General features: G+C 64.5%; 44 protein-coding genes, 1 tRNA gene and 1 pseudogene (1 of these 46 running past the window's edge). 23 read left to right on the top strand and 23 right to left on the bottom strand.

Annotated elements, in window-relative coordinates; all coding sequences use genetic code 11:
• Both Q5H94_RS15325 and Q5H94_RS15320 read right to left on the bottom strand, forming a co-directional pair.
• A protein-coding gene (locus Q5H94_RS15325; RefSeq protein ID WP_304562167.1) for an NAD-glutamate dehydrogenase crosses the window boundary here: on the bottom strand, positions 1–4,365 show its 5' portion. The gene continues 258 nt to the left of window position 1, outside the view; 4,365 of the gene's 4,623 nt are visible here — the first part of the coding sequence; the start codon lies at positions 4,363–4,365; the stop codon falls past the left edge of the window.
• A gap of 337 nt (positions 4,366–4,702) precedes the next feature.
• Positions 4,703–5,986, bottom strand: a complete 1,284-nt coding sequence (locus Q5H94_RS15320; protein ID WP_304562166.1) for a PAS domain-containing protein — start codon at positions 5,984–5,986, stop codon at positions 4,703–4,705.
• Between the two features lie 187 nt (positions 5,987–6,173).
• Between Q5H94_RS15320 and Q5H94_RS15315 the strand changes: the two genes are divergently transcribed.
• The 4 genes from Q5H94_RS15315 to Q5H94_RS15300 all read left to right on the top strand — a co-directional run bounded on the left by Q5H94_RS15315 (position 6,174) and on the right by Q5H94_RS15300 (position 9,046).
• Positions 6,174–6,249, top strand: a tRNA-Thr gene (locus Q5H94_RS15315).
• A gap of 415 nt (positions 6,250–6,664) precedes the next feature.
• Complete coding sequence (locus tag Q5H94_RS15310) at positions 6,665–7,093, top strand: hypothetical protein (protein ID WP_304562165.1); 429 nt, start codon at positions 6,665–6,667, stop codon at positions 7,091–7,093.
• A gap of 111 nt (positions 7,094–7,204) precedes the next feature.
• A complete protein-coding gene (locus Q5H94_RS15305) occupies positions 7,205–8,251 on the top strand; it encodes a class I SAM-dependent methyltransferase (protein WP_304562164.1) in 1,047 nt (348 codons plus the stop codon).
• A gap of 147 nt (positions 8,252–8,398) precedes the next feature.
• Positions 8,399–9,046: a class I SAM-dependent methyltransferase gene (locus Q5H94_RS15300; RefSeq protein ID WP_304562163.1), complete on the top strand. Its 648-nt coding sequence runs from the start codon at positions 8,399–8,401 to the stop codon at positions 9,044–9,046.
• A gap of 93 nt (positions 9,047–9,139) precedes the next feature.
• On the opposite strand, the gene Q5H94_RS15295 is transcribed toward Q5H94_RS15300, so the two are convergent.
• From Q5H94_RS15295 to Q5H94_RS15285, 3 genes are read right to left on the bottom strand one after another with little or no spacing between them, the layout of a single operon-like run.
• The gene (locus tag Q5H94_RS15295; RefSeq protein ID WP_304562162.1) at positions 9,140–11,437 is read right to left on the bottom strand and encodes a glycosyltransferase; all 2,298 of its coding nucleotides are present in this window, start codon (positions 11,435–11,437) and stop codon (positions 9,140–9,142) included.
• The gene (locus tag Q5H94_RS15290; RefSeq protein ID WP_304562161.1) at positions 11,394–12,719 is read right to left on the bottom strand and encodes a hypothetical protein; all 1,326 of its coding nucleotides are present in this window, start codon (positions 12,717–12,719) and stop codon (positions 11,394–11,396) included. Before Q5H94_RS15290 ends, Q5H94_RS15295 begins: the two co-directional genes overlap by 44 nt.
• The gene (locus Q5H94_RS15285; RefSeq protein WP_304562160.1) at positions 12,716–13,204 is read right to left on the bottom strand and encodes a hypothetical protein; all 489 of its coding nucleotides are present in this window, start codon (positions 13,202–13,204) and stop codon (positions 12,716–12,718) included. Before Q5H94_RS15285 ends, Q5H94_RS15290 begins: the two co-directional genes overlap by 4 nt.
• A gap of 680 nt (positions 13,205–13,884) precedes the next feature.
• Between Q5H94_RS15285 and Q5H94_RS15280 the strand changes: the two genes are divergently transcribed.
• From Q5H94_RS15280 to Q5H94_RS15250, 7 genes are read left to right on the top strand one after another with little or no spacing between them, the layout of a single operon-like run.
• Positions 13,885–14,958, top strand: a complete 1,074-nt coding sequence (locus Q5H94_RS15280) for a hypothetical protein (RefSeq protein WP_304562159.1) — start codon at positions 13,885–13,887, stop codon at positions 14,956–14,958.
• Entirely contained in the window at positions 14,958–15,761 is an 804-nt protein-coding gene (locus Q5H94_RS15275; RefSeq protein ID WP_304562158.1) for an ABC transporter permease, read from the top strand. Before Q5H94_RS15280 ends, Q5H94_RS15275 begins: the two co-directional genes overlap by 1 nt.
• Positions 15,758–17,254 carry an ABC transporter ATP-binding protein gene (locus tag Q5H94_RS20475; RefSeq protein ID WP_341850115.1) on the top strand — a complete coding sequence of 499 codons (1,497 nt, stop codon included), beginning with the start codon at positions 15,758–15,760 and terminating at the stop codon, positions 17,252–17,254. The genes Q5H94_RS15275 and Q5H94_RS20475 overlap by 4 nt, the downstream gene beginning before the upstream one ends.
• A 14-nt stretch (positions 17,255–17,268) precedes the next feature.
• Complete coding sequence (locus Q5H94_RS15265; protein WP_304562157.1) at positions 17,269–17,910, top strand: class I SAM-dependent methyltransferase; 642 nt, start codon at positions 17,269–17,271, stop codon at positions 17,908–17,910.
• Between the two features lie 12 nt (positions 17,911–17,922).
• Positions 17,923–20,145, top strand: a complete 2,223-nt coding sequence (locus Q5H94_RS15260; RefSeq protein ID WP_304562156.1) for a glycosyltransferase — start codon at positions 17,923–17,925, stop codon at positions 20,143–20,145.
• Positions 20,146–20,176: 31 nt separating this feature from the next.
• Positions 20,177–21,460: a glycosyltransferase family 4 protein gene (locus tag Q5H94_RS15255; protein ID WP_304562155.1), complete on the top strand. Its 1,284-nt coding sequence runs from the start codon at positions 20,177–20,179 to the stop codon at positions 21,458–21,460.
• Positions 21,457–22,656, top strand: a complete 1,200-nt coding sequence (locus Q5H94_RS15250; RefSeq protein ID WP_304562154.1) for a polysaccharide biosynthesis/export family protein — start codon at positions 21,457–21,459, stop codon at positions 22,654–22,656. Before Q5H94_RS15255 ends, Q5H94_RS15250 begins: the two co-directional genes overlap by 4 nt.
• On the opposite strand, the gene Q5H94_RS15245 is transcribed toward Q5H94_RS15250, so the two are convergent.
• Complete coding sequence (locus Q5H94_RS15245; protein WP_304562153.1) at positions 22,640–23,998, bottom strand: glycosyltransferase family 4 protein; 1,359 nt, start codon at positions 23,996–23,998, stop codon at positions 22,640–22,642. The genes Q5H94_RS15250 and Q5H94_RS15245 overlap by 17 nt on opposite strands.
• A gap of 353 nt (positions 23,999–24,351) precedes the next feature.
• Between Q5H94_RS15245 and Q5H94_RS15240 the strand changes: the two genes are divergently transcribed.
• On the top strand, positions 24,352–25,185 hold the full coding sequence (locus tag Q5H94_RS15240; protein WP_304562152.1) for a CDP-alcohol phosphatidyltransferase family protein: 834 nt from the start codon (positions 24,352–24,354) through the stop codon (positions 25,183–25,185).
• Positions 25,186–25,393: 208 nt separating this feature from the next.
• On the opposite strand, the gene Q5H94_RS15235 is transcribed toward Q5H94_RS15240, so the two are convergent.
• The 9 genes from Q5H94_RS15235 to Q5H94_RS15195 all read right to left on the bottom strand — a co-directional run bounded on the left by Q5H94_RS15235 (position 25,394) and on the right by Q5H94_RS15195 (position 35,003).
• The gene (locus tag Q5H94_RS15235) at positions 25,394–26,437 is read right to left on the bottom strand and encodes a CorA family divalent cation transporter (RefSeq protein WP_304562151.1); all 1,044 of its coding nucleotides are present in this window, start codon (positions 26,435–26,437) and stop codon (positions 25,394–25,396) included.
• Positions 26,434–28,059, bottom strand: coding sequence for an inorganic phosphate transporter (locus Q5H94_RS15230; protein WP_304562150.1), 1,626 nt, complete (start codon positions 28,057–28,059; stop codon positions 26,434–26,436). Before Q5H94_RS15230 ends, Q5H94_RS15235 begins: the two co-directional genes overlap by 4 nt.
• A 79-nt stretch (positions 28,060–28,138) precedes the next feature.
• Entirely contained in the window at positions 28,139–29,281 is a 1,143-nt protein-coding gene (locus Q5H94_RS15225) for a glutathionylspermidine synthase family protein (protein WP_304562149.1), read from the bottom strand.
• On the bottom strand, positions 29,278–29,661 hold the full coding sequence (locus Q5H94_RS15220) for a hypothetical protein (RefSeq protein WP_304562148.1): 384 nt from the start codon (positions 29,659–29,661) through the stop codon (positions 29,278–29,280). The genes Q5H94_RS15225 and Q5H94_RS15220 overlap by 4 nt, the downstream gene beginning before the upstream one ends.
• 91 nt (positions 29,662–29,752) lie before the next feature.
• Positions 29,753–30,589: a SurA N-terminal domain-containing protein gene (locus Q5H94_RS15215; RefSeq protein ID WP_304562147.1), complete on the bottom strand. Its 837-nt coding sequence runs from the start codon at positions 30,587–30,589 to the stop codon at positions 29,753–29,755.
• 23 nt (positions 30,590–30,612) lie between these two features.
• Positions 30,613–31,296: an exosortase C-terminal domain/associated protein EpsI gene (locus Q5H94_RS15210; RefSeq protein WP_304562146.1), complete on the bottom strand. Its 684-nt coding sequence runs from the start codon at positions 31,294–31,296 to the stop codon at positions 30,613–30,615.
• Positions 31,293–32,174: an exosortase gene (gene xrt / locus Q5H94_RS15205; protein WP_304562145.1), complete on the bottom strand. Its 882-nt coding sequence runs from the start codon at positions 32,172–32,174 to the stop codon at positions 31,293–31,295. Before xrt ends, Q5H94_RS15210 begins: the two co-directional genes overlap by 4 nt.
• Positions 32,171–33,241, bottom strand: a complete 1,071-nt coding sequence (locus tag Q5H94_RS15200) for an AI-2E family transporter (protein WP_304562144.1) — start codon at positions 33,239–33,241, stop codon at positions 32,171–32,173. Before Q5H94_RS15200 ends, xrt begins: the two co-directional genes overlap by 4 nt.
• Before the next feature lie 16 nt (positions 33,242–33,257).
• Positions 33,258–35,003: an aspartyl protease family protein gene (locus tag Q5H94_RS15195; protein WP_304562143.1), complete on the bottom strand. Its 1,746-nt coding sequence runs from the start codon at positions 35,001–35,003 to the stop codon at positions 33,258–33,260.
• Positions 35,004–35,132: 129 nt separating this feature from the next.
• On the opposite strand from Q5H94_RS15195, the gene Q5H94_RS15190 reads away from it, so the two are divergent.
• The 5 genes and pseudogenes from Q5H94_RS15190 (at position 35,133) to Q5H94_RS15170 (ending at position 42,451) form a co-directional block, all read left to right on the top strand.
• Entirely contained in the window at positions 35,133–35,747 is a 615-nt protein-coding gene (locus tag Q5H94_RS15190) for a TetR/AcrR family transcriptional regulator (protein WP_304562142.1), read from the top strand.
• A 319-nt stretch (positions 35,748–36,066) separates the two neighbouring features.
• Positions 36,067–36,453: a hypothetical protein gene (locus Q5H94_RS15185; protein WP_304562141.1), complete on the top strand. Its 387-nt coding sequence runs from the start codon at positions 36,067–36,069 to the stop codon at positions 36,451–36,453.
• The gene (locus Q5H94_RS15180; protein ID WP_304562140.1) at positions 36,450–37,712 is read left to right on the top strand and encodes an efflux RND transporter periplasmic adaptor subunit; all 1,263 of its coding nucleotides are present in this window, start codon (positions 36,450–36,452) and stop codon (positions 37,710–37,712) included. Before Q5H94_RS15185 ends, Q5H94_RS15180 begins: the two co-directional genes overlap by 4 nt.
• 140 nt (positions 37,713–37,852) lie before the next feature.
• Positions 37,853–41,029, top strand: a pseudogene (locus Q5H94_RS15175) (efflux RND transporter permease subunit).
• Positions 41,030–41,041: 12 nt separating this feature from the next.
• Entirely contained in the window at positions 41,042–42,451 is a 1,410-nt protein-coding gene (locus Q5H94_RS15170) for an efflux transporter outer membrane subunit (protein WP_304562139.1), read from the top strand.
• Between the two features lie 3 nt (positions 42,452–42,454).
• Here the strand turns inward: Q5H94_RS15170 and Q5H94_RS15165 are convergent, their stop codons facing one another.
• From Q5H94_RS15165 to Q5H94_RS15145, 5 genes are all read right to left on the bottom strand, one after another.
• Positions 42,455–42,868 (bottom strand): response regulator, encoded by a 414-nt coding sequence (locus Q5H94_RS15165; protein WP_304562138.1) that lies wholly within the window; start codon positions 42,866–42,868, stop codon positions 42,455–42,457.
• Positions 42,869–42,941: 73 nt separating this feature from the next.
• Positions 42,942–44,522 carry a putative bifunctional diguanylate cyclase/phosphodiesterase gene (locus Q5H94_RS15160; protein ID WP_304562137.1) on the bottom strand — a complete coding sequence of 527 codons (1,581 nt, stop codon included), beginning with the start codon at positions 44,520–44,522 and terminating at the stop codon, positions 42,942–42,944.
• Positions 44,523–44,533: 11 nt separating this feature from the next.
• Positions 44,534–45,040, bottom strand: a complete 507-nt coding sequence (locus Q5H94_RS15155) for a response regulator transcription factor (RefSeq protein WP_304562136.1) — start codon at positions 45,038–45,040, stop codon at positions 44,534–44,536.
• Positions 45,037–46,998 carry a response regulator gene (locus Q5H94_RS15150; RefSeq protein ID WP_304562135.1) on the bottom strand — a complete coding sequence of 654 codons (1,962 nt, stop codon included), beginning with the start codon at positions 46,996–46,998 and terminating at the stop codon, positions 45,037–45,039. The genes Q5H94_RS15155 and Q5H94_RS15150 overlap by 4 nt, the downstream gene beginning before the upstream one ends.
• A 4-nt stretch (positions 46,999–47,002) precedes the next feature.
• Positions 47,003–48,391 carry a sensor histidine kinase gene (locus Q5H94_RS15145; RefSeq protein WP_304562134.1) on the bottom strand — a complete coding sequence of 463 codons (1,389 nt, stop codon included), beginning with the start codon at positions 48,389–48,391 and terminating at the stop codon, positions 47,003–47,005.
• Between the two features lie 159 nt (positions 48,392–48,550).
• Here Q5H94_RS15145 and Q5H94_RS15140 point away from each other — a divergent pair, with 159 nt between their 5' ends.
• From Q5H94_RS15140 to Q5H94_RS15120, 5 genes are all read left to right on the top strand, one after another.
• A complete protein-coding gene (locus Q5H94_RS15140) occupies positions 48,551–49,969 on the top strand; it encodes a sensor histidine kinase (RefSeq protein WP_304562133.1) in 1,419 nt (472 codons plus the stop codon).
• 32 nt (positions 49,970–50,001) lie between these two features.
• Entirely contained in the window at positions 50,002–50,367 is a 366-nt protein-coding gene (locus Q5H94_RS15135; RefSeq protein ID WP_304562132.1) for a response regulator, read from the top strand.
• 55 nt (positions 50,368–50,422) lie between these two features.
• Positions 50,423–51,880, top strand: coding sequence for an aminotransferase class I/II-fold pyridoxal phosphate-dependent enzyme (locus Q5H94_RS15130; protein WP_304562131.1), 1,458 nt, complete (start codon positions 50,423–50,425; stop codon positions 51,878–51,880).
• A gap of 59 nt (positions 51,881–51,939) precedes the next feature.
• Positions 51,940–53,229 carry an OmpW family outer membrane protein gene (locus Q5H94_RS15125; RefSeq protein ID WP_304562130.1) on the top strand — a complete coding sequence of 430 codons (1,290 nt, stop codon included), beginning with the start codon at positions 51,940–51,942 and terminating at the stop codon, positions 53,227–53,229.
• A gap of 70 nt (positions 53,230–53,299) precedes the next feature.
• Positions 53,300–53,563, top strand: coding sequence for a PilZ domain-containing protein (locus Q5H94_RS15120; RefSeq protein ID WP_304562129.1), 264 nt, complete (start codon positions 53,300–53,302; stop codon positions 53,561–53,563).
• Between the two features lie 19 nt (positions 53,564–53,582).
• On the opposite strand, the gene Q5H94_RS15115 is transcribed toward Q5H94_RS15120, so the two are convergent.
• From Q5H94_RS15115 to dapF, 3 genes are all read right to left on the bottom strand, one after another.
• Entirely contained in the window at positions 53,583–54,446 is an 864-nt protein-coding gene (locus Q5H94_RS15115; protein ID WP_304562128.1) for an ROK family protein, read from the bottom strand.
• A gap of 26 nt (positions 54,447–54,472) precedes the next feature.
• Positions 54,473–55,048, bottom strand: a complete 576-nt coding sequence (locus Q5H94_RS15110) for a glycine zipper 2TM domain-containing protein (protein WP_304562127.1) — start codon at positions 55,046–55,048, stop codon at positions 54,473–54,475.
• Positions 55,049–55,138: 90 nt separating this feature from the next.
• Positions 55,139–56,083: a diaminopimelate epimerase gene (dapF, locus tag Q5H94_RS15105; RefSeq protein WP_304562126.1), complete on the bottom strand. Its 945-nt coding sequence runs from the start codon at positions 56,081–56,083 to the stop codon at positions 55,139–55,141.
• A 62-nt stretch (positions 56,084–56,145) separates the two neighbouring features.
• Between dapF and Q5H94_RS15100 the strand changes: the two genes are divergently transcribed.
• Positions 56,146–57,671: DUF2339 domain-containing protein (locus Q5H94_RS15100; protein WP_304562125.1), on the top strand; the 1,526-nt coding region annotated here is incomplete at its 3' end.

Below are 57,671 nucleotides of genomic sequence, written 5' to 3'. Positions count from 1 at the left end.
CGCATTGGCCTGCGCCCAGTCGAGCCCCAGCGCCTGCCCGAGATGCGTGAACGCGCGCGTGAGAACCGCCTCGTCCAGCCCCAGCCGCTCGCCGAGATCGGCGAGGCCGACCGCACCGTCCAGCTCGAACAGCCGCACGACCTTCCGCGCCAGCTTCTTGGGCGCACCCGCCGCCTCCAGCGAGGCGGCGATCCGCGCGCTCTGGCTGCTTGCCTCCTCCAGCAACAGCTCCTTGGTCTGGCGGTCGAGCTGGAGGATGCCCTTGCCCAGCCGGGCGATCACCGCCCCCGGCCCGGTGCCGCTCTTCGTCACGCGCAGCAGGTCGGCGATCTGCGAGCGCGTCGCCACCGCCACCTCGTCGAACAGCGCGATGCGCGCGGCCTCGGGCATCTCCGCGGTCTCGATCTCCGCCCACAAAGCGGGCAGATCGTAGAGCCGCTCGACCACCGCGAACATCCCCGCGATATCGCTCAGCGCCGCGCCCTCTTCCTCCGCCAGTTCGAAGGGATGCAGCACGCCCATGCGGTTGATGATGCGGTTGGCGAGCTTGGTCGCGACGATCTCGTTGCGCAGCCGATGCTCGTCGATCGCGCTCTTGAACTTCTTGCGCATCGCCGGCGGGAAGGCGGCGTGGAGATCGCCCGCGAGATCGGGGTCGAGCCCCAATTGGCCATGTTCGATCGCCGCCTGCAGCGCGAGCTTCGCCGTCGCCAGCAGCACCGCCAGCTCGGGCCGCTCCAGCCCGCGCCCCTCGGCCGCGCGGCGCAGCAGGTCGTCGTTCGACGCCAGCCCCTCGACCGCACGGTCGAGCGACCCCGCCGCCTCGAAGATCTCGATCAGCCGCACGTAGCTCGCCACGTCGCGCGCGCCCGCGCTCTCGGCGATCGACAGCGCCAGCGTCTGCAGGCGGTTGTCCTCCAGTACCAGATGCGCGACGTCGTCGGTCATGCTCGCGAGGAAGCTGTTGCGCTTCTCGTACCCGAGCCGCCCCTCCAGCATCTCGCGGTTCAGCGCGATCTTGATGTTGACCTCATTGTCCGAACAATCGACGCCCGCCGAATTGTCGATGAAGTCGGTGTTGATCCGCCCGCCGCGCGCCGCGAACGCGATGCGCGCCGCCTGCGTCACGCCCAGGTTCGCACCCTCGCCGACCGCCGTCACGCGCAGATCCTCGGCATCGACGCGGAGACGATCATTGGCGGGGTCGCCCACCGCCACGTTGTTCTCGTGCCGCGCCTTCACATAGGTGCCGATGCCGCCGAACCACAGCAGATCGACCGGCGCCTTCAGGATCGCCGAGATCAGCGCCCCCGGCTCCAGCTCGCTCGCCTCGATGCCCAGCACGGCGCGCACCTGTTTGGAGAGCTTGATGATCTTGTCGGTGCGCGGAAACACGCCGCCGCCCTTGGAGATCAGCGCCGCGTCATAATCCGCCCAGGACGAGCGCGGCAGCGCGAACATCCGCGCGCGCTCGGCCCAGCTCGCTGCCGGATCGGGATCGGGGTCGAGGAAGATGTGGCGATGGTCGAACGCCGCGACGATCTTCAGCGACTGCGACAACAACATGCCGTTGCCGAACACGTCGCCCGACATATCGCCGCACCCGACGACGCGGATCGGCTGCGTCTGCACGTCAATGCCGCGCTCGGCGAAATGCCGCTGGACCGAGACCCACGCGCCCTTGGCGGTGATGCCCATCGCCTTGTGATCGTAGCCGACCGATCCGCCGCTGGCGAAGGCGTCGCCCAGCCAGAAGTCATTCTCGATCGCGATGGCGTTGGCGACGTCGGAGAAGGTCGCGGTGCCCTTGTCGGCCGCCACGACGAAATAGGGATCCTCGCCGTCCAGCACCGTGATGCCTTCGGGATGCGTCACCGCGCCGCCGACGATATTGTCGGTGATCGACAAGAGCGCGCGGATGAACGTGCGGTAGCTCTCGGTCCCCTCCGCCAGCCACGCCTCGCGGTTCGAGGGGGGCGGCAGTTGCTTGGGATAGAAGCCGCCCTTCGCGCCGGTAGGCACGATCACCGCGTTCTTCACGCGCTGCGCCTTCATCAGGCCGAGGATCTCGGTACGGAAGTCGTCGCGCCGGTCGGACCAGCGCAGGCCGCCGCGCGCCACCGGCCCGGCGCGCAGGTGGATGCCCTCGACGCGCGGGGAATAGACCCAGATCTCGCGCCATGGCACCGGCGCCGGCAGGCCCGGAATCTGGTGGCTGTCGAGCTTGAACGCCAGCGCCGCCTGCCCGGCGGGCGCGAAGGCGTTGGTGCGCAGCGTCGCCGCGATCACGCTGCCGATCGCGCGCAGGATACGGTCGTCGTCGATCGCCGAGACCTTGTCGAGCCCGTCGCGGATCGCCGCATCGGCCGCCGCGATCGCCTTCTCGCCGCCGCCCGCACCGTGCGCCGCCTCGAAGCGCGCGATCAGCGCCGCCGCCACGCCCGGCGCACGCCGCAGCGCATCGACGACGGTGATGAGACCATAGGTCTGCCCCGCCTGGCGCAGATAGCGGAACCACGCGCGGAACAGCACCGCCGACGCCGGCTCCATGTTCAGGTCCAGGATCAGGCGGTTGAACTCGTCATTCTCCGCCGTGCCCTCCAGCACCTGCGCCACGGCGTCCTGCAACACCTCGATATCGCCGTCGAAGACGTTCTCCACCCCGCCGACCGCGTCGATCAGGAATTCGTGGATGAAGCTCTTGGCCTCGTCGGCCAGCGCCGTCGTCTGCTCCTCGATCACGCGGAAGCCGAAATTCTCCAGCACCGGCACCGTGTCCGACAGCGCCAGCGCGCCGCCCGCGCGGTAGATCTTCATCCGCGCCGCCCCTGCGGCATCGCGGTAGATCCGCACCGATCGGTTCTCGGGCGTCTCCAGCCCCGCCAGCCGCAGCGTGTCGCGCGCCGCTTCCTCGGCGCTCCAGGCGTTGCGATAGCCCTGCGGAAATGCGCCGGCGTAGCGCAGCGCGAGCCGCGTCGCGCGCGCCGGATCACCCACTTCGGCCAGTGCAGCTTCGACGGCGGGCACCCAGCCGCGCACCATCCGCGCGATGCGCGCGTCGAGCGCAGCCTCGTCTGGCATCTGCCCGTTCGCCGCACGCAGATCGAGCGTGAAGCGCATCAGCGCCGTCACGCCGTCCATCGCGATCGCCCAGTTGAGCACGCTGGCATTGGCCGCCCCCGCCAGCAGCTCGCCGATCGCGACGCGCCGCGCCGTGGTCAGGTCGTCGCGCGGCAGCCAGACGAAGGCGAACAGATGCCGGCCGAGGATGCTGCGGATCAGCACCAGCTTGGGGCGCGGCCGGTCGGCCAGCGACATCGCCGTCAGCGCCAGCGCCTCCAGCCCCTCGGGCGAGAACGACACGGCGAGATCGTGCGGCAGCGAGGCGAGCGCATGCGTCAGCGCCTTGCCGGCATGGCCCTTGGGATCGAAACCGAACTTCTGCTCCAGCGCGGTGAGGCGCGTGCGCAGCACCGGCACCTCCTGCGGCGGCTCGTTGAGCGCGGCGCTGGTCCACAGCCCCGCATGGATCGACAGGCCGACGACCTTGCCGTCGCGCTTCACCGGCACGAGCGCGAGATCGAGCGGAACCTGACGATGCACCGCCGAGATAAGGTTCGACTTGAGCATCAGCGGCGCCTCGCCGCCCTGCTCGAACCATTCGAGCGCGAGCAGGCGCGATGCCTCGGCGAGGATCGGCACGGCATGGCCGTTGCGCGCGATGCCGAGCGCCGCCGCCAGCCCGTCGCTCCACAGCTCATGCGCGAGCAGCGTGAAATTGCCCGCGAGGAACCAGCGCAGCAGCGCGGCCCCCTCCCCGCCCGGCTGCTCGGCGTCGAGCGTGTCGGCGTCGTCCTTCATCGCGCTCTGCAACGCGCCCCAATCCTTCACCGCCGCCCGCACATCGGCGAGCGTGTGTTCGAGTGCGGCGACAAGACCGCGCCGGTCGCGCGCGTCGGCACGTTCCAGCTCGAGATAGATCATCGACTCGCGCGTGCCCGCATCGGTGTCCGCACAGCCGGTAAGCGCGCCGTCCTTGTCGCGCGTCACGCCGACGACGGGGTGGATGATGCGGTCGATGGCGATGTCGTGCGCGCCGATCGTCGCGGCGATCGAATCGACCAGGAAGGGCATGTCGTCGTTGATGATGGCGAGGCGCATCCGCCGCTCGGGCTGGCTCATCGCCAGCGGTTCGAGCGCGAGAGCGGGCGTGCCCGGTCTGCGATCGGCGGCGGTGGCGGCGATGAAGGCGGCGGCTTCCGCACATGCCGCCTTGTCGAAGCCCTGAAGTTCCCCGGGGAGAGCGCCCTTGGTGAGCCGCGCGGCAAGTGCGTCGGCCAGCGATTTCTGCGTCGTCTTTGGCATGCGGATGCGTATGCGCCCGCTGCGTTACCATCTCAAGGCTTGTGGCGGGTGCGAAGGAAATGCTGCGCGCGCGAACATCCGTTCGCCTTTGTGCGGCGACGACGAAAGAGATGCTGTCCTACACGTCACCGCCGCGCTATCCTGCGCGCGCTCTTTCACATCGTCGGGACCGGCATCGCCAGCCAGAGACCGGAAGCCGGAAAATCGGCGCCCGGAATCGCCGCGATCAGTGTGACCTTAGTATGACTTTTCGCGCAGATCGGACCAAAAACGGAAACGATCGGTCAGGATAGTTTCCGGTTAGGTGTCAATCGTGTCAACCAGGTGTTACCTTCGCTTACACCGCCGCGCGCATCGCCTGCCGCACCAGCGCGTCACCGCCCAGCGTCGCGACGATATCGACCGTACCGGCCTCGCCCGCACGTGCCAGCAGCACGACATAGTCGCCCGCCGCCACGCCCGCGTCGATCGCGACCGATGCGATCGCCATCTTGGCGCCCAGCGCCGCCGCATCGTCGCGTACCTTCTTCACCGGGGCCTTCGCTGCGCGTTCCGCCACGACGATCGCCTTGATGCCGCCCTTGTAGCCTTCGAGGAACGCGACCAGCGTGCCCGCCACGACGCCTTCGCGGCGCGCATGGTTCAGCACGGCGGCATATTCGGTCAGGCGCGTCTTGTCGTATTCGGTGCCGAACACGAGCTTGACGATCGGCGTCATCGGCGCGCGCAGTTGCAGCTTGATGCCGGCATCCTCGAGCAGCTCTTCATAATCGCGCGGATCGGCATCCGCCGCCGCCGCGAACTCGTGCGCCCGGCCGAGCGCGCGGTACAGCGCGGCGCGCGTGCGGCCCTCGGCCGACGCCACCGCCGCCGCGCTCTCGCGCGCGATGGCGAGCTGGTCGCCCAGCGTCAGCGGCCCCTCGGACGGCGTCAGCGCGAACGCCTCCTCGTCCTCGGCATCGTAGTCCTCGATCTCGTCGTCGAACGCGCCGCTCGGGCCATCGGCCCAGGCGCTCTGCGCGGCGGTCGGCTGCGCAGCGCCGAGGGCGGCGGTCAGCTCGGCATTGAGCGTCGCCTGCGTCGCGTCGTCGACCAGTTCCTTCCAGTTGATGACGCCGTAGATGAAATCGATCGTTTCCTCCTCATGCGAGGAGAACGGCATCAGGATGCCGCGATACATCGTGTTGTGGCCGCGCACGTTGACGAACTCGGCCTCGAAGCCGATCGGCGCGCGGTTGGCGATGATCTGCAGATAATGGTCGGTCAGCCGCGACAGCAGCGACCGGCTCGGCACCTGGTCGATATGCGTGATGGTGCCGTCGATCGCACATTCGTCGCGGAGAGCGCGGCCAACGAACGGGATCGCGGGGTTCTCGATCCCCTGGCTGAAATCGAGCAGTACGCTGTTGGGGCCGAAATCGGCGATATTCTCCGGGTCGAGGTTCTCGATCGACGGATAGGCCCGGCCACGCAGCAGCGACACCCAGTGATTATAGGCGCGCACATGCATCCGGCGCTCGTCCGTGCCGATCTCCATGCGATGCTCATCGACGACGCCCTCCGACGTATCGGCCTGCACCGCGTCGCCGCGATCGTCCTCGAAACCCCGAACCGTATCCATACGCAATCGACCCTTTGCGGATTCGCCCTCGAACCCTTGCCCCGCCGGTCATGCACACGATCTGGTAAATGCCGCGTAAACCCTGTGCGGCAAGATTTGCGGATGCTCATCTTGTCAGGCCGGGTTGTCAGACTTCGGGCGACCTGTTAAGCGCCCGCCCTCGCGAACGGCACCAGCCGGCCGCCACGCCGCTTTAGCTCAGTTGGTAGAGCATCGCATTCGTAATGCGGGGGTCACAGGTTCGAGTCCTGTAAGCGGCACCACCTACTTTATGGCCTATAAACAAGGACAAGCGGGATGCCCCTAGTGAAGGGCCGTTCGGCTGGGTCGCTGTTTGGGTACTGCGTGGGGCGCTTTGGGTAGGAAAACGGAGCCGACCTGCGCTAAACCCATTTCAGAAGGGTTGGCCGTGTGGGATTTTGTGGGAGGCGCTCAAAGACTGAAGCGCGACGTCTAGAGGGGGCATGACATATCGCTGGACTCGTCATCGGGTTTTTGACTCGGCTACACGATCATTAAAGGGCTGCGCGTCAGCGGCCTGAGCCCTGATTGCGTCGAACGGGTGCTCCACGAACGCTCCGGTACGGTCCGGGACACCTTTGGCATAGCCAATCCTATTGCGACACCTGGTTCGGGCTGGATTGCACCGGCCTCGTCGGAACTTCCTGCGCCACGAATATGCCGAGATCGCTTGGTACGACGTCAATCACGACGATCTGGGACAAGTTCGACGGCGTGGTCCGTAGCAGCGCCGCAGAGATCGACCCGGACGAGCTCAACCTGCCCTGCATGGTCGACGCGTACGGCGCGATCGTCCCGGGCAACGCGGGTGCATACGGACACATCATGATCTCCGCCCCCGGCGAGAGCGAAGAGACGTTCAACCTGAACTCGACACTCGGCGTGGCCGATGCGACCGGTGTGCCGGCGATGGCGATGACCAAATCGACCGGCGCGATCGACCTGCCGATCACAAGGCCGGGCTCGTCCATTCCTTCTACACCTATGTCGACCGCCCCGGGCAGCCGGGGGGTCAATAAGGTGCGCCGGGGCTTCAACAATTCGGTGACCGCCGTCCGCGCCAAGGGCGCGCCCTGGCCCGGCTGACGCCCCCGAAGCTCGTCGGAATCCCCACGCGCACAAAACCTTGACGGCCTAAAAGCGAACTTGGATAGGGGATTTCGCGACCACTGGTCGTTTTTCAGCTGAGGTGAGGTAATGCCGGTGGACGTCGCACGTGATGAATTCGGCGCCCGCCAAGCGGAAATGACGGCCCGCTGGTACGAAAATGTCAAAGCTTCGCACGGAGATGTCGACAAGTATATCGCGACCCGACATGAGGCCTATCTCGATCGATGGAAAGAAGCGGGCCGGTTCATCGCCGATGGCAGCCGCGTTCTTGATGTCGGTGGCGGAAATCTGTACCCGAAATTGCTGGAATATTTCAAGGATCGAGGCTTCCGATATCACTATCTGGACGTCGATCCGGCCTGTGTCGATGGGTCCGCGGCGTTGGCAGAGGCGGCGGACCTTGCCGAATCATCCTTCCAGCACGGCTATAACGATGCCCTGCCGTTTGATAACGACGCCTTCAGCGCTTTGTTCTCCTCGCATTGCCTCGAGCATAGCATCGATCTGACCAGCACCTTCGCGGAAGTGAACCGCGTGCTTGCGGCAGACGGGAATTTGCTGATGGCCGTGCCGTTCGGTTGGGAAGCCAACCCCGAACATCCGTATTTCTTCGGACCGGACGAATGGCTTAGTCTGGTAACCGATGCCGGGTTCCAGATTCGGGTGGCGCAGATCGGCCGCGAATATCCGGAAAACGGACATGACTATTTCATCGCCGCCAAAAAGATATCCTCCCCTGGCGTGTCGAGGTTGAATCCCGCCGACTATACGAAGGAATCCTTCAAGTTAATCCCGCACGACGATCCCACGATCTATTATCAGGGCGACGCGCTGGTGCGGGACGACCATGTCATCATGGACGGTAGTACGTGGCGCATCGACATTGATGTCCCGGCCGGGACGCGGGAAGTTCTCCCGATTTTCAATCGGCATGACTGGTCCGGCATCGTCGAGGCCCAGTGGGGCGATCAGGTCATCGTCGAAGACCTGTATTCATGGTTCGCTTATGTTCAGCCGGTTCGCCTCACCATGCCGGGTAGCGGTCAGTCTGGCCGGGTGACGCTTTCCAGCCACGGCGCCAACCCCTCAAGCCACGCCGCGCAAGGCGTATTGTACGGCGTCATGGTACGCTGACGGTATTCGCGATTGTGCCGAGGTCCTCGCACCGGATTTCTGGCGCACAGAAGCTGGTGCAGGTGAATACGGACTGTCGCCGAGGGATCGGGTTGACCTGATGCCCATCATCTTTAAGCCCGCGAACGGCCAGAGCCGAGGAACTCCATGAGCATTGATCACGTCACCGTAAAGCCGCTGGAGCCGCAGCACTTCCGCGATGCCAGGCTGTTCTGCGACCGCTACGAGCTGGTGAAGCACATTGCTGGACTTGCGCAGCGCGACGGTTTGACAAATCCGCGGATCGTCGAGATCGGCGTCGCTCTCGGCGAATTCTCCAAGTTTCTGATCGATACGTTTTCACCGCAGACCTTCGTCGCGGTCGATCTGTTCGATCTGCACGAAACCGAAATCATCTGGGGAATGCCGACGAAAGAATTGTTCGGCGGGAAGACGCAGAAGGAATATTACCATGACCGGATCGCAGCCGATTTCGGTGGCGATCTAATAGTCAAGCAGGGCTTCAGCCATGAGCAGATGAGCACGCTTGAAGATGCCTCATTCGATCTGATCTATATCGATGCTGGCCACGATTACGAAAGCGTGATGAAGGATGCCGCCGAAAGCCTGAAGAAGATCAAGCGCGGTGGGTACATTATATTCAATGATTACACGATGATGGATCACCTCTACCGTACGCCGTTCGGCGTTGTTCCGGCGGCAAACGAGATGATCGTGGATACCGGCAAACTTAAGGTCATCGGCCTCGGACTCAATTCGCAGATGTTTTGCGATCTCGCCGTCGTGGTGGAATAGCCGTCACGCAGACCATATGACCCCGCATGCGGTGCTAACGGTGGCCATTAGGACGCATAGTCGCATTGCGGAAGTGTGATCGTCGCCTCCGGGTCAGGCCGCTTTACAGGCGGGGGCGGACGTCTTCGGCGCTACCGGCCCCAGCCTGCTGTCGAGCGCGTCGCAGAAATCCCCGACCATCACGGCTTCGGTGAAGCGCTTTTCATAGTCTGCGCGGGCCGCTTGCCCCATGTGCTTGCGCAACGCAGGATCGCCGAGCAACTGGCGCAGTGCCGCTTCGAGGCCCTCCACGTCCCCCGGTGCCACGAGAATGCCGGTCTTGCCGTGCATCACCACCTCCGGACCGCCGCCGGCATCGCACGCGATGACCGGTTTGCCGAACATCAGCGCTTCGAGGAACACCAGTCCGAAGGATTCATAGCGTGACGGGCCGACGAAGATATCACAATCGCGGTAGAAGAGGCGCAGTCGATCCTCATCGACGCGACCGTGAAACGTGATGCGTTCCGCAATCTCCGGCACGATCGTCTGCGCTAGGAATTCGCCCTTGTAGGTCGTACCGTCTGGCCGGAGAATCGTATCGTCGCCGACGATATCGAGGACCGCGTTCGGGAACTCCGCGAGGATCGCCGGAGCGACCTTCAGCAGTACGTCGATGCCTTTTCTGGATTCCAGCCGCCCGACGAACAGAAGCCGCTGGATATCGGGTGCCGCTTGGGGCGCGGCAGGCAATTGCGCCGACCAGTCCTCCATGCAATGCGGCGAATAAACGATCTTGCTCTCAGGAATGTCTACATCATATTTCGCGCGAATATCGCTGACGATTGCGCGGCTGTTTGCGTGCATCATCTCGACGGATCTTAGGATGAACTCTTCCATTGCGATGATGGGGTTTCCGAAATTGCGCATCCATTCGTTGTCCGCGGCCTTAAGAGGCTGGCTCTCCAACCAAAATTTCATCGTGGTTTGTAGGGCAAGTAGCAGTGGGAATCGCCCGTCCAGAACAAATGCCAGTGGCTCGCAATCCCATAGCGGGCAGTAGACCACATCCACGGCCCTGAGCGCATCGATCTTCGCTACTTCATCCAGCATCGTTCGGCTATAATTCCAGATGTGGCTCGGCACGATGTGAGGCGCAATCGGTGACGCATCTGGAGCTGAATAGTGGCGGACGGAGAGTCTGTGGACCCAAACCCCGCCCTCGAAATCAACACGCTCGGGGCCGTGTGCCTTGGTGAAAACGTGGATAGAATGGCCTTCGGCGGCCAAGGATCGCGCAAACTGCGAAATATTGCGGGCAATGCCCCCATTCTGCCCCGGAGGATAATCTTGCGTCACGAAGCAAATCACGCGCGCCCCCCCTTTGGGTCGCAAGACTGGAAAGACGGAGAAAGGGGTATGATGCTCCAAGCGCGTCTCGCTTTTGAGAAGTTTGGCGGGTTCCATTCCGCGTGTGAAGCCATCACGGAGTGCGGCGTCTGCTTCTTCATAAAACCGTGTTACTTCCGCAGGTGAGTAATCGCCCGCCTCGGCAGCGCCCAAAACACTGCGCTCCCAGCCCCGGATATCCGAAACGCCGGCACCGACGATGTCCGCAATCGAGTGGTGCCCCCGGGCGTTGCGAAGTCCGAAATAAACGCGATTCTTGAGAAGCGGATACCAATTGCGGACAATCTTTTTCTCGTCCCTCATATGACTGGGAGCATATTTGTGGTGTACGAAGCCGTCCGGCCTTTGGACCACGCGATACCCCGCATCAACGATCCGAACGCATACATCGGTTTCGTCTAAAAAGTACTCGTACTCCTCATCGAATCCGCCAATTTCCAGCAACGCGGAACGACGAAAAGAACAGTTGGTACCTAAAAGATGCGGAATTGTGGACGTGTACGGGAAATCAAGATGTGGCGTCGGCCTTGCCCAATCGCTCGGGTATCCAAGTCGATTTACGGTGACGTAGCGCGCCTGAAACTGCACCCCGGTATTGTCATAGACAAAGCCACCGACCGCGCCTACCGAAGGATCGGCATAGGATTTGGCAAGATCCCGCAGCCATTCGCGTTCCGGCACGGAATCGTCGTCAATGAAAACAACCGCATCGCCATCCGACATCGCAATACCGATGTTGCGAGATTGCGACAGATTGCGTTCTGAGCAATGCGCTAGCTTGATGTCCGACCCAAGAGTTTTCAGATATTCGCGAGTTCCGTCCGGTGTGGGGCCAGCGACGACACACACCTCAAAATTCTCAAACTCCTGATAACGCAATCCCGACAAAGTGCGCTTCAGGTAGTCCAGCCGATTGTCCGTGTTTATGACCACGGAGAAACGAAAATCGCTCATGAGATCAATGCCGTCGAGCACTAATTTTGAACTCAAAACACTTTCCATTTCGCATCCCTGCATATTCGCGTGTCACCTCGGTGAACCCACACCGTTGGAGCGTTTCGCAATAGTCGTCGGGGGTGATCAGATTGTGGTGCAAATCTCCATCATAGTCCTGGCCGCCGAAAAGTACCTCTCGAAAGTCCTCAAAAGACATTTCACCGGCGTTTACTGCGGCCAACATTGCTGCGCCGTCCGGCGCAACTGTCACCAGCAACCCGCCCGGCCGCAATAGCGACTTCCAATGAGGAAGTAACACACGTTCAAGAATATGGCGAGGAAAGTGCTCGACAAGATGGGATGAAAACAACTCCACCACACTTCCGGCTTCCAGCGGGATCGCAACTGCTTCGGCAACAATGTCTACGCCGGGCAACGCGCGCTGATCGACATTTATGTAATCTTCGAGTTGAATGTGTCCGCACCCTACATTCAACCGCAGACCATTGCGTCGCGCATCAGCAAGTTTATCGGTATTAACGACCTCAGATTTTGCACGGCCTTCAGGGTTGCTGCTTTGCAATTTGCTCAAAGCCACCTGAAGTTCATACATGACTTCGGACCGCACAAACTCGAGGCGCCGTTCGATGTTTCGCAAATCTGCGGCCGTACCGTCTTTGATTTGGCCTAAATCTCGTTCGAGGTTGCGCATATCTATATCGACCTGCTTTTCGAACCGGTTGACAGAATTTGCCTGCGTAGCACGCGCGTCCGTTTCGGCTTGGGCGTTTGCGTCGACCTTCACAACACGCGCGTCAATTTCGGTCAGCCGATCTTCGAGCGCCTGAATTTGGGTACGTGCAGTCGCCTCCACTCTGTTAGCGTACGACTCAGAGTTTGCCATTTGATCCTTGAGCGCCTCGATCTCAGCGCTGACACTTGCTCCAGCTTTGTCGGCATACGAGCCAAGTTCGGTTAGCCGATCTTCGAACGCCTTCACGCCGGAAAGTATCTCTGGAAATGCCTGCTCGAGTATGGTCGTGCGCTTTTCGGTCGAATAGACAACCTTGTGAGCCGCTCGCATGCTACTGCTAAGCGAAAAAACGGACTGATCGGCATAGGATTTGGCTTCATTTGCCGTTTCCCGACTACGCCGTTCAACCTCGTAGCGGATATCTCTGCGCAAGCGCGCGAGCTGCTCCAACAAGCGCATATCCAGTTCGCGCCGGTTCAACCGGGAAACGTCTTCTAGCTTTTGCTCGACAGACTGCAATTTGGTGGCAAGCGCTTCGATCTTGAGATCGCGAGTCATGTATGATTTAAGTGTGCGCCACGGTGAACGCGTCATTTTGCGCCCCAAATCCGTTGATCGGCCGAAAAGATCACAAGCTCTTCGACCTCGATCAACACGTTTTTCTCGACGAAAAGGCGCACTTCGGCGCGATCTGCTTTTTGTTCCAGAACAAACGAAAGAGAAACGAAAGTTGCTATATCTTCAAAAAGCTCAAAGTGTTTCATACGACGGATCGCCAATATTTCAAATCCATCGGCAGAAACGTCCATGTCGATTGCACCGCTGCAAGGCTCACCAATCCGCCTGATGTAGAAGCCGGCAACATATCTGCCGGCCTCAACGGCTGTATACGGGCCAAAACTAAGATGTCCCTCGTCACCATTTGAAACGCGATAGCGATCTGAGCGATTGCCTCCGACATTTCTTGGAAGACTTGCACCATCGAACTGCAAATATAGCATGACGCGCGTTTTCCCTTCGTGGTCTTGATGGCCGTATCGATGCTCGCAAGCCAAATCAATGGTCGGACCGCGGATCAAACGGGATCAAAGAGGTAGAGCGAGCGAGAATTGGCGTCGTGCAGGAGGATAGCCGACAAGCCCCGCGCCAAGGGGCCGTATGCGGCGTGAAGATTTCGGTTTAGCGACAGACCCATAGCCGGGCTTCCCGAGGTCGTTGCGCTGTGATCATGTTTGTGAAGAGAGGTGCTGGCACGGTTCGATCTGATGGATTTTGAGTGGCTCGGTGATTGCGCCATTGCTTCCGACTGAGCCGGCCGCTCTTTTTGCCGGATGCCGCGACTAGCTATCGCTCGATTCTTCCAGACGTCGTTCTCAGGTGCAGGCAACGGGTACGTTCTCCCCCGGCCCATGGCCGCGCAAAGACGGACTGGACAATCCCGTTTTGATATGCGGAAGCGTTCGCGATAGCGAAAGCCATCGTTGACGTTGGATCCGGGCAGCTTCGACTGGTTTTGGCGGATAAAGTGGACTAGCTACAGCGGTCATTGTGCATGCACCGGTCTTTCCTCGCTGCGAAGCCCCCTGGCATGTTCGTTCGATTTGATGTCAGCGATTCCCTCGGTCTCGTTGATAGCGATAATTTGTTTGATAGGTTTGGCTAAGTGGTTGGTTCGTTAGAAAATGATCCCGTTGATGCGTCCTCTTCTCGTCCTTTCCTCGGTAGGCTCGGGGTGCCGGGCTTTCTGAAAGCTCGAGGAATGCCGCTGTTCCTCGCGATCGTCGTGCTTCCCACACTTGTAGCGATTGCCTATTTCGGGTTGTTCGCATCCGATATCTACATCGCGGAGTCGCGGTTCGTTGTGCGAGCTCCCGGTAAGGCCAGCACATCTCCACTAGGGACGATTCTCAGTAGCGGCGGATTCTCCGGCGCCAATGACGACAGCTATGCGGTCGTCGATTACGTTCGGTCGCGCAACGCACTTTCCGATAGCAACAAGGACGGCATGGTTCGCCGCATATACAGCGAGCCTGGTATTTCCGTGTTTGATCGGTTCGATGGCCCGTTGCACGGCCAGACAAATGAACACCTCTACCAGTACTTCACTGGCAAAGTGGAAATCACTTTTGATTCGTCCTCTCAGGTCACCACACTACGGACACGCGCCTACTCTCCGAAAGATTCTCAGGCGCTGAACGAGCGTCTGCTTGAGCATTCGGAACAATTGATCAATAGGCTCAGCAAGCGGGGCCGCGCTGACGCAATCCAGAGCGCGCAGATCCAGGTGGAGGACGCGCGCAAAAAGGCGCGCAACGCAATCGTCGCCTTGGGTCAATTCCGGAACTCAAGCGGAATTATCGATCCTGAAAAGCAGGCATCGATCAATCTTCAAATGATTTCCAAACTGCAAGATGCATTGTTAGCGGAACGAACCCAGCTAGCACAGCTTGAGGATTTTACTCCGAGCAACCCTCAGATACCGGCCGCGCGCACCAGAATTCGTATGCTGCAGCGGGAGATCGTACGTCAATCCGGCAATGTCGCTGGGGCACCCAAATCGCTTTCGGCGACGGCGACGCGATATCAACAACTACAATTCGATGCCGAGTTCGCCGGCAAACAACTCGCGGCGGCGCTTGGCGCATTGCAGGAGGCGGAAAATGACGCCCGCCGCAAGCAGATATACGTCGAACGGATCGCTGAACCAAACGTACCAGACTATCCGCTCGAGCCTCGCCGGATCCGAGGCATTCTAGCCACGCTCGTCCTGTCGCTGCTCGCCTGGGGCGTGGTGGTAACGTTGACAACCGGCATCAAGGAGCATCGGGACTGATGGCGCTCCCGGTCAACGAAAACCCCAGTCTGCTTGACAGCCTTCGAGTTCAGCGCCGGGTCCTCGGGGCCTTGTTCATGCGCGAGGCATTGACCCGCTATGGGCGACACAACATCGGCTTCCTGTGGTTGTTCGTCGAGCCGATGATCTTCACGCTAGGGGTCACTGCGCTTTGGACGGCGACCAATTCCATCCACGGCAGCGGTCTTCCCATCGTGGCTTTCGCCATCACCGGATATTCCAGCGTGCTTCTTTGGCGGAACATGCCTGGGCGTTGTATCGGTTCGCTGCTGCACAACCTATCGTTGCTGTATCATCGCAACATCAAGATCCTCGACATTTTCCTGGCGCGGATCATGCTGGAGTTCGGCGGCGCGACCATATCTTTCTTCGTCCTCAGCCTTGTCTTCATTTCCCTTGGCCTGCTCGACCCTCCGGAAGACATCCTTGAAGTGGCCGGAGGGTGGCTCATCATTGCGTGGATCGGGTCTGCTCTCGCGATTTGGCTCGGCGCCATGAGTCATGAAAATGAACTCGTGGACAAGATCTGGCACCCGTTCTCGTACCTGCTCTTTCCCTTGTCCGGGGCCGCCTTCATGGTCGATGCGCTGCCCAAGGCGGCTCAGAGCGTCATTTTGTATATTCCCATTGTCCACGGCGTGGAAATCGTGCGCGAAGGGTATTTCGGGACGAAGGCGCGGGCGCATTTCGACCTGTCCTATGTCCTGCCATTCTGTCTGGTCATCACCTTCCTGGCGCTGTTCGAGGTCCGTAAGGTCGCCGCAAAAGTGGTGCCCGGATGATCCGGCTCAACAATGTCAAGAAAGTCTACCCAACCCGCTTCGGCGATCGCATGGTCCTCGACGGGATAAGTTTCGAACTTTCGAAAGGCGAGCGACTAGGCATCCTCGGGAGGAATGGCGCCGGCAAATCCACGATGGTGCGTCTGATCAGCGGCGCAGAACGTCCGACTTCGGGAACCGTCGAAAGGCATATGTCGGTCTCGTGGCCGCTTGCATTCGGCGGTGCGTTTCAGGCCTTTCTCACCGGTCGCGACAACGTCAGGTTCATCAGCCGAATCTATGGCCAGGACTTCGAGAGAAACCTCGAGTTTGTCGAACAATTCTCCGAACTGGGGCAATATCTCGAAGAGCCGGTCCGCACGTATTCGTCGGGAATGCGGGCACGTCTTGCGTTCGCCGTTTCGATGATCATCGAGTTCGACTGCTTTCTCATCGATGAGATTTCCGCTGTCGGCGACGCCAGATTCCACGACCGCTGCAACTTCGAACTCTTCGAAAAGCGATCGGATCGGGCAATGGTGATCATTTCCCATGATCCCGGCCATATCCGCGATCACTGCAGTCGCTGGGCCATTCTCAACAACGGCCGATTCACGGAATTTGACGATTTCGATGTCGCCTATGGCGCGTACAAGGAGATAATGGGCGTCGCCGATCGATCTCTGGTCGCTGCGGATTCGTCGTTTCTGGACAGCGTCCGCAACAGATCCCACCTGCTGGAATACTCCTATCGGAAGGCGGGGATCGACGATCGCTTCAGGGCGCTTGTTGATGAGGCAGAATTTGCCCGATCCCGCGCGGAATGGACGCGGGCTCACGATGATTGGAAGGCGGCCGAACGGTCCTACGCCGCCGCATTGGCGATATATCCGTTTGAGCGCAGTTACTGGCTCGTACTAGGCCACGCGATCAAGGAGCAGGGCAATCTGATCGGGGCGGAAATATGCTATCGGACTGCAGTCGCCTTCGGGCAACCAGCGCAAGACGTGGCGGTCCATCTGGAATTCGTCATCGAACAACAGGGACTCGATCCGCGGGACTATCCGCTCCGGCGGTTCTCGCGGGCTTCGCTTCCGGAGCAAGTGCCAGGGAAACCCGACATTGAACTTCTGAGTTATATTTTCTGGGGCACGGCATTGGTGGCCGACGACGAATGCTTCCGTTTCCTGAGAGAAAAAAGCTCAATTGATCACGTCGCTCAAGCGATGGTGCTCGATGACAGATACTTGTCGCAATACGCCAGGGCGATTGGGGCAGCGGACGAGGAAGTCGCGCAGGTTTCCGTGGAGTCAGACCACAGCGATCAACGCCTAGACTATATTTTAGCTATATTTTTCACAGGCCTGAATGGCCCAGCGCGAGAAAGCCTGTGCCCAAAACTTGGAAGACCGTCCGATATTCTCAGGGAGATTTTGGAGAGAGATCTTTTGCACGATTGGGTTTTGACCAAATCGGCGATTACCTCCGCTGGTTACGAATCAACTCGTCAATAATAAAAGGACGAACAATGAACATTTCCGGGGCCGACGAGGGCAGCACCCGTAGCGTTTACAACAAAGAATATTTCGAAGGAAATCGATCCAAGAGCAACTACAGCGGATATGCTGAAGCATCCTACGGCCCCTCCCGCATCCTTGCGGAATGTCTTTACAAGTTCTTTCGCCCGCTCAACGCGTTCAACGGCGGTTGCGCCGTGGGGCATGATGTCAAGCGCATGGCGGAGCTAGGCATTGACGCACACGGCGTCGATATCTCGGATTGGGCCGTGGAATATGCGGACACGCCGCGCGTCGGGCAGGGAGATTTTTCAACGAGTCTGATCCCCGGCCAGTACGACCTTGTCTACAGCTACGACGTCGTCGAGCACATCGTTCCCGAAAGGCTGGGCTTTGCCGTGAGTAACCTCTGGCAGGCCACGAAGCGGGATCTTCTCATCGTCCCGGCAACTTACGAAAACGGAGAGACGTTTGACCCCGACGAGCCGACACACCTGACCTTCCAGCCTTACGCGTGGTGGGTGAAATTCATTGTGGCGCAGACTGGCGCGCGTTTTGACGAAGAAGCTACCAAGCGCTTTGCCGAAGAAGAGCATTCGAAGACATTCGCATATTCACACCGCGCAATGATCTTTACCAGAATTGGCGCCTGAGGGGCGGGCGCAATGGATGATCGGCAATTTTTTATTATTGTCCAAGGGCTTTTTGAAAAAAGCGATTCGATCGGTTACGATGCTGTTTTCGAATATAAAATTCTGTGCGAAATTTATGGCCGTTCTCGGGTACGAATCTTTGCTGAACAGTTTGACCAGAAAGTATATCCCGGCATTCCGATCGATCCTGTCGCCACTTTAAAGGAAAATTTTGAGAAGAACGCCAATGCGGTAATCATATATCACTATTGTGATGGATGGCCGTTTCTTGACGAATTTTTAATGGCCTCTCTCGGAAATTTCGTTGTTCGGTGGCATAATAATACCCCCCCTTGGTTTTACGGTGCGACGCATCGCCGTTCGGTGGAGCGATCGACCAAGGGATTTCGAACGATTTTGAAGTTCATCGAAAATCCCGGGATCAGATTCTGGGTAAATTCCAATTTCACCCTGAAGCAATTGCAGGTCTTGGGTGCCGACCCTGCTCGCGCTGCCGTCGTGTATCCTGGAAGCCGTTTTCTCGAGACCCAGCATGGTAAGCTGCCAGCGATCGTCGAGAGTATGTCTAGTATTTCTGTTGCGGCCGAAAACCGGCCAGTCCGGTTGTTGTTCGTCAGTCGCGTTGTCGCTCACAAGGGACATCGCCACGTCCTGATGTTCGCGGGAGAATTGCAGCGGGCGCTCGACCGCGAGGTTTCCGTTACCTTTTTGGGCCGGGACGACCCTGCGACTACGCTAAAGTCCGACCTGTCCGCCCTTGGCAAAAGTGAGGGAGTGGAGGTGCTGCTGAGGGGTGAGGTCAGCGAGGACGACCTCTATAGCGCATATCGCCAAGCCGATCTGTTCGTATGTTTTTCGGAACATGAAGGCTTTGGCATGCCAATCTTCGAGGCGATGCGAGTGGGGTTACCGGTGCTGTGCCTGGGCCGCACCGCCCTGCGCGAATTGATGCGAGTCCACCCGTTCATGCTTGACGATCTCGATTTTTCGAAAGCCATCGCGGCTACCCGCCTGTTGGCGAACGAAGCCTCCCGCAGCGACGTTCTTAAAATCCAGTCATCGTTGCTCGAGACCTACACATCGCAAGTGATCGTCAGGCAACTCAAGGCGGCATTGGCCGGAATTCACGGCCCGTGGTCGAGCACGCTCGTTGATGCCGCCGGGATCGAAACCAGGTCCGCAGACATCCGCGCGCAGATCGCCGCAAATATGATTGACACGCACAGTTCCTCAACCCCGCCGGGTGAGATTGCCGACAATTTTGTGACCGTTTATGATATTGAGTCCTACGAGAGCCTGCTTGGCGGGGCGCGGGGCCTAGACACTTTGCCCCCGCACGAGGCGCCGGCCGATCATCTCACCTTATCGCATCGTGAATTCGTCACCAGTCACGGAACAATGCTGGACGAAGGGATCGCCTTTTCCGCAAACGCAGCTAACAAAAACCCACCGCACGTGATTTATGGCCCATACGAGAAATTCGTGCGCGGGTACTTTTCGGCCGATTTCGAGTTCGAAGCCGAAGACAACGGGGATGGAGGCGTCGAGTTGGACCTTGATGTCTTGGCGGAGGGTGTGCGCCCCGTCTCGAGACGCAAGGTCACGGTCCGGTCGATACGCGCTGGTCCCCCGCCGCGGTTGCTTTTCCCGATCGTCAAGGACGGAACGGTCGTCGAGTTTCGGGTTCGGGTGTCCCGGCGCGGCAACGGCAATCTGATCTTCAAAGGCGTGACGATCCGCAACATGCGTCAGACCGTCGCGAGTCTCCGGGACAGGGAGGCCATTCCGCTACGCCGGCTGCCCTGGTTCAAGTTCGGGGCTCCGGTCGGCTCGTTGTTGGGCGGGATCCCACCTCTGGCCAAGAAGCACTTCGCCAGGGGTGACCAGATGCGAGATGGCGGCCGGTGGAGTGACGCGGCAGAAGCCTATGCCGCAGGGCTGAGTTACTATCCTGCCGCTTTCCCGTATTTCATACAACTCGGCAATTGCTTGAAGGAGGCGAAGAGGTACGAAGAGAGTGAGAAAGCCTACCAGCAGGCTTTGACGTTGAAACCGGATGATCAGGACGCCCACCTGCAGATCGCGCGACTTTACCGTATGTGGGACCGCCCCGAAGAGTTTAACTTTCACTTGCTGAAGGCCGCTCGCGTCAATCGAACTACAGCCGAAGCGTTGGCTGAGCTGGGAGAGGAGGGCGCAAATGCGGTCTTTATTTCCAAGCTTGTTCCTAATTGACGGCGCGTAGCTTCCAAAGGCCAACCTTGACATGAAGCTTAGTATCGATGCGTTCAATCTCGCTCGCCCGCATGGCACGGGGATTGCGACGTATGGGCGAATCCTCGCCCGGACGGCAAAAGCGCTGGGGCATGATGTCAGCCTGCTGTTCGGAGACAAAACAGGCTATTCCAAGGATCCGTTGCTCAACGAGATCGCCCTGATCGAAGCGGGACGGCAAGACAGGAAGAGGCTGCCGGTTCCCGTGCTTGTCCAACGCGGTATCGAAGCGCTGTCTGGCACGCTCAAGGCTCGAGGGGGCTTTGAGGTGCCGATGTCGGGGCAAGTCGTCATGCCCGTCGGATTGCCGCCGGAAGCCGATCGCTTATGGAACGTGCAAAACCTTTATAGTGGCGCGGATATCGGTTTTCGTGCTGCACGGCGTTTCACTTCGATCGCAAACTACGGGGTAGACCTGGCTCACTGGACCTATCCTTTGCCGGTGCGCATGCCCAAAGCTCGCAATGTCTACACGTTACATGATCTCGTGCCGCTGAAATTGCCTTACACTACCGCAGACACCAAACGCGTCTACTACCGGATGTGTCGGCGCATCGCTCGCGAGGCCGATCACATATTGACCGTCTCGGAATGCTCGCGCCGCGACATCATTGAAATGCTGGGCGTCGAACCTGGCCGCGTCACCAATCTCTATCAAGCCAGTGATGCCGCACAGACGCTCGAAGGCGTCGGCGAAGCCGATATCGCGCGGTACGTAGAAGGCGTTCTCGGCATTCCGCCAAAAGGCTATTTTCTGTTCTTCAGCGCGATCGAACCCAAAAAGAACGTCGCGCACCTGCTGGAGGCGTATCTCGGCAGCGGGACACAAACCCCTCTGGTCATTGTCGGTGCGCCAGGGTGGGGCAGCGTACACGACATGGCACTCATCAAGTCCATGGCCGCGCTTGACACTGGAAAGCGTGTCCGTTGGCTGGGTTTTCTTCCTCGAGCAACGCTGACCAGGTTGATCGCTGGCGCGCGCGCCGTCTTGTTTCCTTCCCTATACGAAGGTTTTGGCTTACCCGTACTGGAAGCGATGGAACTCGGAACACCGGTGATAACCAGCAATACCTCCTGCCTGCAGGAAGTGGGTGGGGACGCCCCACACTATGTAGACCCTTATGACGTGCAGTCGATTTTGACGGCGATACGAACGGTTGATGCTGACAGTGCTCTACGTGCTGATATGGCATCGAAAGGGCTCGTTCAGGCTAAACACTTTAGCGCCGCCTCCTATCAGGCCAGATTGGCCAAGTTTTACGGGACTTTTCAATGATCTTTAACGGCACTTCCGGCACCGGTCTTCGCCGACGGGTTCGGGTACGCGGCTGGCAAGCTGGCGTCGTTTCCGCCATCGTTCTTTCGGGATGCTCCAGCATGGGCGCGTCCGGACCTTCGACCGGAGCGATCGTGAAAACTCCTCAACACGACGCACGCGTCCGGGCCGTCACGCTCAGCGCGGCAGTCGTGCGTAGCGTTGTAGCGGCGGAAAGCCGAGATACCTTCGCAAGCAAGCTCGGCAACTTTGAGCAGCGTCACGGTCTGATCGGTGCCGGCGACGTCCTAGATATCTCGATCTGGGAATCCCCACCCGCCGTCCTGTTCTCGAACGCTGCGATCAGTTCGGTCCAAGCCGGTGCATCGAGTGTAGCCCAAGGCGCGACTTTTCCTTCTCAGATGGTCGATGCCGACGGGGCGATCTCGATACCCTTTGCCGGTCGCGTCAGGGCGGTCGGCCGCGCGCCAGCAGAAGTTGCGCGCTCAATCCAAAGCCGGTTGGAGGGCAAGGCTCACAGTCCCCAGGTCTTGGTCCGGATCGGACAGAATCAGGGCGGCGGCGTGACCGTTGTGGGTGATGTTGTAAATAGCCGCAATGTGCCGCTCACCACGCGCAACGAACGCCTGCTTGATGTACTTGCTGACGCGGGCGGCGTCCGCCAGCCGGTCGATAAGATTCTGATCCAGGTTACGCGCGGCGACACCGTAGTGACGCGCCCACTCGGGGCAATCATCCGCGATCCGCGCGAAAATGTTCCGCTGATGTCACACGATGTCGTCACCGCGTTATTCCAACCGTACAGTTTTCAGGCGCTGGGCGCGCTGGGATCGAATGCCGAAGTGCCGTTTGAAGGCACCGGTATCTCGCTGGCTCAGGCGATCGCCCGGGTCGGTGGGCTACAGGATAACCGGGCCAACATCAAAGGCGTGTTTATTTTCCGGTTCGAAGATCCTGCGGCACTGCCCCCTGAACTTCGTCTAGGTGCGCCTCTCACGCCGGAAGGCAAGGTGCCAGTGATCTATCGCGTCGACATGAGCGATCCATCGACGTTCTTTGCGATGCAGACCTTCCCGATGCGCGACAAAGATATCGTCTACGTCTCGAACGCGCCGATCGCCGATTTTCAGAAATTCACCAACTTGGTATCGCAGATGGCTTTCTCCGTCGTCGGTCTCGTCACAACGATCTCCTAGCGTTGCGGGCACGCTGCCCGGCTTCGATGCCGCTGACGAAATCGATGATGTCGGCGCAATAGGCGGCTTCGGTCATGGCAGAGAGGATATGCGGGCGACGGGGCGCAACGACGTCAGGGGTGGCCGCAATCGCTCTCGCCCACGCCTCCACATCGTCAGGCGGCAACAGAATTGTCGCCGGCGTCGCCACTTCGCGATGTGCCGGAATGTCCGTCGCGATTACCGGCACATCCATCGCACTTGCTTCGAGCAGAGGCAGGCCAAAGCCCTCCGCAAAGGATGGGCACAGCATGCCCGCCGCCCCCAGTGACAGCGAGGCGAGCGCTGGGCTCGACAGGCCAACGACATGGTGAACGAAACTGGCCAGACCGGGACTGGATCGCAACGGCGCCAAGATAGTATCGGCATCTTTCCCTGGAGAGCCAACGATGACGAGGTGCGGCGCCGCTGACCCGAGCGTCGCGACAAAACGCTGCCACACGCACAAGAGCAACGCGAAATTCTTGCGTGGCTCAATCGTTGAAACCGCCAGAAAATAGCGTGTCCCGCATAGCTCCGCTACGCAGGTTTCGACATCCACGAACGCGGCCGGCAGGGGCAGCGATCGCACAAGTGCCGGAGGACAGGTCCGGCCAATTCCCCGCATCACCGCGGTCACGCTGTCACGTGTGTAGGCGGAGTTGAAGATCAGGCAATCCGCATGCTCCGCTGCGGTGCGGATCATCTGCCGGTGGTGCATAGGCGCCTTCTCCCCGACAAGATGCGGATAGTCGATGGGGATAGCATCGTGCAGCATCATGGCGCGGGTAATGTCAGGACGCCTTACGAGCCAGTTGAAGAAGGATGGCATCGCCAGCCCCAATTGCCCGACATTGAGATAAACGGAATTTGGCGGCACCATCCGTCCTGCGAAGCGGCCGGGAAACAAACCGGTCGCACGAAGCATGTGCAACATCCGCCGGACTTTGTCCCGAAACGCGAGCGACGACACCGATGGCCCAGGTTTGGCAGCCTCCGGCCGGCGCGCTATCTTATCCAGCAGGCTTTGCAACTGAGGATCGCTCGCAGCATCGCCGTCTTCCGCCCAGAGTTCCTGCAGGTGGGCCAACAAACGCCTGACTTGTATCGAGGAAAAGGCATACACACCGGCCGGTGTCGGCAATATCCCGATATTCCGGCTGGATTCGTCGCCGAAGATGTGGCGGGCAAGCGCCAGATCGACCCTGTCTATACCTCGAGGCGTCAGAAATGATGGCCCGATAAATAATCTCATTACATCGTACGCTATTATCCGATGCGCGGTTGCACTGCCGCGTTCGTCTCCAGAAAAAATTTCAACCAAGAAAATGCGCCTTTTGAAAAATTGTGCAGGCGAAATGTAGCCTATAGGAGGAAAGCTTGGGAAATAGGCAAATCGCGGGCGATTTGCAGCAGGTGAACGGCCGCTTCGGGCCGTGGTGTGCGGAGGTGATGGGGGTGGTTTCAGGCTATGCAGCTGCGTAGCCGATCAGTCTGCGGAATTAGGTCCGATACCAACCTGTCCCGACTTTCTCCCGCCTCGTCGCCCCGGCTATAGTGTCGTGGAACGACTGTTTGGCATAACCTTCCGAAAGATGGGATAGAAGCGCCTGCGTTAAGCCCGTATCGATGCCATTGGAATGCTCCGGGAATGTCTTGCGCAAAAGGGATTTGCAGTTGAAGCTTTACCAAATCGACGGGCACGGTCAGGGGATTCCCGGCTCTGGTCTGGAAGCGGCGTTGGTGAACCCCTCTCAAATGCAGCCAGATTCTTTCCGGACAACCAGCACAGAAACTGCAAAATCAAAAGAAATCGAAAACGTAGTGCCCATCGATAATCCAGATCAGCCCGTGCATCACGTGCGGGTTAACAACAGCTTTTTGGCGACCCGTGAGCGGAATGCGTTACGTTGGCTGGCTGCGCGGACGCCGTCCGCCGTAACACCGGACCATCTGACACTCCTGGGACTGTTCGGCGCCGCTGTAGTCATGGCGGGATTTGCCGCCTGCCGCGTTTCGCCTTGGTTCGTTTGGCTGGCATTCCTCGGGCTTTTCATGAACTGGCTCGGAGATTCGCTGGACGGCACGCTTGCCCGCTATCGCAAGATCGAAAGGCCGGACTTCGGCTATTTCCTCGATCATTCGTGCGATCTTATCTCCCAGACCTTCATCTTCGTCGGGCTCGGCCTTTCGCCCTATTTCACGCTGTTCTCTGCCCTGCTCGCGCTTTCGATGTATCTGCTGATGACGAGCTTCACCTATCTGAAGGTGTTGATTCTCAAGACCCACCACCTGTCCTACTACGGCATGGGCGCGACCGAGTTGCGCCTGCTGCTGATAGCATGGCCGCTCTTCGCGCTGTGGTACGGCCCCAGCATGATCGACGCGCGGTTCATGGGCGCGCGCTGCATCGACATCACGATCTTCATCTTGTCGTCGCTGGTGTTTACGGCCTTCATGTGGAAGGTCTGGTCGGATGTCAGGCGGTTCCGGCCGATCCTCGACAAGTGACTTTCCGCGCGACGCGCGGAAAGTCACACCAAGGTCACGCTGGCTAGGTGTTTCCTGCGTCCCGAGTATACTTCGGGATGCGGTCGTGGGTAAGCGCGACTCCGGGCCGTCAGCCCCTTACGAAAGAGCCGCAGTGCGGATGGCGGCGATAGGCGGTGTCGGACAGCGGAATGCATTGGCGGTGCGGAGCCATTCCGCCATGGCAACCCTAGTTTCGATACCGCAGCAACAGCCACGTACCCAGCGACGACACCACAGCGATGACGGCCGCCTCGGCGGTGCCCATGCCGCCCGAGGAGAAGGGCAGATCCGAAGTATTCATTCCGAAGAAGCCGGTCACGAGCGTCGCCGGCAGGAGCAACGCGCTCATCATCGACAGGAAATAGAGGTTGCTGTTGGTCTTCTGCGCGGCGAGCAGATCGAGTTCTTCGCGTAAGGCTCGCATCTGGCCCTGCGTCGCGGCGATGTCGCCGTCGATGGCGGAGAGGCGCTGGGCGTAGCGCTCGACCACGCCGGTGATCGGATCGGGCAGCTCTGGCTCCTCCTCCAGGCGGTGCAGCACCGCCTTCAGCCCGCCGGTCAGCCGGTGCAGCCGCGCCGCCTGCCGCCGCACGCCGCTCACCGCCTGCGCGGCGCTGCGGTCGCCGCTGTGGAACTGGTCGTCGGCAGTCTGCACGCCGAGCGCGAGATCACGCGCCTGTTTCGAGAAGGAGGACGACACGACGTCGAGGATCAGCGCCAGCGCGGCGGTGTGATCGAGCGCGGCGGGCGCGCGGTCGAGGCGGCGGCGGATAAGGTCGGCGCATTGCACCGGATGATAACGGCCGGAGATGACGAGGCCGGGGCGGATCGCGACGTGCAGCGCGCTCAGCCCCTCGCTGTCGCCGCCAAGGTCGCGCGCGAAATCCTGGAACACCAGCCCGATCGCATCCTCTTCGACGAGACCGGTGGGATGATGTTCATGTCCGAGCAGCAGATCGGCGATCTCGCGCGGAAGCAGGTTTTCACGCAGCATCCAGGCGTGCGTGCGCTGATCGGCGAGGTTGAGGTGGAGCCACAGGAACGGGGCCTCCGCCTCCTTGCGGCGGCTTTTCCCGGTGGTGCGGGCGTGACCCTTCACCAGGGCCTCGGTGAAATCGTGGCGGACGTGCATCACGCCGTCCTCGTGAGTGGCCGCCCAGATCAGGCCGGGTTCGTTGACGAGCGCCGCGAAGGCGACGATCGCTTCCTCCGATTCCCGTCTCGCCGTCAAAAGACCGCGGTCAGCAGGATGTACAGCGTACCGGACAGGAGGATCGAGACCGGCAGCGTCAACACCCACGCCATCAGCATGTTGCGGATCGTCGACATCTGCAGCCCCGATCCGTTTGCTGCCATCGTGCCGGCGACGCCCGAAGACAGGACGTGCGTGGTCGAGACCGGCAGGCCGAGGTGATCCGCGCCGAAGATCGTCGCCATCGCCACCAGTTCGGCCGAGGCACCCTGCGCGTAGGTGAGGTGCGTCTTGCCGATCTTCTCACCGACCGTAACCACGATCCGCTTCCAGCCGACCATCGTGCCGAGACCGAGCGCGAAGGCGACCGCGATCTTCACCCACAAGGGGATGAAGCGCGTGCCCGCGTCGAGCGACCCGCGATAGGTGTCGAGCGCCTTCTGCTCGGCTTCGGAGAGGTGCAGGCTCTTTTCCTTGGCGATGCGCTTCATCGCTTCGGAGGCGAGATACATGTCGTTGCGCATGTTCTCGGACGCGGCGGCGGGCACCTTGGCGAGCGTGCCGTAGCCGTGGACCTGCTGGTCGATCTGCGTCACCAGCATGGCGGCGGCGGGGAGCGTGTTCGGTGTCAGCGCCTTGTCGGCGATATAGCGCTCCAGCGTGATGCGTGCGCGGGCGGCATCGGGCACGGTGTCGGGGATGCCGGCATGCGCCACGATCGCGGCATTGGCGGCCTTCGTGTTGGCGGCGAACTGCTGCTCATATTGTGCGGGGACGGCGCGGTTGAGCGCGTAGGCGGTCGGCACGGTGCCGATCAGGATGAGCATGATGAGGCCCATGCCCTTCTGCCCGTCGTTCGATCCGTGCGCGAAGCTGACGCCGGTGCAGGTGAAGATCAGCAGGCCGCGGATCCACAGCGGCGGCGGCGTGTCGCCCTTCGGCGCTTCGTAGAGCGTGCGGTTGCGGATCAGCACCTTCATCGCGAGGAACAGCAGGGCGGCAACGCCGAAGCCGATCAGCGGCGAGATGACGAGCGACTGGCCGATCTCGGTCGCCTTGCTCCAGTCGACGCCCGCCGTGCCGCTCTTGCCGTGCAGCAGCGCATTGGCGACGCCGACGCCGATGATCGAGCCGATCAGCGTGTGCGAGGAGGACGACGGGATGCCAAGCAGCCAGGTCGCGAGGTTCCAGATGATCGCCGCGATCAGCAGTGCGAAGATCATCGCGAAGCCGGCGGAAGAGCCGACCTGGAGGATCAACTCCACCGGCAGCAGCGAGATGATGCCGAAGGCAACCGCGCCGGTCGATGTCAGCACGCCGAGGAAGTTGAAGAAGCCCGACCAGACGACGGCGTAATTGGCCGGCATGGAATTGGTGTAGATGACGGTGGCGACGGCATTGGCGGTGTCGTGGAAGCCGTTCACGAATTCGAAGCCGAGCGCGATCACCAGCGCCAGGAAGAGGAGAAAGAAGGGCAGCAGCGCGATCGGTTCCGCCTGAGCGGCGGCTGCATCGGTGTAGACGCTGTAAGTGACGTAAATCAGCGCGGCGGCGATCGCGGCGAAGAGGCCGATGGTCGCGGCACCGCCGAGCCCCTTGTCGAGATCGGGACGTCCGGATTTCGTCGAATCGACTCCCGACTCGATCGCTGCACTCGCCATTGCCTACGCCCCCGGTTTCCGCGCTTAGCGGTAGCCGTGCTTTATGACAGTTCTGCAACGGTCGCGGGCGACCGCCGGGTCAGCCCTCGACGATGTGCGGCACGAAGCGGGCGGTGTTGCCGGTGATCAACCCGTCCTCGCGGATGCCAAGGCCCGCGGGCACGCCGTCGACCACCCAGCTGCCCAGGACGGGGAAAACGCCCGGCGCGGTTTCCGGAAGCGCGAAGATCTCCTGATAGACATAGCCCTCCTCGCCGTAGTCGCCGCCCGTTTCCGCGACGACGGCACCGCCCTTGCGCATCGAGACGTTGGCCCCTTCGCGCGCCAGCAAGGGCTTGGCGATGGCGTCGCCGGGCGGCACCGACAGGCTCGCGCCGAGCAAGTTCGGATGGCCGGGATACATGTCCCACAGTACCGCCAGGATCGCCTTGTTGCTCCAGATCATCTTCCAGACCGGCTCGATCCAGAGCGTCGCGGGCAGGCTCTCGATCAGGTTCGCCCCGAACGCCTCGCCGACCAGCCATTCCCAGGGATAGAGTTTGAAGATGGCGCGCATCTGCCGCTCGTCGAGATCGACGAAGCAGCGGCGCGCGGCGTCCCAGCCGAGATCGTCGATCAGGATCGCCTCGCTGGCGACGCCCGCCTCCGCCGCCGTGTCGCGCAGATAGGTGGTGGTGATCGTATCTTCGCCGGCATCGTCGGCGACGTGCGCGAAGTGGAGGATCTCGGGCAGCAGCGGCGCGAGATCGCGCCATTTGGCGACGAGCGCATCGTGCAGGTCGTTCCACTGGCCGCTTCCGGGGAAACACTCCTCCTTCCACGCCCATTGCACCACCGCCGCCTCGATCAGGCTGGTGGGCGTGTCGCAGTTGAATTCGAACAGTTTCGGCGGCCCCTTGCCGTCGTAGCCGAGATCGAAGCGGCCGTAGTTGAGCGCGGGTGGTTCCGCATCCCAGCTGTCGCGGATCGCCGCGCGCGCCAGTTCGGGGATGCCGAAGGCGGCCATCATGTCCGGCGTGTCGATCACGCGCTGGCCGGCGGCTAGGAACATCTCGTAGAGGTCCGCCGTCGCTGCCTCCAGCGCCCGGACCTCGGCCGCGGTGAAGCTGTAGCAGGCGCTCTCGTCCCAATAGGGGCGGCCGTCGACCGAGTGCCAGACGAGCCCCAGCGCCTCGACCTTGTGCTGCCAGTCGGGACGCGGCGCGAGCGTGCGCCGGATCACTCGCCGAAGCCGCCGAAGCTGCGCGCCGACGATCCGAAGCCGCCGCGCGAGATCGCCGCGGAGCGCGTCATCGCGGTGCCGGCGGGCGCGTGATAATAGGTCGATCCGGCCGCGCGGGCGAAGGAGCCGCCGGTAGCGCGCTCGCCGTAATAGGGCACTCGGCTGTTGCGGCTGAGATAATACCAGGCGAACGCGCCCGCCATCACGCCGCTGCTGCCGCTATGCGCGCGCTGGCAATTGGCATCGGCGACGCGCTGGCCCGCCTTGTCGGTGCAAACCGCGGTGTCGCGCTGCGCCGTCCAGTCGCCCTGATCGTTCGAGCAGGCGCCGGCGATCAGCGCGGCCGAGATCGCGGTGGTGAGTTTCAGGTCGAATTTCATCAAACTTCCCTATCTTCGCGCATATCGTACGCCGGGTGCGGTCGCGGGGATTGGATCGATGCGACATGGATACCGTAGTAATATCAGATAGTTACTTCTTCTTGTCGGGCGCGGGCGCGGCGTAGCCGGGGCTGTAGACGATCTTGGCCTTGGCGCGGTCCGCCTTCAGGCGATCCTCCACGAAGGCCGTCAGGCCGTCGTTGAGGATCATCGCGCGCGCCGCATCGGGCCATTGCGATTCGGGGATCGGCGCGGGGCGGACCTCGATCACTTCGGTGACGTAGACGCGGTCGCCCTGCGTGGTGACGACCGCCTTGCCGATCGGCTGCGCCAGCGCCTGCTGCCGGATCGTCGCCGGCGCATTGGCGGTATCGACCATCATGCGATCGCGCTGCGCCGTCATGCCGGCCGACTTGAGCCCGTCGAGCACCGCCTCGACATGGCCCATCTGCGTCATTTCCTCGGGCGTGAAGGCGTTGTTGGCGGGCGCGTTGAGGCGATCGACGACGATGACCTTGCGATCGCCGAACTTCTCGGGATGGGCGGCGATATATTTCGCGACCTCGCTGTCGCTGGCGGTGCCGACGTCGCGCTTCCAGCGATCGATCATGATCTCACCCAGCGCGATCTCGCGCTGGCGCAGCATCTGCAGCAGGAAATTGGGGTTCTGGTCGATCTTGAGCGTCTTTGCCTCGGCGAGCAGCAGTTTGCGGCGCACGAGCCGCTCCAGATAGGCGTTGCGGTTCTTCTCCGCCTCGGCCTGGACGCGCGGATCGCGCTCCTGCGACATCTCGAAGGCGAGTTCGCCCTGCGTGATCTCGACGCCGTCGACGCTGGCGACGACCTGCTTCGGGGCAGTGTCGGTCTTGTTGCAGCCGGCGAGCAGGACGAGCGCGCCCGCGATGGCGACCCGGTTAGCGATGCTCATGATAGTCTCCCCCAAATTCTCGTTCATGCCCCCGGACCGAGCAGGACAGCACGCCCCGCCCCGCCCAGCGACGCCACCAGCGCGGCGGCGAAACCGGCCAGCGTCGCCCGCGCCGCCGCCGCATCGCCGCCGATCAGCGAGGCGCGCGCGAGCACGCCGTCGGGGATCGTGCGGCCGAGGCTCTGCTGCACGATCAGCCCGCGCGTGTCGCCCTGCGTCTGCGGATAGCGCGTGCCGATCCGCGTCCAGTAGAGGATATGTTCGACCCGGTCGCCGCGCGTGGCGGTGACGAACAGCGCCGGGATCGGCGCGGCGCCACCCCGCGCCACGGCGAGCGGCGTCGTCGGCCCGATCGCGAAGCCCTGCGCCGGGTAGCACCATTCGGGGCTGTGCAGCATCAGCGAATAGTCCTGCCGGTGGCCATAGGCGACCGCGAGCATGACGCCGTCGCCCGCCGCATCGGCATAGAAGCGGCCGATGACGGCATCGTACATCGCCTCGGTCGTCTCGTCGGCGGGCGGGGTGACGAGGCCGGTGCCGCGCACCGTCCGGTACGGCCCGACGCTGCCGGGCACCGCCGCCTCCAACTGCGCGGCCGAGATGCGCGGCGGCGCGGGGCGCAGCGCGATCAGCCCGCCCGCACCCGCGATCAGCGTCAGCGCGCCGGCGCAGAGCAACTCGCGGCGCGCAAGACCCTCCCCGCTCATCGCGACAGCCGGTGGCGGAGCGGCGCGAGCAGGCTGTCGATCCCGACCAGCAGGCCGAGCGCCACGAAGAACATGAACAGCCCCGCCGCCTGATGCAGCAGCCCCTCCGCCCAGCTTTCGCCGCCGTAGTGCATCAGCAGCATCAGGCAAAGCACGCGCACGAAATTGGCGGCGACGGCGATCGGCAGGATCAGCGCGGCGAGCAGCAGCGCATAGCGCCAGTCGCTCCGGTGCAGCAGGTAGATGTAGAACAGCCCGATCGCCATCAGGCTGACGAGCGTGTTCATCCCCGAACAGGCGGCGGCGACGACGAGCTGATACTGATCGATATACATGTCGGGCCCGCTGAGCGCGACCTGGAAGCCCGCCCACGACATGACATCGACCGCGCGCGACGCGATGCCGAGCTTCAGCGCGAGCGTGATCCCCGCCATCACCGATTGCGGCGGCGGAATGAGAAAGGCGAGATAGACGAGCGGGAACCACAGCCGCGCGAGCGCGCGCCCGCCGATGACGAGATAGAGCGCGGCGATCAGCAGGACATAGGCCCCCGCCACCGCCAGCGCCGCCCAGCCGGTGGCGTGGCCGAGCAGCAGGACGGGCGCCCCGCCAACGATCAGGATCGCGGCGAGCCAGCCCTTGCCGGGCGCGAACAGCGGCCGCAGCGCGGTGCCCTCGCGCAGGAGCAGCCAGAGGCCGGTGAAGAGGATGATCGGGCCGTGCGCGCCCTGCTCGGTCGTCCAGACGGTGGTGGCGAGGCCGTAGAGGACGGGCGCGGCGACGAGGACGCCGGCGGCGATCAGCGGCCAGTGCCGCCGCCATGCCTGCGTCGGGTGCGCCGGGCTCTCCACGCGCGGCAGTGCCTGCGTCGCGGTCACGCGGGAGGGGATTTGGCGAGGAAATCCCGCCACAGCAGGATCAGCACCGCCATCGTCGCGGGGCCGAGGAACAGGCCGAGCAGGCCGAAGGTCTCGACGCCGCCGAGGATGCCGATCAGCACCCACAGGAACGGAAGCTGCGTCGCGCCGCCGATCAGTGCGGGGCGGATGAAGTGATCGGCGATGAAGATCACGACGAGGCCGATGACGATCACCGCGATCGCGGCCGTCACGCCGCCGGGGCCCGCGAGCAGCAGCAGCGCGGCGATGGCGAACATCAGCGCGGCGCCGAAGGGGATCATCGCGGCGATGGCGGTGAGCGCGCCGAGCAGCAGCGGGTGCGGCACGCCGAGCACGGCATAGACCGCCGCCATCACCGCGCCGACGCCGATGCCGACCAGCACCAGCCCGTCGATCGTGCCGCGGATCGACAGCAGCGCCTGCACGGCGATCCGCTCCCCCGCCGGCCCGAGCAGCCGGTCGCCGGCATTGTGCGCCTGCGCGAGGATCGCGTCGCGGTCGCGCAGCAGGAAGAACAACGTCAGCAACGTGAAGCCGAAGATCACCGCGCGGTGCAGCACGTTGCTGCCGATGAGGCGGGTCTGCGCGAACCACTGCGCGCTCTGGAGTTGATGGATGTGGAGCGTCGCCGCCTCGGGCGTCGCGAGGTTTTCCTGCCACCATTTCGTCGTGGCGTCCGCGCCGAAGGGAAGCGTGTGGACCCAGGCCGGGACCGGCACGCCGTTGGTGCGCGCGATCGCCATCCAGCGCAGCAGATCGTGCGCCTCGCGCGCGGCCTCCGCCACGAACAGCGCGAGCGGGATGAGGACGAGCAGCGCGACCGCGAGCGTGGCGACGGCGGCGAAGATCGTGCGCGCCCTGGCGGAGCGGCCCGGCCCGAGGAAGCGTTGTTGCAGGGGATCGAGCGCGACGGCGATCACCACCGCCCACAGGAACGCCGGCACGAAGCCCGATACGATCCACAGCCCGAACAGCGCGAGCGCCGTGACCAGCACAACCTTGCCGATGAGCCGCGCACGCGCGCGGGCGGGATCCGCTTCGTCCATGTCGCTGTCTTAGCGGCTATTCGTCGAGATGATACCGCTTCGCGCGCTCGGCGAAGCGCGGGTTGATCGCGAGGGCGGCGGTGCGGTCGGCGTCGCCCTCCGCCGTCTTGCCGAGGCGGCGCTTAAGGGTGCCGCGCATGTAGAGCGACCAGCCGTTGCGGGGCTGCGCCACGATCGCCGCGTCGTAATCGGCCAGCGCCTTGTCGAGCGCGCCGCGCCGGAACCAGACGAGCGCGCGGCTGTCGAGATAGCCCGAGACGCCGGGGCGCAGGCGCAGCGCCGCGTTGCAATCGTCGAGCGCCTTGTCGACGTCCTTGCCGAGCATCGCGCGCGAGAAGCAGCGGCCGTTGAGCGCGACGGCGCGGTCGTGGTCCTCGGTGTGGCTGGTCAGCCATGCGCTGAAATTGGCGATGGCGAGATCGTGGTCGTTCGCCGCCCCCGCCATGCCACCGAGCCGCAGCCGCATGTCGGACGACGGCGCGAGCGCCTGATCCGCCGCCTTGAGATCGGTCAGCGCGCCGTCGGGGTCGCGCGCGCCGAGCCGGAGCCCCGCGCGCGCCAGCCTTGGCTCGGCATCGTTCGGCGCGAGCGCGATCGCCTTGTCGAGATCGGCCGCGCCGAGCAGCGGCTGGCGGTTCGAGAGATAGGCGACGGCACGCTGGAACAAATAGTGCGCATCGTCGGGGGCGAGCGCGAGCGCCTTGTCGAGATCGGCGATCGCCGCGTCATATTTGCGGCCGGCGCTGGCGACGCCGGCGCGGCGCGCATAGCCGGCCGCGTCCTTGGGCTCGCCCGCGGTATCGGTGAGATCGAGCGCCGTGCCCTTGTCGTCGACCGCGCCCTTGGGATCGAGCCCGAACATCGGCCCGCCGGCGTAGCTGACGAACATGCGGTGATTGGCATTGTCGACGTACAACCGGTGGCTGAGGAAGAAATCGAAGCCGATGATCATGTCGACATCGATCGCATCACGTTCGGTGATGTTGATCCACGGCCGCTTGATCGTCTCGCCGCCGATGTCGATCGTATCGAAGCGCGCGCGCCACGTTCTCGCCTGGCCGGTGCCGAGGCCGCGCGCGAAGCCGTCGCGCGTGACGCCGGGGCTGTCGGGGGTGACGCCGATGCGCTTCGCCGCCTTGAGCGTGAGCGAGGAGCGCGGCGCGCCGGTGTCGAACATCGCCTTCACCTTGACGCCGTTGACGGTGACGGTGCCGATCGTGTGGCGCTGGGCGGGGCTCATCGGTTCGAGCGGGACGACGGCGGTGGCGCGGTCGCCCGCCCAATAGGCGAGCCCCCGGTCCTTGCAGCCCTTGCCGCGCATCAGCCGGACGGCACCGTGGAGGAAATCATATTCGACATCGGCGATGCCGAGGATATTCTGGCCGAGCAGCCCGGCGAAGCCGGTGTCGCTGCCGCCGACGCCGAACTCGATGCGCGGCACCGTCTGCCCGGCGATCTCGAAATTCGTCGCGGTGGCGACGCCGAGCGACGCGGTGCCGCCGATGCCACGGATGCGCGCATTGCCGAGGCTTTCGGGCTTGAGGCCGTATTCGAGCGCGTTGGCGCGGGCGATGGTCGAATAGAAGGCACCGCTATCGAGGATGAAGCGCGCCTCCTTGCCGTCGAACCTGGCGGTGACGACCGCGCGCTGTTGCGAGATGGCGACGGGGATTTCGAGGAACTTCTCGACGGTGCATTCCGCGTGGGCGGCGGCGGGGAGGAACAGGGTTCCGCACAGGATCAACGACGCGACACGCAGCATGGCCACTCCTTCATCACCCCCCGGATCGCCCTATAGGCCGTATATTGCACGACCGCGACCAGCCGGGATGGCGGCGCGGTGGAATTGATCCTAGACGATGCGCGACGGGCTCACTATATACCGATCGGTATGGAACAGACTCTAGCGCCTCCGCCGCCCAAGGGACGGCCCCGCGAATTCTGCACCGAGGCCGCGCTCGCCGCCGCTTTGCGCGTGTTCTGGAAGAACGGGTACGAGAGCGCGTCGATGGCGGAACTGACCGCAGCGATGGGCATCACCAAGCCCAGCCTCTATGCCGCGTTCGGTAACAAGGAGCAGCTTTTCCACAAGGCGCTCGACCTCTACGAGCAGGAAAAACTGGCCTATACCAAGTCCGCGTTGTCCGCGCCGACCGCGCGCGGTGTGGCCGAGCGGATGCTGAAGGGCGCGCTCGAGATGCAGAGCAATGCGGGCGACCCCAAGGGGTGTCTCGCCGTGATGAGCGTCGTGTCGTGCGGGGCTGAAGCCGAGTCGATCCGCAACGACGTGATCGCGCGGCGCGCCTCCTCCGGCGCGGCACTGCTCGCGCGGTTCCAGGAGGCGAAGGACGCCGGCGAGTTTCCCGACGGGCTGGAGCCTGAGGCTTTGGTGCAATTCCTCTATGCGATCATGCAGGGCATCGCCGTGCAGGCGGGTGCGGGCACGAGCTGCGCCGATCTGTCGCGCGTCGTCGAAACCAGCATGGCCGTCTGGCCGACCAGATAATCCGGCGCGAAGCCGAGCTTCGTTCATCTGATAGAAATAAATTACCTAGCGGTACAGAATGCGGTTGACGCGATGCAGCATCCCATTATATACCGCTTGGTATTGAAGATCGGGACCGCAACGAACCCGACCGCACCACAGATGATTTGATTGCCCGCGGGGGTGCTTTCAGCGCTTTCGCTCCTCAAAGTTTCGACCGCAGACATCGGGACGCGCACGCGCTTCCCGTGCCGCATGTTCCTTGCCAGGCCATCGGCCCCGGAGGCGATACGTCGCCTCGCGGACCGGAGACCTGCGCCCTTATCCAAGGAGATATCCGATGGCCTATCTCGATCTCGCCCAGCCCTACGCCGCCCCCGTCGCGCAGCGTGCGACAAAAGCCCCTGCCGCCGCCTTCACCGCGCTCGAATGGAGCGTGATCGCGGTGGCCAAGCGCGACCGCATCAGCAGCCTGGAGGAGCCGGGCCCGCTCAGCCGTGCGCTCGGCAGCCTGTTCGGGCTCGGGCGCGAATCGCGCCTGTCGGAGCCGCGGCTGGAAACGCTGCGGCGGCTCGCGGTCCACGCCTGGCGGCGCGGCTATGCGCTGCCCGCGTCCGAGGTCGCGCGCTTCCTGAAGGAAGGTTTCACGATGGCGCAGGCCGAACTGCTGGTGGCGAGCGTCACCGGCGGCAAGGTCGGCCAGCTCGCATGGAAGATCGCCGCATGAACATGGAAACGCATATCGAGCCGGCAACGACCGACGACGCGCCGAAGCGAGGCTTTTCGAAGCTCTCAGCCTGGCAGCGCGGCGCGGTCGTGCTGGTGCCGCTCGCGCTGATCGGCGTGGGCGTGACCAAGCTCACCGCCCCCGCCCCCGCCGCCTTCGTCATGCCGCCCGCCTCGGTAACGGTGGCGACGCCGCTGGTGCGCGAAGTGAGCGAATGGGATGATTACACCGGCCGCTTCGCCCCCAGCCGCACCGTCGAGATCCGCCCGCGCGTGGCGGGCGAGGTCGTCGGCATTCACTTCAAGGACGGCGAGGTCGTGCAGAAGGGGCAGTTGCTCTTCACCATCGATCCGCGCCCGTTCGCGGCGGCACTGGCCGAGGCGCGCGCCAATGCGGCGAGCGCCGGCAGCGCGCTGACGCTCGCCAAGTCCGACTTCGCGCGTGCATCGCGTCTGGTCGGCGACGAGGCGGTGTCCGCGGGCGAGGTCGATTCCTTGCGCGCGAAGATGCAGTCGGCACAGGCTGCGCTGGCGGCCGCCCAAGCCGTCGTGCGCACGCGCAGCCTCGACATGGACTTCACACAGGTGCGCGCGCCGATCGCGGGCCGTATCTCCGACCGCCGCGTCGATGCCGGCAACCAGGTCGCGGGCGGTGCGGGCACGGGCGGCACGGTGCTGACCGTGATCAACGCGCTCGACCCGATCTACTTCACCTTCGACGGATCGGAGGCGCTGTACCTCAAGACGCAGCGTGCGCGTCAGCCGGGCGCGGCACCGGCGGCGGTCGAGATCCAGTTGCAGGACGAGACCGAGCATCGCTGGAAGGGGCGGCTCGATTTCACCGACAACGGCCTCGACCAGCGTTCGGGCACGATCCGCGCGCGCGCCGTGCTCAACAACCCGAATTACTTCCTGACGCCGGGCATGTTCGGCAACATGCGCCTCGCCAGCGCGGGCACGACCAGGGCACTGCTGGTGCCCGACAGCGCCGTGCAGACCGATCAGGCGCGGAAGATCGTGCTGGTGGTCGACAAGGCCGGCCTCGCGGCGGCCAAGCCGGTCGAGCTCGGGCCGGTGGTCGATGGGCTGCGCGTGATCCGCTCGGGCCTCGCACCCACCGACAAGGTGGTGATCGCGGGCATCAACGCGGCGCCGGGCGCCAAGGTCGATCCGCATCCGGGCAAGATCGCGCCGGTGCAGGCCGCACCCGCGCCGGGTGTCGCGCTGCCGGTGGCGGGCGAGGCGACGCTGAGCCGGTAACGGCCCCGCCCCCACCCCGTTCGCCCTGAGCGAAGTCGAAGGGCGTGCCCAGATCACGTACTTCGACTTCGCTCAGTACGAACGGAGTGAGAGGGCGATCTTTTTGAATTGAACCGATCCTCTTCGGAAGGACTGTATCCATGCGCCTCTCGCGCTTCTTCATCACGCGGCCGATCTTCGCGGGCGTGATCGCCGTGGTGATCACGCTCGTCGGCGCGATCGCCTATTTCGGGCTGCCGGTGTCGCAATATCCCGACATCATCCCGCCGACCGTGACCGTGACCGCCAATTACCCCGGCGCATCGGCCGAGACGGTGGCGGAGACCGTCGCCGCGCCGATCGAGCAGGAGATCAACGGCGTCGACAACATGCTCTACCAGAGCAGTCAGTCGACCGGCGACGGCACCGTCGTCATCACCGTCACCTTCAAGATCGGCACCGATCTGGATGCCGCGCAGGTGCTGGTGCAGAACCGCGTCGCGGTGGCATCGCCCCGCCTGCCCGAAGAGGTGCAGCGGCTCGGCATCGTGACGCGCAAGACGTCGCCGGACTTCCTGATGGTCGTCAACCTCGTGTCGCCCGACGACAGCCTCGATCGCGGATACATCTCCAACTATGCGCTGACGCAGGTGCGTGATCGCCTGAGCCGCATCGACGGCGTGGGCGACGTGCGGCTGTTCGGCAGCCGCGACTATTCGATGCGCGTGTGGATCGACCCCGGCCGCGCCGCCGCGCTCGACCTGACCGCCGGAGAGATCGTCGCCGCGCTGAAAGCGCAGAACGTGCAGGTCTCGGCGGGCAGCCTCGGCGCGCCGCCGTACAATCAGGGCAATGCCTATCAGGTCAGCGTCGAGACGCAGGGCCGCCTCAACGATCCCAAGCAGTTCGCCGACGTCGTCATCCGCACCGACCCCGATGGCCGCCAGGTCAAGGTGTCCGACGTCGCGCGCGTCGAGCTGGGCGCACAGGATTACGGCACCAACACCTATCTGTCGGGCAAGCCGACCGTCATCCTCGGCGTGTTCCAGCGCCCCGGATCGAACGCGCTCGACGCCGCCCAGCACGTCAAGGCGGCGATGGACGATATGCAGAAGTCCTTCCCCAAGGGCATGGCGTACAGCGTCATCTACAATCCGACCGAGTTTATCTCGCAGTCGATCGAGGCGGTGCAGCACACGCTGATCGAAGCGATCGTGCTGGTCGTGATCGTCATCCTCGTCTTCCTGCAGAAATGACGCGCGGCGATCATCCCGGTGATCGCGATCCCGGTGTCGCTGATCGGCACCTTCGCGGTGCTGGCGGCGTTCGGCTACAGCCTCAACAACCTGTCGCTGTTCGGGCTGGTGCTGGCGATCGGCATCGTCGTCGACGACGCGATCGTCGTGGTCGAGAACGTCGAGCGCAATCTGGAGCACGGCCTCTCGCCGCTGGAGGCCGCGCGCACCTCGATGGACGAGGTGTCGGGCGCGCTGGTGGCGATCGTGCTGGTGCTGTTCGCGGTGTTCGTGCCGACGGTGTTCCTGACGGGCATCTCGGGCGCGTTCTACCGCCAGTTCGCGGTGACGATCTCGACCGCGACGGCGATCTCGCTGATCCTGTCGCTGACGCTGTCGCCCGCGCTGGCCGCGATCCTGCTCAAGCCTTCCGGGGCGCGTAGCGAAGGCCGCTTCGGCCGGATGGTGACGCGCGCCGGCGATGCCTTCAACCGCGGGTTCGAGCGGCTGAGCAACTGGTATGCGCGCGTCACGCTGACGCTGGTGCAGGCACCGCGCCGGATGATGACCGCCTATGCCGGGCTGATTGCGGTGACGGTCGGCGTGTTCTGGGCGACGCCCACCGGCTTCGTGCCGGCGCAGGACCAGGCGTACTTCCTGACCGCGATCTTCCTGCCGCCGGGTTCCTCGGTCGAGCGCACCGACGCGGTGATGAAGAAGGTGGTGCAGCGCATCTTGCCGATCCCCGGCGTGAAGGGCGCTGTGATGCTGGCGGGCTTCCACGGCCCCTCGCAGACGCTCGCCCCCAATGCGGGTGCCGCCTACATCCCGCTCGAGAGCTTCGCCGACCGCGAGAAGATCGGCGCGAGCGTCGGCAAGATCATGGCCGAGGCGATGAAGGAGACGGCGGACGTCAACGACGCGCGCATCTTCATCCTGCCGCCGCCGCTGATCCAGGGCATCGACTCCGGGGGTGGCTATCGCATGATCGTCAAGGATCCGCAGAGCCGCGGCTACAAGGAACTGGGCGACGCCGCCTACGGCGTGATCGGCAAGGCCAACCAGACGAAGGGGCTGGCGATGGTCCACACCTTCTTCGACACCGCCACGCCGCGCGTGTTCGCCGATGTCGACCGCACCAAGGCCAACATGCTGGGCGTGCCGCCGGAGCGGGTGTTCGAGGCGTTGCAGGTCTATCTGGGCTCCGCGTTCGTCAACGACTTCAACCTGCTGGGGCGGACCTACCGCGTGACGGCGCAGGCCGATGCGCCCTACCGCGCATCGCCGGCCGATATCGCCAACCTCAAGACGCGCTCGAACTCCGGGCAGATGGTGCCGATCGGTTCGGTCTCCACCTTCAAGGACAAGACCGGGCCGTACCGCGTGACGCGCTACAACCTCGCGCCCGCGGTCGAGGTCGACGGCGATACCGCCCCCGGCTTCTCCTCCGGGCAGGCGCTGGTGGCGATGGCGAAGGTCGGCGACACGCTGCCCGCAGGCTATACGCACGAATGGACGGGCATCGCCTATCAGCAGCAGATCGCCGGCAACACGGCGGGCATCGTCTTTGCGATGGCGGTGGTGTTCGTCTTCCTCGTGCTAGCGGCGCAATATGAAAGCCTGACGCTGCCGCTGGCGATCGTGCTGATCGTGCCGATGTGTCTGCTCGCAGCGATGACCGGCGTGAACCTGCGCGGCATGGACAACAACGTGCTGACGCAGATCGGGCTGGTCGTGCTGATCGCGCTCGCTGCCAAGAACGCGATCCTCGTCGTCGAATTCGCCAAGCAGGCGGAGGAGCAGGACGGATTGTCGCCGGTCGAAGCGGCGGTGCAGGCGGCGCAGACGCGCCTCCGCCCGATCCTGATGACGAGCTTCGCCTTCATCCTCGGCGCGCTGCCGCTGGTGACGGCGACCGGCGCGGGCGCGGAGTTGCGCCAGGCGCTGGGCACGGCGGTGTTCTTCGGAATGATCGGCGTCACCGGCTTCGGCCTGCTCTTTACGCCGACCTTCTACGTGGTGTGCCGCGCGCTCGCGGTCCGGCTGTCGCGCCGCAAGCGTGCCGCCGAGCCGAACGCGCCGCACCTTCAGCCCGCAGAATAAGGGACTGACCAGATGAAACAGATACTGCTCGCTTCGCTCTCGGCGCTGGCGCTCTCCGCCTGCGCGGTCGGGCCGAACTACGTCGCCTCGACGCCCACCCCCAAGCAGGCCGGGCCGTTCATCGGCACCGCCAGCACCGCCGTCACCGCCGCCGCGCCCGACGACAGCTGGTGGCGGCTCTACAACGATCCGGTGCTCGATGGGCTGGTGGCGGATGCGCTCAAGGCCAATACCGACATCCGCGTCGCGGTCGCGCGGCTCGATGCGGCGCGGGCGAGCCTGAAGGGCGCGCGCAACGACCTGCTCCCGCAGACGCAGCTCAGCGCGCAGCCCGGCTATGGCCGCCTGCCCGCGATCCAGAGCTTCGGTAGCCAACGCGAAACCGAACAGCTCACGCTCGGCCTCAACGTCTCCTACGAACTCGACCTGGCGGGCCGCGTGCGTCGGAATATCGAGGCGGCGAAGGGCGACGTCAGCGCAGCGGCGGGCGATGCCGACGCGGTGCGCGTGGCGATCGTCGCGCAGACGATCCGCGCCTATGTCGATGCCGGTGCGGCGGCAGAGCGGCTGGCGGTGGCGAAGCGCATCGTCGATCTGCTCGATCGCTCCACGACGGTGACGGGCAAGCGCGTCGATGCCGGACGTTCGGAGAAGCTCGACCTGATCCGCATCACGACGCTGCGCGACCAGCGCGCGGCGGCGGTGCCGCAGATCGAGGCCGAACGGCAGGCGGCGCTGTTCCGGCTCGCGACGCTGACGGGCCGCGCGCCGCAGGAACTGCCTGCGGAAGCGGGCGCGCGCGGCGACGCGCCGCATATCGACCAGCCGATCCCGGTGGGCGACGGCAGGATCCTGCTCGCGCGCCGTCCCGACGTGCGCGCGGCAGAGCGGCGGCTGGCGGCGGCGACGGCGCGGATCGGCGTGGCGACGGCGGACCTCTATCCACGCATCTCGCTGGGCGGATCGGTCGGCTCGACCGGCAACAGCTTCAGCGACGTGTTCGGCGGCGGTCCCTTCCGCTGGCTGGTGGGATCGCTGATCAACTGGTCCTTCCCCAATACCAGCGCCGCGCGCGCGCGGATCGCGGGGGCCGAGGCCGACAGCCGGGGTGCGCTCGCCGCGTTCGACGGGACGGTGCTGCAGGCGCTGGAAGAGACCGAGACGGCGCTGTCGAACTATTCGCACGAGATCGCGCGGCGGCAGGCTCTGGTCGCAGCGCGCGACGGGGCGGAGCGGGCGGCGAAGGTGACGCGGGCACGGCAGCGCGAGGGCACGATCGACTTCCTCACCGTGCTGGACGCCGAGCGGACGGCGGCGGATGCCGATGCCGATCTGGCCGCATCGGACGCGCGCATCGCCGCCGCGCAGGTCGATCTGTTCCGGTCGCTGGGCGGGAGCTGGCAGGCCCCGCCTGCAGCGTAAGCCTTACGCCGCGAGCGGGCGGCGGAGGTGTTGCTGGACGAGCGCGACGAGGCTGCTGGGGACGACCGGCTTCTGGATGAAGTCGTTCGCGCCGGCGCCGTAGGCCTCGACCACCGAAACACGGTCGCCGAGCGCGGTACACATCACGATGGGAAGCTGCTTCAGCGTGTGCGTCTCGCGGATGACCTTGAGAACCTCGATCCCCGACAGGCCGGGCATCATCCAGTCGAGCAGGACGAGATCGGGGCGGCGCAGCCCGATGAGGCGCAGTGCGCGGGCGCCGCTATCGCACGATTCGGTCTCGTAACCGGCGCGGGCGAGGATGCGTTCGAGCAACACGCGATTGTCCTCGATATCGTCGACGATCAGCACGCGCTGATGCGTCGGTGCGACACGCAGGGATTGCGGGATGCTCATGGGACTCGGGCCTAGCGCAAAGCCGATAACATCTGCTTAAGCGGCGGCTGAATATTCCGTCATCGAAACGGGTTCAGGGGGCGTGCGCCGTCGCCCCCTTCGCACCGTTGTCGCCGACGTGAACGGCGGCCGCCTCGGCCAGCGCGGCCTGCGCATTGACGCGCTCGGTGAAGGCGACGAAGTCCTTGAGCGGCATCGGCACGCCGAGTTCGTAGCCCTGCAGCAGATCGCAGCCGAGCAGTTGCAGCAGGCGCGCCTGCCAGTCGCTCTCCACACCCTCGACCACCACGCGCATGTCGAGGCTGTGGCCGAAATCGATGATCGAGCGGATGATCTGCGTCGCCTTGCGCCGATCGCCGACGTCCTTGAGGAAGGACTTGTCGAGCTTCAGCCCGTCGAGATCGAAATGCTGGAGGTAGCTGAGCGAGGAATAGCCGGTGCCGAAATCGTCGAGGAACACGCGCACGCCGATCTCGCGCAGGCGCGAGATCGAATGGCGGGCCGAGGCGATGTCGGCGATCAGCACGCCCTCGGTCACTTCGACCGTCAACAGCTCCGGGCGGACGCGCGCGGCGAGCAGCTTGTCGAAGATGCGGTGGACGAAATCCGGATGACGGAAATAGACCGGCGAGATGTTGACCGCGACCGGCATGCCGTCGAGCTCGCGCGTCGCCCGCAGCGCGGTGTCGAGCGTCCACTCGGTCAACGGCATGATCTGCCCGCTGGCTTCCGCAATGGCGATCAGCGACTGGGTGGTGGTGTCGCCGAGCGCGGCGAAATTGGGACGCAGGAGCGCCTCGGCGCTGCTGACCCGGCCGGTGCGCGCGTCGATGACGGGCTGATAGTGGAGTTCGAACGCCCCGTCCGCCAGCGCATTGCCGAGCTCGACGCGGATCACACCCTCGCGCGTCTGCTTGCCGCTCAGCACGTCGTCGTAGATCCGGCAGCCGCCACGCGGCGAGCCCTTGGCGTCGTACATCGCGACGTCGGCGCGGCGCAGCAGCTCGTGGCCATCGTCGAGCACGGCGTCACCAATCGCGATGCCCACCGAGGCGGCGATCTCGACCGTGCAGCCGTCAATCTTGAAGGGCTCGTTCATCGCCTCGACCAGGGCGTGGCCGTAATCGTCGGGGCGGCGCGTGTCGCTCCACGGCAGGATCGCGGCAAATTCGTCGCCGCCCAGCCGCGCGAAGGCATGCGCCTCGCCCAGCACGAGCCCGGCGCGCTGCGCGACCTCGACCAGCAGGTGATCGCCGGTCTTGTGGCCGAGCGTGTCGTTGACGTCCTTGAAGCGATCAAGATCGAAGAACACGACGACGAGATGGCCATTGCCGTTCGCCGCCGCGGGCAGGTCCGCCAGCGCGGCGTTGAAGGCGGCGCGGTTGAGCAGGCCGGTCAGCGGATCGCGGTCGAGCTTGGTGCGCAGCGCCTGCGTCGTCGTGATGAGGTGATGCGTCGCGCGGCTTTCGCGATGCGCGCGCACGACGCTGATCATCGGATAGGCCATCGCGACCGACGCGACGCCGGCCTGCAGCCATACCGGCAACGGCACGCCCAGGGTCATGCTGGCGAGAGCGCCCGCCGCCACGCCCGCGACGGCGAGCGCCGGGCCGTGATCGTGGAGCGACCTGCGCAGGGATCGGGGATGCTTCATCAGGGCGCCGATCAATGCAGATCCGAGCGGTTGATGCCGCCGGGGGTATTGAACATCGCCTTGGTCTGCTCCGACAGCTTGCGTTCGGCGCGTTCCTTCTCGTTGCCGAGCGAGTCGATGACCGCGCGCTGTTCGAGGTGGCGGGCCATGCGCGCCCGCAGGATCGGCAGGCTGACCGGCTTGACCATATAATCATCGGCGCCGGCGGCGAGCGCGCTGACGACCGACGTCTCCTCGCCCATCGCGGTACACATGATGACCGGCAGCTTGGAGCTCGGGTGCAACTCACGGATCGCGCGCAGCGTCTCCAGCCCGGAGAGTTCGGGCATCATCCAGTCGAGCAGGACGATGTCGGGCGTCTGCCGCGACAGGATCGACAGGGCCTCGCGCCCGCTTTCGGCGAGGACGGTGGCATAGCCGCTGGTCTTCAGCGCACGGTCGAGCAGGGCGCGGTTATCCTCGACATCATCGATGATGAGGACGGTCTTCTGCGTCAGCTTGGGATCGAAAGCGGTCATGCCACCATCTCCCGCAGCGACTGCGCAATTTCGCGCGGGGTGGACACGCCCTTGGTGAAGAAGCGGTGGCCAGCCGCCGCCAGCATGCGGTGCTGGCTGAGCGAGATGTCGCAGCCCGACAGGACGACGATCGGCACCGCCGCCAGCGCCTCGTCGGCGGCGAGCCGCTCGATCACCTCGAAGCCGCCGAGGCGCGGCATGGCGAGATCGAGCACGATCGCGGCGGGCTTGCTGGTGTGGATCATCTCGATGCCGGCGAGCCCATCGGGCGCGCGGTTGGTCGAGAAGCCGGCCTGCTCCACGCTGCGGCGGATCAGTTCGGCGGCGTCGTCGTCATCCTCGATGATGAGCACGTCGCCGCTCGCCTTGGAGCGATAGACTTCGGTGATGCTGCGCAACTGGCTCTCGGTGACTGGCTTGCGCAGGTAGTCCGAGGCACCGGCGGCGAGGCCACGCGGGCGGTCGTCGTCCACGGTGATGAGAATGACCGGCGTCTTTTCGAGCACGGGATCGACGCGCATCTCGGCAAGGATTTCGTACCCCGAGCGGCCCGGCATCAGCGCGTCGAGCAGGATCAGATCGGGCTTGTGCGTCCGCGCAAGGGCGAGACCCGCCTCGCCCTCGATCGCCGAGAATACATCATAGCCCAGGCGGCCGAACCAGCGGCGCATGAGATCGATCGCGGCCTCGTCATCGTCGATGACAAGCACGCTGCGCTCCGACGTGCGGTCGGGCACGGTGTCGGCGGTGAAGGGGATCGCGCGCAAGTCCTCGGCATGGCCATCGACCGGCGGGGTGAGCGGCACGGTGAGGCGGAAGATCGAGCCTTCGCCCTTGACGCTCTCGACGGTGCAGTCGCCGCCCATCATGCGCGCGAGACGGCGCGTGATGGCGAGGCCGAGGCCGGTGCCGCCGAAGCGCCGCGTCGCGCCGCCCTCGACTTGGCTGAACGCCTCGAACAGGGTGTCGAGATGTTCGGCGTCGATGCCGATGCCGGTGTCGATCACCGCGAAGGTGACAGAAGGCGTCGCCGCATTGACCGCCGGGCCGACCGACAGCGTGACCTTGCCGTCGCTGGTGAATTTGAAGGCGTTCGACAGCAGATTGAGCAGGCCCTGACGGACCTTGGTGCCGTCGCCGATCATCAGGCCGACTTCCTGCGCGATGACGAGTTCGACGGCGTTGCCGTTCATGATCTCGCCGCAGCTCTCGATCGCGCCCTGCGCGAGATCGCGCAGGTTGATGACGCTGCGGTTGAGCGTGGCGTTGCCCGCCTCGATCTTGGTGAGATCGAGGATGTCGTTGATCAGCGCGAGCAGGTTGCGACCCGCCTGCTGGATGCGTTCGAGATCGGACGCGGCGCTGGCGTTGCCGGTTTCGGTCGCGTCCTCGTGCAGCAGCATCGCATAGCCGAGGATGGCGTTGAGCGGCGTTCGCAGCTCGTGGCTCATGTTGGCGAGGAATTGCGACTTGGCGAGGTTCTGCTCGTTGGCCTGTTCGCGCGCCCGCTCCAGCTCGGTCATCGTCATGCGCGCGCGCCGTTCGACTGCGCGCATCTGCTTGCCGAGCAGAGTGAGGTCGGCGGCGAGCTCGTCCGGCTTCAGCGCGCGGCCGGTCTGCCAGTGGAACGCCTCAAGCCCGATATCGTCGGTGACGCCCGGCTGGTTGAGCAGCAGGCCGACAAGCTGCGCCGAGGTGTCGCCGATCGTGCGCGACAACGGCACCGCCAGCGCCATCGCGACGCCCGCGCCGGTCAATACGATCGCGGCCGACACGGCGAGGATCAGTCCGGCATGTGCGGGCACCAACGCAGCGGCGACGAGGCCGATCGCGGCGGCGACGGCGAAAACAATGACCATCGCCCGCACCAGCGCCGACATCGCCGAGCGGCGGGCGGACTGGTGAAGTTCGGGAAGCGGGCGCAAACCGCCCAGCTTCGTGCCATGCTGCATCATCATGCGGTTACGCCGCCTTCAGGGCGCGCATTTCGCCCGCTTCGATCATGGGAATCTCGATGGTGAAGCTGGTGCCGACGCCGCGTTCGGAGCGGACGTCGATGGTGCCGCCCATCATCTGGCAGAAACGCTTGGTGAGCGCGAGGCCGAGGCCGGTGCCGCCGAACTTGCTGACCGTATCGTTCTCGGCCTGGCCGAAATCCTCGAAGATGCGGCGGAGCCCCTCGGCGCTGATGCCGATGCCGTTGTCCGTCACTTCGAGCAGCATGCGGTCGCCGGCCGGCGTCGTGCGGCGCAGGACGGTGAGCATGATCGTGCCCTTGGTGGTGAATTTCGCCGCGTTCGACAGCAGGTTGAGCAGCGACTGGCGGACCTTGAGCGCGTCGAGCTCCAGCGTGCCGAGTTCTTCCGGCATGTTCACGACCATGCGGTTGTCGCGCTTGCTGATCAGCGGCGACGCGGTCGCGATCACCTCGTCGATCAGCGCGCGCACGGCGACGGCTTCCGTCGAGAGTTCGAGACGGTTCGATTCGATCGACGACAGGTCGATCACGTCGTTGACGAGCGCGAGCAGATGGCGCCCGGCGGCGTGGATGCGGTCGAGATCCTGCATCTTGCGGTCGCTGCCGGGCTGATCCTCGAAATTCTCGCGCAGCATCTCGGCATAGCCGATCACGGCGTTGAGCGGGGTGCGCAGCTCGTGGCTCATCTTGGCGAGGAAGATCGACTTGCGCTTGCTGGCGAGCTCCGCCGCCTCCATCGCCTGGCTCAGTTGGCCAAGACGGACGCGCTGGTCGATCGTCTCCTGCTCAAGGCTGAGCGAGATGCGCATGACGGTCTCATAGTAGAGCGACAGCATCGTCATGTAGGTGAGCGCCGCAACGATCGAGAAGGTGTTGGCGAGGCGCAGCGCGTCGGGATCCAGCAGCGTCGGGAAATGGCCGACGACGATGCGCGCGGTGAAGAAGCAGCAAAGCTGGACGCTGACGCCGACCAAAGTCGATTTGATCGAATCGGACAGGTAGAAGAAGCCGAGCACCATCGCGATGAGGAACCACGGCAAGAGCGGCGACGAGATGCCGCCGAAGAAGAACGAGCCGAACAGGCTCAGGCCCACCAGCAGCTGCACCGAGGTCATCGCCGCTATACGTAGTGACCGCAATACGCGCAGCATGAGCGGAATCGCGAAGAAGCTGGCGACCAGCGCCTCGGTCACCCAGAACTGCCAGCTTGCGCCTGCGGGCGTCTGCCAGAGGAAGTAGGTGACGCTGTGGCCCATCAGCGGGCCCATCAGGTGCAGAATGACGAAGGTGCGCGCCATCAGGCGATCGGATTCGGTTTCCTGGATCGCCGCCGGGATGAACCAATCAATCAGACGATACAGCAACTTAGTCATTCGGAGCCCCTTCGGTCACCGTTCTAGCTAAGCCGTGTTGCTTAAAAATTGGCGAACGACGCGCTTTACCGAGCCTTAATCAAGCCGCGCTACCAAGCATCATCAAGGGTTCGCTAACTACGACTTTAGTCGAACCGCTCATTATCTTGGGACGACTTTATGACGGGGGTGAACACAGTGAGGAGCGGCTTCAGGCTGAGCGCGTTCCTCGACTATTTCATTCCGACCGTGCTGCAGGTGAATGCCGAAACGCATCGCCGCGCGCGCATGTTCATGCTGAGCCACGTGTTCGGCCCGATCCTGGGCAACACCATCCCGCTCTACATGGTCGCGACCAACATTTCGCGCGATTACCGCGCGGCGGTGTTCTTCTTCTCGATCCTGCTGTTCTGGGCCTATCCGTTCGTGCTGCGCGCGACCGGGCGCTACCAGTTGCTTGCCTTCCTGTCGGTGCAGAACCTGATCTTCTGCGCGCTGTGGGCCTGCTACGCCTACGGCGGCACGGCGTCGCCGTTCCTGCCGTGGATCCTGATCTTCCCGCTGCTGGCGTTCCTCTACCTGCCGCCGCAGGGTTGGGTGCGCAACATCCTGATCGCGCAGATCTTCGGCAGCACCGCCATCTTCCTCGCCATTGCCTTCAGCGGCTGGCCGCTGCCCGCCACGCAGCTCGCGCAGTTGCAGACGATCGGCATGATCTCGATGGCGTCGGTGGCGATCTACTTTGCGATGATGTCGCTCTACTTCGCCAAGATGTTCCACGAGCAGCGCGAGTTCCAGCGCGAGCTCAACTCGCTGGTGTCGACCTCCGACAACCTCCGCAACCTGACCGCCGCCGCCAACCAGGCGAGCGCCGCCAAGGCCGATTTCGTGGCCGGCATGAGCCATGAGCTGCGCACGCCGCTCAACGCCATCATCGGTTATTCGCAACTGCTGCTCGAAGAGGCGAGCGAGGAAGGCGACGAGGATACCGTCACCGACATCGGCCACGTCCACCGCGCCGGATCGAACCTGCTGAGCCTGATCGACGACATTCTCGATTACTCGCGCATCGAGGCGGGCAAGATGCCGCTCAACAACAGCCGCAATGCACCGGCCGCGCTGATCGAGGGCTGGCTGGAGGAAGCGGCGGGTCTGTTCAGCGGCCGCGCCTACACGCTCGAACCCCGCATCCTGCCGGGCGCCGAGGCGGCGATGCTGACCGACTGGTCGGCCGTGGGCGCGACCGTGCGGCACCTCGTCGCGGGCGTCGCCGGGCGCAACCCGGACGGCAAGCTGATCATCACCGTGGACGCCACCCCCGGCGAGGGCGCGCGCTTCCTCTTCACCGATCTCGCCCCCGGCGGCACCGCCCGCGCGACGGCAATCATCGAGGAGATGTTCGAACATGCCGACGATACCTCGGCCACCAAATACGGCGGCACCGGCATCGAGATCGCGCTCGCCTACAAGTTCGCGCAGCTGCTCGGCGGATCGATCCAGGCGGTGACGCAAGCCGACGGCCAGCCCGCGACGCTGCTCACCATTCCCGACCGCACCCACGAAGTTCAGGCCCCCCAGGAGCAAACCCTGGCGGCCTGACGTGTACCGCTTACCCCCCCAAGGAACCGACGATGACCAAGATCCTGATTGTCGAAGACAATGAAATGAACCGCGACATGCTGACGCGCCGTCTGGAGCGCAAAGGCTATGAAGTCGCCTGTGCGATCGACGGGCCGGAAGGCATCGCGATGGCATCGAGCGTGATGCCCGACATCATCCTGATGGACGTGGCGCTGGGCGAGATGGACGGCTGGGAAGCGACCACCGCGATCCGCCGCAACGCGCTGACCGCGCACATCCCGGTGATCGCGCTGACCGCGCACGCGCTGGAGAGCGACCGGCTGAAGAGCATCGAGGTCGGCTGCGCGGACTTCGAGACCAAGCCCGTCGCGTTGCCGCAGCTGATCGAGAAGATCGAGCTGCACACGACGCACTGAGTACCGGCGGCGAGACACCGCCGCTTCCAGAACGACTTCATGAGTGAGGCTTAGAATGAACGACGTCACCGATACGACGCCTGGTTACGATGCGCTGAGCGGCAGCATGCGCGATTTCCGCTATCTGCCGGGATCGAACCTGCTCGAGCGGACGTCCGCCTTCTACGACTGGCAGGAGGCGCGCCGCGCCGCCGGCGTATGGCCGCTGGGCCGCTCGACCGAGCACGGCGCCTTCAGCCGCGCGACCGCGCGCACCGACGAGGGCGCGCTGTTCGACGGCGTGAACTTCGCGAGCCAGGACTATCTCTCGATGAATTCGCATCCCGCGATCCTCGAGACCGCGATCGAGACGATGCGCGCCTACGGCGTCCATTCGGCGGGATCGCCCGCGCTGGTCGGCAACACGTCACTGTCGATCGCGCTGGAGGAGAAGATCGCCGATTTCCTCGGCTATGACCACGTCGCCCTATTCCCGACCGGCTGGGCGGCGGGCTTCGGCGTCATCAAGGGGCTGGTGCGGCCGAGCGACCATATCGTCATGGACGCGCTGAGCCATGCCTGCCTGCAGGAAGGCGCGCAGGCTGCAACCCGCAACATCCACCTGTTCCGCCACAACCAGTTGGACGGCGTGCGCGACAAGCTCGCCAAGATCCGCAGCACCGATACGCAGAACGGCATCCTCGTCGTGATCGAGAGCCTCTATTCGATGGACTCGGATACGCCCGACATCGCCGCCATCCAGAGCCTCGCGCACGAATACGGTGCCACGCTCGTCGTCGACGTCGCGCACGATCTCGGCAACCTCGGGCCGACCGGGCGCGGGCTGATCGAAGCGCAGGGCATGATCGGCAAGGTCGACGTGGTGATGGGATCGTTCTCCAAGACCTTCGCGTCGAACGGCGGTTTCGTCGCGGCGAAGGGCCGGGCGATCAAGGAATACATGCGCTATTACAGCTCGCCCAACACCTTCTCCAACGCGATGTCGCCCGCCAATGCCGCGATCGTCGGCAAGGCGTTCGAGATTATCACCTCGGCCGAGGGAGACGCTTTGCGCGCCGAGCTGATGGGCAATATCAAGATGCTGCGCAGCCTGCTCACCGGCTGCGGCCTCGAAGTGTACGGCGATCCGTCGGCGATCGTCTGCGTGAAGATGGGCAGCGAAGCGCTCGCACGTCTCGTGAGCCGCCGCCTGCCGGCACTCGGCATGCTTGCCAACCTCGTCGAATTCCCCGCCGTGCCCAAGGGCCAGGCGCGCTTCCGGCTGCAGGTGATGGCGAAGCACAGCCAGCACGACATCCTCGACGCGGTCCACCGCCTGTCGACGGCGGTCGCGGACGCGCAGGAGGATCTCGACGCGCTGAACGCGGGCAAGACCACGCTCGCGACGCTCAACGCCGACCGGCCGCTGCCGCGCCAGGCCGTTCCGGCCGGTTCGGGCAAGGTCATCTCGGTGCCGGCTGCGACCCCCGGTGCGACCAAGGTCGTAGCGTCGCGGGCCAGCAACGCAGCTTAACCTTTACGCCAAATTTACCCTTCCCCGGTACGACCGTGCGGACACTTGGGACCTGGACGATGACCATGAAGTACGCGTTTGCCACGTTGCTCGGAACCACTGCGATGTTCGCCGCGGCGCCCGCTTTCGCGCAGGAGGCCGGTGACGTGAACGTCAGCGTCTCCGCATCGCGCACCAAGCTGGTCGACAAGGGCGAGGTCTATACCAACGGCGTCTACAGCCCCGATGACGGGTATAAGACGCGCAGCACCTATCACGGCACCGTCGACGTCGTGTATTTCCCGATCGACAGCTTCGCGCTGGAGGCTTCGGTCTCGACGCCGGGCACCACCGACAACACCCCGGCGGGCGCGCTCGCCGGCCTGCCCAACCTCGGCGACGACGAGTTCACGATGGTGACGCTCGGCGGCCGGGTGCAGCCGTTCCGGGGCCTCGTCTCGCCGTATGTCGGCGCGGGCTACCAGTTCCACTTCACCACGCAGACGCGCGACGGGCTCGGCGTCGGCCTGACCATTCCGGACACCGGCGGCGCCTACGTCAAGGGCGGCGTGCAGCTCAACGTCGCCAAGCGTTGGGGTGTGTTCGCCGAGGTGCGCAAGGCGTGGTATGCGACGCATGCCTCGGGCAAGCTGCCGCTCGATGCAACCTACACCAGCTTCGCGCAGATCGACGCCAATGCCGTGCTCGATCCGCTGACGGTCTCGATCGGCATGACCGCCAAGTTCGGCCCGAGCGCCGGTGGCGACAGCGCCGATGGCGGACCGATCACCACGGACGAGACGCGCTGGACGATCCGCGCCGGCGTGACCGAGCTGACGCTGGCCGACAAGGTCGCGCTCAACGTCGGCGGCGCGCCTTATGCCGGTGCCGGTCTCTCGACCTACGAGCATCATACCCCGACCGTGCAGATCGGCTATTTCTTCACGCCGCATATCGCCTTCAACGCGACGCTCGGCTTCCCGCCGACGATCCCGATCCACGGCGGCGGCTCGATCGGCGCGCTGCCGACGCTGGGCGAGATCACCTACGGCCCGACCGCCTTCACGCTGCAATATCACCTTACCCGTTCGGGCCGCATCCGCCCCTATGTCGGTGCGGGCGCGAGCTACATGATCGTGTTCGGCACCAAGGACGGCGCTTTCCAGAACCTGCGCGTCGACAACAACCTCGGCGTCGCACTCGAAGCGGGCAGCGACCTGATGATCACCAACAAGCTTGCGCTGTTCGCCGACGTGAAGAAGGCGTTCCTGCGCCCGAAGGCGTATGGCACGTTCCAGGGCCAGGCAGTGGTCGGCCAGACCCGGCTCGATCCCTGGGCGTTCTCGGGCGGCGTCGCGATTCACTTCTGACGCGCGCGCGGGAGGACATTAACGAATGGGAAGTTCTTCCGCCCTAGCCTCCCGTCCCGGGAGAAAATTGATGGACACCATTGCTGCTTGCGGCACGCAGGTCGCACGCGCGCCCCGCTGGGAATGCGCCGCCGACATCGTCGTCGCCGACGATTGCGGGCGCGAGCTGATCGGCCGGCTCGCCAATATTTCCGACACCGGCTTCATGGCCGAATGCGAAGAGAAACTGCGGATCGGATCGCTGGTCGAGGTCGATCTGCCGCTGAAGGGCCGCGTCCTTGCCGAAGTGCGCTGGGCCGTGGGCTGGCGCTTCGGCGCGATGATCCTGGGCTGAGCGGGGCTCGGTTCCGCCCCTAAGGCAACGCATCCAGCGCGAGCGCGACCGCTCCGAGCGGCCCGGCATCCGCGCCGAGGCCGGGAGGCACCACCAGCACATCGATCGTCGCGGCATCGCTGATCGGGCCGTAGCCGGCGAGCGCTTTCACCGCCGCGGCGCGGATCATCGGGAAAAGCTGCGGCTGGCCAGAGCCGATGCCGCCGCCGATGACGATGCGCTGCGGCGCGGTTGTCAGCACCAGCATCGCGACGAGTTCGGCGATCTCCTGCGCGACTTCGGCCCAGACGGGGTGATCGGGCGGAATGTCCTCCCCCGCGATGCCGGTGCGTTTGGCGAGCGATCCGCCCGCGACCAGCCCCTCGAGGCAATCGCCGTGGAACGGACACGCGCCCGCGAAGCCGTCGGCACTGGCGTTGCGGACGCGGATATGGCCGATCTCCGGGTGTGCCGCGCCGTGAAGCGGCACGCCGCCCGCGACGATGCCGCCGCCGACGCCGGTGCCGATCGTCAGATAGACGTGATCGGAGCAACCCTGTGCCGCGCCCCAGCGCCCTTCGGCCAGCGCCGCGCCGGCGACATCGGTGTCGAAGCCGATCGGCACGTCGAAGGCTTTTGCGAAAGTGCCGCGCAGATCGATGCCGGACCAGCCGGGCTTGGGCGTGGTGCCGATCCGCCCGTAATCGCTCCGCGATCGATCGAGGTTGAGTGGCCCGAAGCCGGCGATGCCGATCGCGGTGAAGTTCTCGCCCGAGCTGGCGATCCAATTTACGATGCGGCCGAGTGTCTCCGCTGCATCGTCACCGGTCGGCCACCGCTCACGGACGAGAATATCCCGCCCGCGCGCGATGGCCGCGATGCATTTGGTGCCGCCGAGTTCCACGGCAGCGACGACAGGCTCGCCTCCGCTCAGCGGCAGCGAACCTGATTGTTGGTGCTGCCCTGGTCGATCGCCTTGCCCGCGACCGCGCCGAGCGCGCCGCCGAGCAGCGTGCCGACGATGCGCGAATGACCGCCGTCGATGACGTTGCCGAGGATCGCCCCGCCCGCGCCGCCGATGATGAGGCCGGTCGTGCCGTCGTTGCGCTTGCAATAATAGCGGCCGTCATTGCCGCGATAGACGCGGTCGTCATTGCTCAGCACGCGCTCCTGATACTGCGAACCGTCGCGGTAGTAGCGCGAGGCATCGTAGCCGCCTTCGTCGCGATCGGCATAGCGCGGATCGTTGTAGCGCGGGTCCGCATTGCGGGGATCGTTGTACCGCGGATCATTGTAGCGGGGGTCGTTATAGCCATTGCCGCGATAGTTCGCGCGTGCCGCCGTGTAGCGATCGTATTCCGCGCGGAAGGTGTTGAGTTCGTTGTCGAACCGCTGCTGCGCGGCGCGGAAACGATCCTCGTCGGCGCGGCTCTGCGCGAGCACCGGCGTGGCCAGCACCATCGACGCGACTGCGGCGACCGCGGCGAAACGGGAAATCGGGTTCATGGCATCCGTCCTCTTCTAACTGCCCGTGAAAACGGACCGGAACGGGCTTGGTTGCACCGCCCGCCTGAACCGGGGCTTAGCACGGGCTTGTTACGGTTGCGCAATCGTTTCGAGGAGCGTGGCCCAGGCCGCCACCTCGGCATCGAAGCGGCGGGCGATGGTGAGGTCGCTCGCGACGGCGGTGGCGATGTCGATCTCGGCCGAGCCCGCCCATTCGTAGGTCGCGTTGCCGGAGAGGCGGACCATGCCGTCGCTCTCGGCCTGGGCGCGGACCAGGCCACCGCGATTGAACACGGTGATCTGCTGCCCGAACGGCCGGCGGAACGTAAGGCCGGCGGCGAAGGTGGAGGCGGCCATCGCGCTGCCGCAACTGTCGGTGAGGCCGACGCCGCGTTCGAAGGTGCGCACGTAGATGCCCCCTTCCAGCAGTTCCACGAAGCTGACGTTGGCGCGGTTGGGGAGCCAGCCGGGCGCGGCCTCGCAGAGTTCGCCGATGCGCACCAGTTCGGCCTCGTCGATCGCGTCCACGAAGGTGATGAGGTGCGGGTTGGGGATGGCGAGCGCGGTGAAGGCGCGCGGCGAACCGAGCTGCGGGATCGGCTTCTCGACGATCTCGGCATGGTCGCTGGCGAGCGGCCAGCGCGCCACGTCGCGGCTCGCGGGGCCCGCCACTTCGCGGATGGTGACCACGCCGGGCGCGAGATCGGGGTCGCGCGACACCTGCGCGCTGGAGGTGGCGAGGCGGACGGCGACGGCATCCAGCCCGGTCGCCTCGAACCCCGCACGCGCGACGCAGCGCAGGCCGTTGAGGCAGGTTTCCGCCTCGCTGCCGTCCGAATTGAACATGCGCATGCCGAAGGCGTGGGTTTCGTCGCCCGCCGTCAACAGCAACAGTCCGTCGCCGCCGACCGGCCCGGCGCGGTCGGCCAGCGCGCGGGCGATGACGGGCCAGGGCATATCGGCCGGCGCAGCGCGTGCGTCGATCAGCGGGAAATCGTTGCCCGAGCCGTGGCATTTGGTGAAGTCGACGCGCATTCCAGCGCCCTTAGCCGAAGCGCGAGCGCCATGCTATGAGCGCGTGATCGCGGGAGTTTTGCTTGACGTTTCTGCTGTTCCTCGCCGTCGTCGTGCTCGCGATCAACCAGCGCGTGCTGTGGGTGCGGACCAGGCGGCTGCAAGAGGAAGTGCGCGAGCTGCGGCTGGCGCAGCACCGCGCGGCGGAGCCTGCGCCGGAGGCGGCAGCGGTCGTCCGCTTCGCACCGCCGCGGCAGCGCGAGTGGGTCGAGGCTGAGGTTGAGCCCACGCCCGATCAAGTCCCCATCGTTCGTGCCGAGCCTGTCGAAGCACGTGTCACGAACGATACCGCCTCGAACACGCCCTTCGACTTCGCTCAGGACGAACGGGTTGAGGAGGACAGATCGCATGCCTCGCCTCCTCCGCCTCCTCCTTCCCCGCCCCGCCCCGCGATCACCTTCGAGAGTCTCGTCGGGGGCAAGTTGCCGATCTGGATCGGCGGGGCGGCGCTGGTGCTGTCGGCCTTCTTCCTCGTGCGCTATTCAATCGAGAGCGGATTGCTCGGGCCGGCCGCGCGCACCGTCATCGCCGGGCTGTTCGGGCTCGCGCTGATCGCGGCGAGCGAGGTCGCGCGGCGACTGCCCGCGACCCGCGACGATCCGCGCGTCGGGCAGGCGCTGGCCGGGGCGGGCACGGCGAGCCTCTACGGCACGCTCTATGTCGCGACGCAGACCTATGGGCTGATCGGCGCGGCCACCGCCTTCCCGCTGATGGTGGTGGTGACGCTGGCGGCGCTCGGGCTGGCGCTGCGACATGGGCCGCCGACGGCGATCATGGCGCTGATCGGCGGGTTCGTCGCACCCTTGCTGGCGGGGTTCGGCGAGAGCGGGGTCGGGCCGCTGATCGTCTATCTCGCGCTGCTGATCGCGGCATTGTTCGGGCTGGCGATCCGGCGCGGCTGGGCGTGGCTGGCGCTGGCGGCGTGCGGCGGCGGCTTTGCCTGGGCGAATCTGCTGATCGTGATGTTCCCGCGCGGCGGGCTGGCAGGCGTGGGTGGGTTCGTGCTGCTGCTCGCGGTCGGCGCGACGCTGGCGCTGCCGGGGACCGGCGCGCGGCGACCGTGGCTGCGGTTGCTGCCGCTGGTGGCGGGGTTCGTGCAGTTGCTCGTGCTGGCGCCCGCGCTCGATTTCTCGGCGCTGTCGTGGGGACTGTATCTGCTGCTGAGCGCGGCGGCGCTGGTGCTGGCGTGGCGCGACGAGGCGCTCGCGCCGGGCGCGGGGGCGGCGCTGGCGCTCGTTCTGCTGCTGTTGGCGGCGGCGATGCTGCAACCCGCGCATGAAGCGGCGAACTGGGCGGCGGTGGCGATCACCGTGCTGTTCGGCGTGCCCGGCTTCGTGCTGATGCGGCGGAGTGCCTTGTGGGCTGCAATGGGGCTGGCGGCGGTTGCGGTGCCGGTGGTGATCGCGCGCGCATTCGCACCGGACCTGCTGGGCGACGCGGGCTGGTGCGCGCTGCTGCTGGCGACGGGCGTGGTGAGCGCGGCGCTGAGCTGGCGCGACCGCGATGCGGCGAGCGCCGTCGTGCGGGTGCGGCCCGCGCTGACCGGCGG

Source organism: Sphingomonas immobilis (assembly GCF_030580995.1).
Lineage (GTDB): Bacteria > Pseudomonadota > Alphaproteobacteria > Sphingomonadales > Sphingomonadaceae > Sphingomonas > Sphingomonas immobilis.
The sequence above is the reverse complement of the archived record's forward strand: the minus strand, read 5'-3'. Positions and strand labels throughout refer to the sequence as shown.

Coding starts and splice junctions, on each gene's coding strand:
- Q5H94_RS15250 (WP_304562154.1), top strand. CDS start 21,457: ATGATCTTTAACGGCACTTCCGGCACCGGTCTTCGCCGACGGGTTCGG.
- Q5H94_RS15130 (WP_304562131.1), top strand. CDS start 50,423: ATGAACGACGTCACCGATACGACGCCTGGTTACGATGCGCTGAGCGGC.
- Q5H94_RS15265 (WP_304562157.1), top strand. CDS start 17,269: ATGAACATTTCCGGGGCCGACGAGGGCAGCACCCGTAGCGTTTACAAC.
- Q5H94_RS15310 (WP_304562165.1), top strand. CDS start 6,665: ATGCCGAGATCGCTTGGTACGACGTCAATCACGACGATCTGGGACAAG.
- Q5H94_RS15155 (WP_304562136.1), bottom strand. CDS start 45,040: ATGACCGCTTTCGATCCCAAGCTGACGCAGAAGACCGTCCTCATCATC.
- Q5H94_RS15195 (WP_304562143.1), bottom strand. CDS start 35,003: ATGCTGCGTGTCGCGTCGTTGATCCTGTGCGGAACCCTGTTCCTCCCC.
- Q5H94_RS15150 (WP_304562135.1), bottom strand. CDS start 46,998: ATGATGATGCAGCATGGCACGAAGCTGGGCGGTTTGCGCCCGCTTCCC.
- Q5H94_RS15170 (WP_304562139.1), top strand. CDS start 41,042: ATGAAACAGATACTGCTCGCTTCGCTCTCGGCGCTGGCGCTCTCCGCC.
- dapF (WP_304562126.1), bottom strand. CDS start 56,083: ATGCGCGTCGACTTCACCAAATGCCACGGCTCGGGCAACGATTTCCCG.
- Q5H94_RS15200 (WP_304562144.1), bottom strand. CDS start 33,241: ATGGACGAAGCGGATCCCGCCCGCGCGCGTGCGCGGCTCATCGGCAAG.
- Q5H94_RS15145 (WP_304562134.1), bottom strand. CDS start 48,391: ATGACTAAGTTGCTGTATCGTCTGATTGATTGGTTCATCCCGGCGGCG.
- Q5H94_RS15140 (WP_304562133.1), top strand. CDS start 48,551: ATGACGGGGGTGAACACAGTGAGGAGCGGCTTCAGGCTGAGCGCGTTC.
- Q5H94_RS15300 (WP_304562163.1), top strand. CDS start 8,399: ATGAGCATTGATCACGTCACCGTAAAGCCGCTGGAGCCGCAGCACTTC.
- Q5H94_RS15255 (WP_304562155.1), top strand. CDS start 20,177: ATGAAGCTTAGTATCGATGCGTTCAATCTCGCTCGCCCGCATGGCACG.
- Q5H94_RS15305 (WP_304562164.1), top strand. CDS start 7,205: ATGCCGGTGGACGTCGCACGTGATGAATTCGGCGCCCGCCAAGCGGAA.
- Q5H94_RS15260 (WP_304562156.1), top strand. CDS start 17,923: ATGGATGATCGGCAATTTTTTATTATTGTCCAAGGGCTTTTTGAAAAA.
- Q5H94_RS15135 (WP_304562132.1), top strand. CDS start 50,002: ATGACCAAGATCCTGATTGTCGAAGACAATGAAATGAACCGCGACATG.
- Q5H94_RS15290 (WP_304562161.1), bottom strand. CDS start 12,719: ATGACGCGTTCACCGTGGCGCACACTTAAATCATACATGACTCGCGAT.
- Q5H94_RS15185 (WP_304562141.1), top strand. CDS start 36,067: ATGGCCTATCTCGATCTCGCCCAGCCCTACGCCGCCCCCGTCGCGCAG.
- Q5H94_RS15190 (WP_304562142.1), top strand. CDS start 35,133: ATGGAACAGACTCTAGCGCCTCCGCCGCCCAAGGGACGGCCCCGCGAA.
- Q5H94_RS15160 (WP_304562137.1), bottom strand. CDS start 44,522: ATGAAGCATCCCCGATCCCTGCGCAGGTCGCTCCACGATCACGGCCCG.
- Q5H94_RS15275 (WP_304562158.1), top strand. CDS start 14,958: ATGGCGCTCCCGGTCAACGAAAACCCCAGTCTGCTTGACAGCCTTCGA.
- Q5H94_RS15180 (WP_304562140.1), top strand. CDS start 36,450: ATGAACATGGAAACGCATATCGAGCCGGCAACGACCGACGACGCGCCG.
- Q5H94_RS15320 (WP_304562166.1), bottom strand. CDS start 5,986: ATGGATACGGTTCGGGGTTTCGAGGACGATCGCGGCGACGCGGTGCAG.
- Q5H94_RS15220 (WP_304562148.1), bottom strand. CDS start 29,661: ATGAAATTCGACCTGAAACTCACCACCGCGATCTCGGCCGCGCTGATC.
- Q5H94_RS15280 (WP_304562159.1), top strand. CDS start 13,885: ATGCCGCTGTTCCTCGCGATCGTCGTGCTTCCCACACTTGTAGCGATT.
- Q5H94_RS15125 (WP_304562130.1), top strand. CDS start 51,940: ATGACCATGAAGTACGCGTTTGCCACGTTGCTCGGAACCACTGCGATG.
- Q5H94_RS15110 (WP_304562127.1), bottom strand. CDS start 55,048: ATGAACCCGATTTCCCGTTTCGCCGCGGTCGCCGCAGTCGCGTCGATG.
- Q5H94_RS15120 (WP_304562129.1), top strand. CDS start 53,300: ATGGACACCATTGCTGCTTGCGGCACGCAGGTCGCACGCGCGCCCCGC.
- Q5H94_RS15215 (WP_304562147.1), bottom strand. CDS start 30,589: ATGAGCATCGCTAACCGGGTCGCCATCGCGGGCGCGCTCGTCCTGCTC.
- Q5H94_RS15210 (WP_304562146.1), bottom strand. CDS start 31,296: ATGAGCGGGGAGGGTCTTGCGCGCCGCGAGTTGCTCTGCGCCGGCGCG.
- Q5H94_RS15165 (WP_304562138.1), bottom strand. CDS start 42,868: ATGAGCATCCCGCAATCCCTGCGTGTCGCACCGACGCATCAGCGCGTG.
- Q5H94_RS20475 (WP_341850115.1), top strand. CDS start 15,758: ATGATCCGGCTCAACAATGTCAAGAAAGTCTACCCAACCCGCTTCGGC.
- Q5H94_RS15230 (WP_304562150.1), bottom strand. CDS start 28,059: ATGGCGAGTGCAGCGATCGAGTCGGGAGTCGATTCGACGAAATCCGGA.
- Q5H94_RS15295 (WP_304562162.1), bottom strand. CDS start 11,437: ATGGAAAGTGTTTTGAGTTCAAAATTAGTGCTCGACGGCATTGATCTC.